This window comes from Metabacillus rhizolycopersici (assembly GCF_020075705.1).
Window position 1 is genome coordinate 1 of sequence record NZ_JAIQUM010000006.1, and the last position, 57,671, is coordinate 57,671.

Annotated in this window: 46 protein-coding genes, 1 pseudogene and 5 riboswitches (1 of these 52 running past the window's edge); of the genes and pseudogenes, 33 read left to right on the forward strand and 14 right to left on the reverse strand. The window is 36.9% G+C overall.

Annotated elements, in window-relative coordinates; genetic code table 11:
- Window positions 1–191: 191 nt before the first annotated feature.
- Together K9V48_RS04100 and K9V48_RS04105 are read right to left on the reverse strand one after the other, a co-directional pair.
- Window positions 192–635, reverse strand: a complete 444-nt coding sequence (locus tag K9V48_RS04100; protein ID WP_224137176.1) for a DUF2269 family protein — start codon at window positions 633–635, stop codon at window positions 192–194.
- 12 nt (window positions 636–647) lie between these two features.
- Window positions 648–986, reverse strand: a complete 339-nt coding sequence (locus tag K9V48_RS04105) for an ASCH domain-containing protein (protein ID WP_224137184.1) — start codon at window positions 984–986, stop codon at window positions 648–650.
- A gap of 152 nt (window positions 987–1,138) precedes the next feature.
- On the opposite strand from K9V48_RS04105, the gene K9V48_RS04110 reads away from it, so the two are divergent.
- Together K9V48_RS04110 and K9V48_RS04115 are read left to right on the forward strand one after the other, a co-directional pair.
- On the forward strand, window positions 1,139–1,543 hold the full coding sequence (locus tag K9V48_RS04110) for a YbaN family protein (protein ID WP_224137185.1): 405 nt from the start codon (window positions 1,139–1,141) through the stop codon (window positions 1,541–1,543).
- Between the two features lie 109 nt (window positions 1,544–1,652).
- Window positions 1,653–1,829: a hypothetical protein gene (locus K9V48_RS04115; protein WP_224137187.1), complete on the forward strand. Its 177-nt coding sequence runs from the start codon at window positions 1,653–1,655 to the stop codon at window positions 1,827–1,829.
- A 288-nt stretch (window positions 1,830–2,117) separates the two neighbouring features.
- Here the strand turns inward: K9V48_RS04115 and K9V48_RS29380 are convergent, their stop codons facing one another.
- Genes K9V48_RS29380 through K9V48_RS04130 form a run of 3 tightly spaced genes read right to left on the reverse strand, consistent with a single transcriptional unit; the run spans window position 2,118 to window position 5,452 of the window.
- The gene (locus K9V48_RS29380; RefSeq protein WP_224137189.1) at window positions 2,118–2,996 is read right to left on the reverse strand and encodes a transglutaminase family protein; all 879 of its coding nucleotides are present in this window, start codon (window positions 2,994–2,996) and stop codon (window positions 2,118–2,120) included.
- Entirely contained in the window at window positions 2,993–3,955 is a 963-nt protein-coding gene (locus K9V48_RS04125) for an alpha-E domain-containing protein (RefSeq protein WP_224137191.1), read from the reverse strand. The genes K9V48_RS29380 and K9V48_RS04125 overlap by 4 nt, the downstream gene beginning before the upstream one ends.
- A 30-nt stretch (window positions 3,956–3,985) precedes the next feature.
- Window positions 3,986–5,452, reverse strand: coding sequence for a circularly permuted type 2 ATP-grasp protein (locus tag K9V48_RS04130; RefSeq protein ID WP_438803864.1), 1,467 nt, complete (start codon window positions 5,450–5,452; stop codon window positions 3,986–3,988).
- Window positions 5,453–5,807: 355 nt separating this feature from the next.
- Between K9V48_RS04130 and K9V48_RS04135 the strand changes: the two genes are divergently transcribed.
- From K9V48_RS04135 to K9V48_RS04145, 3 genes are read left to right on the forward strand one after another with little or no spacing between them, the layout of a single operon-like run.
- Window positions 5,808–8,480, forward strand: coding sequence for an ATP-binding protein (locus K9V48_RS04135; protein ID WP_224137200.1), 2,673 nt, complete (start codon window positions 5,808–5,810; stop codon window positions 8,478–8,480).
- A gap of 22 nt (window positions 8,481–8,502) precedes the next feature.
- The gene (locus K9V48_RS04140) at window positions 8,503–10,311 is read left to right on the forward strand and encodes a response regulator (RefSeq protein ID WP_224137202.1); all 1,809 of its coding nucleotides are present in this window, start codon (window positions 8,503–8,505) and stop codon (window positions 10,309–10,311) included.
- Window positions 10,312–10,329: 18 nt separating this feature from the next.
- Window positions 10,330–10,509, forward strand: coding sequence for a GNAT family N-acetyltransferase (locus K9V48_RS04145; RefSeq protein ID WP_224137204.1), 180 nt, complete (start codon window positions 10,330–10,332; stop codon window positions 10,507–10,509).
- A 152-nt stretch (window positions 10,510–10,661) separates the two neighbouring features.
- Here K9V48_RS04145 and K9V48_RS04150 read toward each other — a convergent pair whose 3' ends face one another.
- Genes K9V48_RS04150 through K9V48_RS04160 form a run of 3 tightly spaced genes read right to left on the reverse strand, consistent with a single transcriptional unit; the run spans window position 10,662 to window position 14,415 of the window.
- Window positions 10,662–11,906 carry an MFS transporter gene (locus K9V48_RS04150; RefSeq protein ID WP_224137206.1) on the reverse strand — a complete coding sequence of 415 codons (1,245 nt, stop codon included), beginning with the start codon at window positions 11,904–11,906 and terminating at the stop codon, window positions 10,662–10,664.
- Between the two features lie 33 nt (window positions 11,907–11,939).
- On the reverse strand, window positions 11,940–13,397 hold the full coding sequence (locus K9V48_RS04155) for an FGGY-family carbohydrate kinase (RefSeq protein WP_224137208.1): 1,458 nt from the start codon (window positions 13,395–13,397) through the stop codon (window positions 11,940–11,942).
- A 16-nt stretch (window positions 13,398–13,413) separates the two neighbouring features.
- Complete coding sequence (locus K9V48_RS04160) at window positions 13,414–14,415, reverse strand: 2-hydroxyacid dehydrogenase (RefSeq protein WP_224137210.1); 1,002 nt, start codon at window positions 14,413–14,415, stop codon at window positions 13,414–13,416.
- 140 nt (window positions 14,416–14,555) lie between these two features.
- Window positions 14,556–14,646, reverse strand: a riboswitch (SAM riboswitch).
- A gap of 339 nt (window positions 14,647–14,985) precedes the next feature.
- Between K9V48_RS04160 and K9V48_RS04165 the strand changes: the two genes are divergently transcribed.
- The 4 genes from K9V48_RS04165 to K9V48_RS04180 all read left to right on the forward strand — a co-directional run bounded on the left by K9V48_RS04165 (window position 14,986) and on the right by K9V48_RS04180 (window position 22,188).
- On the forward strand, window positions 14,986–17,040 hold the full coding sequence (locus K9V48_RS04165; RefSeq protein WP_224137212.1) for a molybdopterin-containing oxidoreductase family protein: 2,055 nt from the start codon (window positions 14,986–14,988) through the stop codon (window positions 17,038–17,040).
- Window positions 17,041–17,742: 702 nt separating this feature from the next.
- The gene (locus tag K9V48_RS04170) at window positions 17,743–19,068 is read left to right on the forward strand and encodes a short-chain fatty acid transporter (RefSeq protein WP_224137216.1); all 1,326 of its coding nucleotides are present in this window, start codon (window positions 17,743–17,745) and stop codon (window positions 19,066–19,068) included.
- Between the two features lie 761 nt (window positions 19,069–19,829).
- Window positions 19,830–21,050: an ATP-grasp domain-containing protein gene (locus K9V48_RS04175; RefSeq protein WP_224137218.1), complete on the forward strand. Its 1,221-nt coding sequence runs from the start codon at window positions 19,830–19,832 to the stop codon at window positions 21,048–21,050.
- A 79-nt stretch (window positions 21,051–21,129) separates the two neighbouring features.
- On the forward strand, window positions 21,130–22,188 hold the full coding sequence (locus tag K9V48_RS04180; protein ID WP_224137220.1) for a YheC/YheD family endospore coat-associated protein: 1,059 nt from the start codon (window positions 21,130–21,132) through the stop codon (window positions 22,186–22,188).
- A gap of 127 nt (window positions 22,189–22,315) precedes the next feature.
- Here K9V48_RS04180 and K9V48_RS04185 read toward each other — a convergent pair whose 3' ends face one another.
- A complete protein-coding gene (locus K9V48_RS04185; protein WP_308012496.1) occupies window positions 22,316–22,843 on the reverse strand; it encodes a hypothetical protein in 528 nt (175 codons plus the stop codon).
- 488 nt (window positions 22,844–23,331) lie between these two features.
- Here K9V48_RS04185 and K9V48_RS04190 point away from each other — a divergent pair, with 488 nt between their 5' ends.
- From K9V48_RS04190 to K9V48_RS04240, 11 genes are all read left to right on the forward strand, one after another.
- Window positions 23,332–23,481 carry a hypothetical protein gene (locus K9V48_RS04190; protein WP_224137222.1) on the forward strand — a complete coding sequence of 50 codons (150 nt, stop codon included), beginning with the start codon at window positions 23,332–23,334 and terminating at the stop codon, window positions 23,479–23,481.
- 89 nt (window positions 23,482–23,570) lie between these two features.
- Window positions 23,571–24,104 (forward strand): nitroreductase family protein, encoded by a 534-nt coding sequence (locus tag K9V48_RS04195; protein WP_224137224.1) that lies wholly within the window; start codon window positions 23,571–23,573, stop codon window positions 24,102–24,104.
- A 142-nt stretch (window positions 24,105–24,246) separates the two neighbouring features.
- Window positions 24,247–24,459, forward strand: a complete 213-nt coding sequence (locus K9V48_RS04200) for a hypothetical protein (RefSeq protein ID WP_224137226.1) — start codon at window positions 24,247–24,249, stop codon at window positions 24,457–24,459.
- Between the two features lie 212 nt (window positions 24,460–24,671).
- Entirely contained in the window at window positions 24,672–25,472 is an 801-nt protein-coding gene (locus K9V48_RS04205) for a peptidoglycan-binding protein (protein WP_224137228.1), read from the forward strand.
- Window positions 25,473–25,888: 416 nt separating this feature from the next.
- Window positions 25,889–26,779 carry a sulfite exporter TauE/SafE family protein gene (locus tag K9V48_RS04210; RefSeq protein ID WP_224137230.1) on the forward strand — a complete coding sequence of 297 codons (891 nt, stop codon included), beginning with the start codon at window positions 25,889–25,891 and terminating at the stop codon, window positions 26,777–26,779.
- Between the two features lie 224 nt (window positions 26,780–27,003).
- Window positions 27,004–27,159, forward strand: a complete 156-nt coding sequence (locus K9V48_RS04215; protein ID WP_224137232.1) for a Fur-regulated basic protein FbpA — start codon at window positions 27,004–27,006, stop codon at window positions 27,157–27,159.
- 266 nt (window positions 27,160–27,425) lie between these two features.
- Window positions 27,426–27,875 carry an RrF2 family transcriptional regulator gene (locus tag K9V48_RS04220; protein WP_224137233.1) on the forward strand — a complete coding sequence of 150 codons (450 nt, stop codon included), beginning with the start codon at window positions 27,426–27,428 and terminating at the stop codon, window positions 27,873–27,875.
- Complete coding sequence (locus K9V48_RS04225) at window positions 27,859–28,047, forward strand: YezD family protein (protein ID WP_224137235.1); 189 nt, start codon at window positions 27,859–27,861, stop codon at window positions 28,045–28,047. Before K9V48_RS04220 ends, K9V48_RS04225 begins: the two co-directional genes overlap by 17 nt.
- Window positions 28,048–28,754: 707 nt before the next feature.
- Window positions 28,755–29,393 (forward strand): class I SAM-dependent methyltransferase, encoded by a 639-nt coding sequence (locus K9V48_RS04230; protein WP_224137237.1) that lies wholly within the window; start codon window positions 28,755–28,757, stop codon window positions 29,391–29,393.
- A 201-nt stretch (window positions 29,394–29,594) separates the two neighbouring features.
- Window positions 29,595–30,518 (forward strand): PLP-dependent cysteine synthase family protein, encoded by a 924-nt coding sequence (locus K9V48_RS04235; RefSeq protein WP_224137238.1) that lies wholly within the window; start codon window positions 29,595–29,597, stop codon window positions 30,516–30,518.
- A gap of 1 nt (window position 30,519) precedes the next feature.
- Window positions 30,520–31,656, forward strand: a complete 1,137-nt coding sequence (locus K9V48_RS04240) for a bifunctional cystathionine gamma-lyase/homocysteine desulfhydrase (RefSeq protein ID WP_224137240.1) — start codon at window positions 30,520–30,522, stop codon at window positions 31,654–31,656.
- Window positions 31,657–31,745: 89 nt separating this feature from the next.
- Here the strand turns inward: K9V48_RS04240 and hxlB are convergent, their stop codons facing one another.
- Window positions 31,746–32,303 carry a 6-phospho-3-hexuloisomerase gene (gene hxlB, locus K9V48_RS04245; RefSeq protein ID WP_224137242.1) on the reverse strand — a complete coding sequence of 186 codons (558 nt, stop codon included), beginning with the start codon at window positions 32,301–32,303 and terminating at the stop codon, window positions 31,746–31,748.
- 2 nt (window positions 32,304–32,305) lie between these two features.
- Window positions 32,306–32,947, reverse strand: a complete 642-nt coding sequence (gene hxlA, locus K9V48_RS04250) for a 3-hexulose-6-phosphate synthase (protein ID WP_224137243.1) — start codon at window positions 32,945–32,947, stop codon at window positions 32,306–32,308.
- Window positions 32,948–33,213: 266 nt separating this feature from the next.
- On the opposite strand from hxlA, the gene K9V48_RS04255 reads away from it, so the two are divergent.
- On the forward strand, window positions 33,214–36,252 hold the full coding sequence (locus K9V48_RS04255; protein WP_224137246.1) for a cell wall-binding repeat-containing protein: 3,039 nt from the start codon (window positions 33,214–33,216) through the stop codon (window positions 36,250–36,252).
- Window positions 36,253–36,895: 643 nt separating this feature from the next.
- Window positions 36,896–38,179: a SpoIID/LytB domain-containing protein gene (locus K9V48_RS04260; protein ID WP_224137248.1), complete on the forward strand. Its 1,284-nt coding sequence runs from the start codon at window positions 36,896–36,898 to the stop codon at window positions 38,177–38,179.
- A 76-nt stretch (window positions 38,180–38,255) separates the two neighbouring features.
- On the opposite strand, the gene K9V48_RS04265 is transcribed toward K9V48_RS04260, so the two are convergent.
- Entirely contained in the window at window positions 38,256–39,182 is a 927-nt protein-coding gene (locus tag K9V48_RS04265) for a 1,4-dihydroxy-2-naphthoate polyprenyltransferase (RefSeq protein ID WP_438803866.1), read from the reverse strand.
- A 507-nt stretch (window positions 39,183–39,689) separates the two neighbouring features.
- Here K9V48_RS04265 and K9V48_RS04270 point away from each other — a divergent pair.
- The 9 genes from K9V48_RS04270 (at window position 39,690) to gcvT (ending at window position 53,424) form a co-directional block, all read left to right on the forward strand.
- Window positions 39,690–41,762, forward strand: coding sequence for a transporter substrate-binding domain-containing protein (locus tag K9V48_RS04270; RefSeq protein WP_224137251.1), 2,073 nt, complete (start codon window positions 39,690–39,692; stop codon window positions 41,760–41,762).
- On the forward strand, window positions 41,737–43,116 hold the full coding sequence (locus tag K9V48_RS04275) for a sigma-54-dependent transcriptional regulator (protein ID WP_224137253.1): 1,380 nt from the start codon (window positions 41,737–41,739) through the stop codon (window positions 43,114–43,116). Before K9V48_RS04270 ends, K9V48_RS04275 begins: the two co-directional genes overlap by 26 nt.
- Before the next feature lie 23 nt (window positions 43,117–43,139).
- Window positions 43,140–44,324, forward strand: a complete 1,185-nt coding sequence (locus tag K9V48_RS04280; protein WP_224137255.1) for a TAXI family TRAP transporter solute-binding subunit — start codon at window positions 43,140–43,142, stop codon at window positions 44,322–44,324.
- Window positions 44,325–44,568: 244 nt separating this feature from the next.
- Window positions 44,569–45,909 (forward strand): MFS transporter, encoded by a 1,341-nt coding sequence (locus K9V48_RS04285; protein ID WP_224137257.1) that lies wholly within the window; start codon window positions 44,569–44,571, stop codon window positions 45,907–45,909.
- Between the two features lie 251 nt (window positions 45,910–46,160).
- Window positions 46,161–47,948: an oligoendopeptidase F gene (gene pepF / locus K9V48_RS04290; RefSeq protein WP_224137258.1), complete on the forward strand. Its 1,788-nt coding sequence runs from the start codon at window positions 46,161–46,163 to the stop codon at window positions 47,946–47,948.
- A gap of 598 nt (window positions 47,949–48,546) precedes the next feature.
- A riboswitch (glycine riboswitch) is annotated at window positions 48,547–48,648 on the forward strand.
- A 3-nt stretch (window positions 48,649–48,651) separates the two neighbouring features.
- Window positions 48,652–48,738: riboswitch (glycine riboswitch) on the forward strand.
- Between the two features lie 110 nt (window positions 48,739–48,848).
- On the forward strand, window positions 48,849–49,565 hold the full coding sequence (locus tag K9V48_RS04295; protein ID WP_224137260.1) for a DUF5058 family protein: 717 nt from the start codon (window positions 48,849–48,851) through the stop codon (window positions 49,563–49,565).
- 25 nt (window positions 49,566–49,590) lie between these two features.
- A complete protein-coding gene (locus K9V48_RS04300) occupies window positions 49,591–50,319 on the forward strand; it encodes a small-conductance mechanosensitive channel (RefSeq protein WP_224137261.1) in 729 nt (242 codons plus the stop codon).
- A 70-nt stretch (window positions 50,320–50,389) separates the two neighbouring features.
- On the forward strand, window positions 50,390–51,796 hold the full coding sequence (locus K9V48_RS04305; RefSeq protein ID WP_224137262.1) for an amidohydrolase: 1,407 nt from the start codon (window positions 50,390–50,392) through the stop codon (window positions 51,794–51,796).
- A gap of 67 nt (window positions 51,797–51,863) precedes the next feature.
- Window positions 51,864–51,970: riboswitch (glycine riboswitch) on the forward strand.
- A gap of 2 nt (window positions 51,971–51,972) precedes the next feature.
- Window positions 51,973–52,077, forward strand: a riboswitch (glycine riboswitch).
- Window positions 52,078–52,311: 234 nt separating this feature from the next.
- Window positions 52,312–53,424, forward strand: coding sequence for a glycine cleavage system aminomethyltransferase GcvT (gene gcvT, locus K9V48_RS04310; protein ID WP_224137263.1), 1,113 nt, complete (start codon window positions 52,312–52,314; stop codon window positions 53,422–53,424).
- Between the two features lie 275 nt (window positions 53,425–53,699).
- Here the strand turns inward: gcvT and K9V48_RS04315 are convergent.
- A pseudogene (locus K9V48_RS04315) lies at window positions 53,700–54,159 on the reverse strand (DoxX family membrane protein).
- A gap of 365 nt (window positions 54,160–54,524) precedes the next feature.
- Between K9V48_RS04315 and K9V48_RS04320 the strand changes: the two are divergent.
- Window positions 54,525–54,752: a hypothetical protein gene (locus K9V48_RS04320; RefSeq protein ID WP_224137265.1), complete on the forward strand. Its 228-nt coding sequence runs from the start codon at window positions 54,525–54,527 to the stop codon at window positions 54,750–54,752.
- Between the two features lie 119 nt (window positions 54,753–54,871).
- Entirely contained in the window at window positions 54,872–55,387 is a 516-nt protein-coding gene (locus K9V48_RS04325; protein ID WP_224137267.1) for a DUF3189 family protein, read from the forward strand.
- A 188-nt stretch (window positions 55,388–55,575) separates the two neighbouring features.
- On the opposite strand, the gene K9V48_RS04330 is transcribed toward K9V48_RS04325, so the two are convergent.
- Window positions 55,576–57,671, reverse strand: the 3' portion of a protein-coding gene (locus tag K9V48_RS04330; protein ID WP_224137269.1) for a helix-turn-helix domain-containing protein. Its footprint extends 31 nt past the window's final position; the window shows 2,096 of its 2,127 coding nt (coding positions 32–2,127); its start codon lies beyond the right edge, outside the window; its stop codon occupies window positions 55,576–55,578.

A 57,671-nucleotide genomic window follows, 5' to 3' on the forward strand; every position in this document is an offset into this window, starting at 1 on the left:
AATTGGTCTACACCTAACATATGAAATTATAGAAGAATCTGTTTGATAAAACAAATGATAATCATGAAAATGCCACAAAAAATTTGTGGCATTTTCATTGACATAATCTTTTTTCAACAAAGTGTAACCTTGTCATTCAACGAATGACAAGGTTTTTAAAAGATAGCATAGTCTATTTAAAATAATAAGTATTACCATAAAACAGGCTTACCAACCATAAACCAAAGCATCGCCAATAATAGGATAATATAAATCCAAATCGAACGGTTAAGCTTTGCGGCAAGTTCTTCTCTATTTTGGTTTTCTTCATGAAACTTACGAAGAGTCGGCGAAAACGCACGGGCAAGAAAGAGCAATGAACAAAACAGGATAATAAGGGTCATAATAATCCATGGTGTTCCCCAAGTCCAGGGGCCAGAAACAACAAGCAAGATTCCTGATACAACCAGTACATGACCTGAATGCTTCGCGAGTCTGACAACAAATCTGAATGTATGTAAATAGGCATCTAATTCTGTATCGTTTGACACTTGCAGTTTTTTAACAAGCGGGAAAAGAATAAAGAACGGACCGATTGAAACAATTGCACTCAGAACATGAATATAAATTAGAATTCGGTAAAATAAATATTCCATTTCTTTCGGCTGTTACTCATGAACTAGGCTAAACTCATGCACCCACACTCGCATTTGAGGAAGCCATGGCATTCCCGGGTGATAGGACAAAATAGATTGCTTATATGCTTCAACCGTCTCATACCCTTCTTGTTTTGCATGTTCATCAGTTAATTCGCCTAAAGACTGAGAATAAACCTGTTCTACTCTGAATTTTTTATCCTTTAATACCATGATTTCTCCAACATCAGCATACCTTCCATTCCGGCGTGTTGCAGTTTTTTTACCCTCAAGTACTTTCATTACATCTTCTTCCTTCGTTACAAGTCGATCAACAGAGCATGTTTTTGGTGGTAAATTATGATTAGTCAATAAAAAAACCTCCTTCATTAATTGTTTACATTTTACTATATCACATATCGAATATGACTAGAAATACCGATCGGTCAGAATATGATTTACTGCACAAGAAACCACCTATGAAACATGATATGATTGAAAATAATCATAGATTTACATGAATAATGTTAAGAAAGAATGTGAACATAATAAAAAGTATAAAAAAATATCTCTATTTATTTTCTGGTTTTATATTTATGGCTCTAGGCATTATTGGAATTATTTTGCCGTTGCTGCCGACAACTCCATTATTGCTTTTAGCTTCTTTCTGTTTTGTCAGAGGTTCCAAGAAGTTTGAAGTCTGGTTTAAAGGTACGAATGTCTATAAGAGGCACTTAGAAGGATTTATCAAAAACAAAGTGATGACATTACGGCAGAAAGTTACGTTAAATTTATTTGCAGATTGTATGATTGCAATTCCATTTATCTTGTCGGATAATGTGTTTATTAGAATCGTACTGATCTTTATTGTTGGATATAAATATTATTATTTTATTTTTAAAATTAAAACGGTAACTGAGGGCAAATAAGAATCTTCTTTCGCTTGGTACGTAATTTTATTCGGAAACAATCGAAATTCCATAAATAATTAACGTAAATTAGAGGGATAGTAGTAAAAAACAAGTGAGGTTATTATTGATGGAAAAAGATCAATTTGAAGATTCCCAAGTACATTTAACAAATCATGAAGAAGTTCTTGAAATCAGTTCAACTGGTTATGGATTAGAATCAGTTTCAAAAGAGGCAGTAGAAAAACAGAAATTTCAGATGAAGAAAAATACCAACAATTCAGATGTGGGGGACTATAATATTTAGTGTCAGGAGTTATAAAAGAGTAAGCCTCAATGCTTTTCCATAAATATTACTGAAAAGAAGGAATTCAAATACTCAGGTTGAAAAGTAGTCTAAGACTACTTTTCACTCATTAATTGTTCAAAAGCTGAAGTCAGTAAGGGGCTATATCCATGAGTATAAATTTTCTCTTTTCAGCAAAATCAAAATTGACTGTTCTCTAGCACTGGGATGTCCTTCTAGGATATTACAGCGAATACCTAGCAAGGTATAATGAGATTCAAATATTTTGTTGGTTTTTTAAATAATTTATTATATTGCATTATTTAAGATTTTCACATCAACCGCCACGTTCAACCGCTGTTCACCTAAACCTTGATAAACACCTTTAACGGGAACAATATCCCTGTAATTTCGACCATGACCGATTTTGACATAGCGCCAATCGATTTTACCATTATTTGTCGGGTCGAAACCAATCCAACCTAAAATAGGAATATAGGCTTCGATCCATGCGTGGGAGGCGTGTTGAATATTTGTCTGATTGTCATGAATATCTCCAATAAATTGATATCCGCTAACATACCTTGAAGGTATGTTAAACATGCGGCAAATGGCAATCATTAAATGGGCATAATCTTGACAAACACCTCTTTTCAAACGTAATGTTTCTTCAACTGTTGTATGAACATGGGTAGCTTCTGTATCATAGGTAAGACTTAAGTAAAGTAAAGTTGAAACATGTTCAAGCAGTTGGTATATACTTTCCACCTTATATGTATGGACAGTTCCATTACAAAACGTTTGTAATTCTGGAGTCATCCTAGTATATTCTGTTTCCATTAGATATTCTGCAAACTCGTTTTGAAATGATTCGCTAGCTAATATTTCGCATTCTGTCACGTAAGGCAAATGGTGTGTATTCTTATTTCCATCATTCTCATCTGTTTCAACAATGGAACGTGATTCGATTAAAAGCTCCTGATGGGGGGACGGAATTGTAAAATGATGTACAGTATTTCCGAAATAGTCCTTATATGAAAATATTGCTACTTTTGGTTCAATTAATATGGAATGTTCACAGCAAGACTGACGTTCATCAGTTCTTGGTGTGAGACGAAGCTCATTAATACTGTCAACTACTGGTTCCTGATAAGTGTATTTTGTGAGATGGGTAATTTGAAATTTCACGCTTCAACAAACTCCTCCTGAAAAAAAGTTTTCGAAATTGAACCACCAAGCTGATGACAAGATTCCAACATTTTATATAGCAAATCTAATCCATGAAGTTCTCCGTGTAATCCAGCAAGAATTTCTTTTATTTTTACTGTCAGATCAAGCGCTTGGTCTGATAAAAGCGCAAAATTATAATCTTGTTGTTTAATACTTTGTAAACTTGTTTCTAATGATGTTAAAGCTGAATGAACAGAACGTGGAAAAGCAGGATGAAGCATCATAAACTCAAATACTTTTTCAAACGTCACATTATTTGCATGAAATTTACGGAAGCCCTCATAACCACCGACAGACTTTAATAGGACGATCATTCGATTATAATTGTTCTTATCTTGTGATAGGGTACCATCCTCCAAAAAATTAAGATAAATCGATGAGAGTATTCTGAGAATATTTTCCGTCCGTTCCAAATACTTCCCTGCTTGAAGGAAGTTCCATTCTTGATCACGGACCATGATCGAATCTGCTGTGCCGTTAAAAGTTGCCAACCACTCTCTAATCCGTTGATAGAAAAGATATGGGGATTGTTTCATAACAGATTGTAAATCCTGCTCCTTAATCCACAGGTAAAAAGAATTCGTAATATCCCACAAATCATCAGGGAGCAATTGTCGCAAAGCACGCATATTTGTTCTCGTTTGATATACACAAGAACAAATAGAATTAGCGTTTGTTTTATCGAATGTTAAAAATTGGATAATCGTTCTTTCGTTGGTAGTTTCATACTTTTTATTAAATGTTTGCACATGTCCAATTGCACTAACGAGCCGTTCCCACATACAGTCTGTTTCAGTTTCATTTCTTTTTAATTCATGTCGAAGATGATAGTTTACATCGATTAATCTTGTATGATTTTCGATTCTTTCAATATAGCGTCCTACCCAAAATAGTAATTCAGCACTACGATTCATCATTTTCAATATCACCTCATTATTAGTATTCTTTTAAAGAACCCAAGTATCTTTTGTACCGCCGCCCTGAGATGAGTTGACCACAAGTGACCCTTCTTTCAATGCAACTCTTGTGAGACCTCCAGGAGCAAGTTGAACTTCCTCACCCATGAATACAAATGCACGTAAGTCAATGTGACGTGGTGCTACCTTTCCGTGATTCGTTATTGATGGTGAGCAGGAAAGCTTAATCGTCGGTTGTGCGATATAACGATCTGGATGTTGTTTGATTTTTTTTGCAAACTCCTTAATCTCTGCTTCAGAAGCGGTTGGTCCTATTAACATGCCATATCCACCGGAAAGTGTCCGCTCTTTTACAACCATTTCTGGAAGATTTGCGAGCACGAATTTTTTTTCTTCCTGTTTTGAAAGGATATAAGTAGGAACATTTTTTAAAATTGGTTCTTCTTTCAAATAATAACGAATCATATTAGGTACGTAAGCATAGACTGCTTTATCATCAGCTATACCAGTACCAGGTGCATTTGCCAAGGCGACATTTCCAGCACGATAAGCATTCATTAAACCTGGCACACCTAACAAGGTATTAGGATTAAAAGCTAGTGGGTCTAGGAAATCATCATCGATTCGTCGATAAATGACATCAACTTGGCTAAGGCCTTGAATGCCTTTTAGATAAACTTTTTGATCAATGACTGTTAAGTCTCTTCCTTCTACAAGCTCAATTCCCATTTCTTGGGCAAGAAAGGTATGGTCATAGTAGGCGGAGTTATGTACGCCAGGAGTCAACAAGACGACTAGAGGATCCTGTTTGTTATCTGGTGCTAAACTTCGTAAGCTACCAAGTAAATCATTTAAACCTTGATAAATATCGCGGACCTGGTATTCAAAAAATAATTCTGGAAAACGATACATCATCAAAGAACGGTTTTTATATACATAGGACAGCCCCGAAGGATTTCTTAAATTGTCTTCTAATACATAATACTCTCCAGTTTCACTCCGGATTAAATCAATTCCAGACAGAGGGATATAATTGTCGTTAGGGATATCCATACCGACCATCTCTGGAAGAAAGTACGGGTTTGTAATAATCATCTTTCTTGGAATAATATCTTCCTTAAGAATGTTTTGTTCGTGGTACACATCTTTAATGAACATATTTAGGGCACGAACTCTTTGTTTCAAACCTCGCTCTAGCAGTTCCCATTCATCAGAGGTAATAATTCTTGGGATCATGTCGAAAGGTATTGTCCGTTCAGTATAGGTATCATCATAATTTCCATCATATAGCGTAAATGTGATACCCTGTTTAATCATTTGCGACTGCATTGACAAGTTTCTGTCTGTTAACTCCTCTGTTCCCATTTTTGAAAACTGTTGGAAAAGTTTTTCGTACGATTCCCTGACTTTCCCATCTTGAGAAAACATCTCATCATAAAACGAATGTTTAGGATAATCAGAAAATAGTTGTTTTTTTTTCACTGTTAGCACCGTCACTTTTTTATTCCTCCAAATGGGTTTATTCCTTGAATTTTCATCTAATGTAACCTTGATAAATGTTATTTTTGGTTACATTAGAAACAATATGGTTAAGTATAAGGCAGTGAAACTGAATATGTATGTCGAAATAGGTTTGAAAAATGTGTCTAAAATGTGTTATTTTTACATGTTACATGTAAATTGAGGGATTTAAGCGTTGTATTTTTATGAAAAATTTACTTTTGTAGAAAACATAACAAATAATGTTATATTTTCTTACTTGTATAGTTTATAATTTAATTTATAGTTCAGAAAAAATTTTTTTCAATCAATTAGTAATTAAACGAGATTAATTATATGAGAGGAGGATTTTGTGAGGTTTACAATCAGTAAAAAAATGATCGTAGGATTTCTGTCAGTAGCCCTTTTCTTCGGAGGAACTAGTGGAGCATTTTTTTATTACTTAAGTAAGGTAAATGATTCCTACTCAGAAATAATGGATCGACGGGCCATTATTTTAAACAATGTGAAATATATACAAGTATTAGCTTACAAGCAAACGAGTAGTTTACGAGGGTATCTTTTAACGGAAAATCTTGAGTTTATGATCGATCTAAAGGCTGAAAATACTGATATGAATAAGTTAATTGATGAAACTAGTAAACTAGTCACCGAATCTGAACAGGAAGCGGTCGTTATCAAGTTAGGGGAACTTAATCGAGAATTTCATACGAATTATGAAGAACTACTAGAGAATTTCGAAGGGGATTTTGAGCAAGAAGCCGCAACTGATTATTTTATCAATGAACTGCTTCCAATTGGGACAGAGTTATCCTCACTAACAACGTCTCTTGCTGAACGACAGCAGATTTTGATGGATGCAGCAAGAGTGGAAAATACTAAACAAGTAAATCAAATGGAACGAATGTTAGTCTTATTCAGTGTACTAGCAATACTATTAAATATTATCATCGGACTTATCATCTCAAGGAATATAACAAATAATCTATCTAAATTGACAAAAGTAATAAATAAAATGACATCTGAGCCCAATAACATTATGGAAATACCTCAGATCGAGGTCAACACAAAAGATGAAATATATGATATTGCACAGGCATTTAATAATATGGCACATTCTATAAAGGAAAACAGCTGGCTGGAAACAAGCGTTGCCGAAATGGCCACCATGTATCAAGGAATTCATGACCTTCAAACACTGGGTCAACAATTTATTAATAAAGTCACACCGTTGGTCGGTGCGAATTACGGTGTTTTTTATGTTAAACATGGCACTTCTGAACAGAGATTTCATAGCATTGCTGCCTATGCATATAACGGACGCGAGATGGGTGAATGTGGATTTCGTTACGGGGAAGGAATTGTAGGACAAGCAGCACTTGAAAAGCGGACGATTCATCTAACGGATCTTCCTGAAAATTATATACAAATTACTTCTGGTGTTGGGGCAGCTTCACCAGTAAGCCTTATGGTCATACCGGTGGAATTTGAGGGAGAAGTTTCAGTTGTTATAGAACTAGCGTCGCTTAAAAAATTTAAACCAATCCAAGTAACATTAATGAAACAACTATCCAACCAAATTGGGATAACGGTAAAGAGTGTTAGCGGGCGCATGCAGATTGAAAATCTCCTAATAGAATCGAAAGCATTAACGGAAGAATTACAAAGTCAATCTGAAGAATTGCAGCTTCAGCATGAAGAACTAACAAAAATGAATGAAAAACTTGAAGAACAGTATAAAAGCTCTGAGCAAAAAACCATAGAGTTAAATGAGACAAAAATGGAACTCGAAGAAAATGCCAAACAATTGGAACTTAATTCGAAGTATAAGTCTGAATTCCTTGCCAACATGTCTCATGAGTTACGTTCACCATTGAACAGCTTACTTATTCTTGCCAACTTGCTCGCTGAAAATAAGGAAGGAAATCTTACAGAGCAACAAGTCATATTTGCTGACACGATTTTTAAATCTGGGAATGATTTGTTACAGCTTATTAATGAAGTGTTAGATTTATCGAAAATAGAATCAGGAAAGATTGACATCAATCTTGAGAAAGTCAACTTGAAGAATGTATGTCTGTTTGCCGAACGTCAATTTCGGCCACTTGCTAAGCAGAAAGAGCTAAAATTTTCAATTGAAATCGATGACAAACTTCCGGAATATTTATGGACAGATCAACTCCGTTTACAACAAGTAATAAGTAATTTACTATCAAACGCTATAAAATTTACTGAAAAAGGTGAAATCACGATGCATGTTCATCATGCAAAAATCGCAACTCATCCTTCTACTAAAAACATTAAAACAATAGTAGCCTTTTCAATAAAAGATACCGGAATTGGAATTTCGAAGGAAAAACAAACGTTAATTTTTCAAGCCTTCCAGCAAGGGGATGGAACTACAAGTCGTAAGTATGGAGGTACTGGTTTAGGTCTATCGATTAGTAGAGAAAATGCACAATTATTAGGTGGTGAGATAGAAGTCGAAAGTGTTCCAGGAAAAGGAAGTACTTTCACTTTATATTTGCCAATCTATGAAAAAAATAATTTGCAAGAAGCAGTTTCATTAAGAGAGGAAGCGGCAACTGGACTTGAGATGATAAATGAAAACGAGCAGGAGGTAATTTCATTACATAAAGTGGACTCTCTATTAAATGGAAAAAAAATCCTTATAGTGGATGATGATATGCGTAACATTTTTGCTATAACGACGATACTAGAAAGTAAGAATATGAAAATTGTATTTGCTGAGAATGGAAAGAATGGAATCAATGTTTTAATGAAGAACCCTGATGTTGATTTAATTCTAATGGATATTATGATGCCTGAAATGGATGGCTATGAAACAATAAGTGCAATTCGAAAAATGCCTGAATATGTAGATTTACCTATTATTGCATTGACGGCAAAAGCTATGAAAATGGATAAAAATAAGTGTATTGAAGCTGGTGCGTCTGATTACATAAGCAAACCTGTATTTATCGATCAGCTTATCTCATTAATTCAGGTGTGGTTGTACAGATAGATCATATGAGGAGATGGGTTCTATGATAATCGATATCGAAAAATGGGGTAATCCTGAAAAGAAGATAAAAATATTATTAGTAGATGATCGTCCTGAAAATTTACTTGCACTTGAAAGTATACTTTCCTCACCAGACTTTCATTTAATCAGTGTTAATTCAGGAGAAGAGGCATTAAAGCAAGTGCTATTGGATGAGATTGCTGTTATTTTACTTGATGTACAAATGCCAGGAATGGATGGCTTTGAAACAGCAAGATTGATAAAATCTCGTGAGAAATCAAAACAAATTCCTATTATTTTCTTAACAGCCATTAGTCAGGCTTTAGAACATGTTAAAGAAGGTTATCACGCAGGTGCTATCGATTATATATTTAAACCTTTTCACCCTGAAACATTGAAGATGAAAATCGAAGCTTTCATAAAAATCTATCAATATCAAGAACAAATTAAGTTGCAAAATGAAGTATTGAAAGTTACTGGTGAAACATTGGTTGATACACTAGTTACATTAGATGAAACAGGGAAGATGTTAACAATTAACCCAGCAATAATCAAAATGTTTGGCTATACAGTAGAGGAATTAATCGATCAGCCAATTGACCTTATTGTTCCTGATCTAACTGGTTATTTATCGGAACCTAAAAACATAGGAAAGATTATAGAAACCTTTGCTTTTCGAAAGAATATGAACAGCTTTCCTGCTGACATTCAAATAGGAGAAGCAAAAATTGAAGGAAAGCGTGTTTATATATGTTCAATCCGAGATGTCACTAAACGAAAGCTAATAGAGGAAGAACGTTTTCGTAAAATATTTGAAGCAACACCTTGTCTTGTGTCGTTGCAATCGGTAAAAGACTGGAGCTATATCAATGTAAATAAGAGTTGGTTGACTCACTCAGGGTATAATCACTATGATGAAGTCATTAATCATTCATCGGAATCTTTAAAATACATCTTTCATTCAGAAGATAGTAGCGAAACGATTGTCGAGACGAAAGATCTCCTCCATCCCGTTCAAAGCAGTAGAATTAAGTATTTAAACAAATCCGGAGAATTACGAGAAGGATTATTGTCGACTGAATTTATGGATATTCATGGGGAGGATTGCGTTTTATCTGTTATTACTGATATTACAGATAGGGTATTAGTCGAAAATGAAATGGCAAGGTTAGACCGCTTAAACCTGGTCGGTGAGATGGCGTCAGGAATTGTCCACGAAGTACGGAATCCGATGACAACGATACGTGGATTTTTACAAATGTCCAAGGATTTTCCTTCCGCTGAATTTATTGATATTATGATTGAAGAGTTAGATAGAGCTCATAGTATCATTACTGAATTTCTTTCTGTTTCAAAAATGGATAGCTCAGCTCGAATATGGAAGGATTTAAATGAGATTATCAATAACTTGTTTCCGCTTATCCAGGCAAAAGCGATGTACGCTGATCATTATGTACATCTTGATTTAGATAATTGTCCTGTTTTGGAAATAAATGAACGGGAAATCCGACAATTAATCTTAAACCTTACCATGAACGGTTTAGATGCAATGACTTCAGGAGGCAGACTGACGATCAAAACATATCAGCAAGATAATGAAGTCGTTTTAGCGATACAAGATGAAGGTAATGGAATAAAGCAAGAGATCATCGATAAAATTGGTACACCTTTTTTTAGTACAAAGAAAAATGGCACTGGTCTTGGTCTATCCATTTGTAAAAAAATAGTTTCCGAGCACAATGCAGCAATAAAGATAAAAACAAGTAACGAGGGTACAACATTTTTTGTTCATTTTACGATTCAGGAAAGTCGAGAAGATATGTTAATCTAGAATTTAAGATGTAAGGAATTGGCGTATAAATCGATTGTCGTTTTAGGACATAGTGAATATTATCCGAAATTCGGATTTATGACAGCCTATGAAAAGGGAATTATAGTTTCATTTGAAATGCCAAGTGAAGCATTTATGATCATTGAATTGATACCAAACTCTCCTGAGAAACGTTCATGGTATTGTGAAGTATTCTGAACCATTTTCAATCGTTTAATCAAAGAAAAAAGGTAAAAGACTAAATAGTAAACGCTTGGATTATTAGTTTATCCAAGCGTTTTTGTTTGGTATGAAAAAGGTGACCCAAATAATCACATTACGCGATCTTTTGGGTCACCCTTTACTATTTGTTATGAAACTAGTGAAGTTTTTTCTTTCCGCATTTCTTCTTCTTCTGGTACACGAATGAATTTTGTAATAATTGAACTAGCTAGATAGAGCACTGCAAAAATCCAAACAACGCCTTCAGCACCGACTGAACCAATAAAGATCATTGCGATTGCTGGTGCAACGAATGTAGATAAACCAGCAGCGAAATTTAAGATTGACATTGCAGCACCTTTATTCTCGCCAGCAACAGATGGAACTAGTGCACCGATTGGAACGTAAGCGGCTAACATCGCACCCCAAATAAAGCCAACGATGCTTGTTATAACAAGATTTCCGTTTGTAAGAACTGGAGTATAGTAGAGTAGAAGACTGAAAACAGCACATCCGACTCCACCGAACCAAATGATTGTGTTTTTCCAACCGAATTTATCGCCAACTACGCCAAACACTAAATTGAAAATAATATTTCCTATGAAGATCGTACCCCATAATTGCAACCAAACTGTTGTTTCAATCCCATGTTCAGCCATGTGCATTGGTAAGAATACCGGGAATCCGTATGATCCAAGACTATTGATAATTCTGACAACTCCACCGGCAGCTACACGTGGATTCGACTTCAAAATGGTGATTCCTTTTAATAATTCTTGAACTTTTTCTTTTGTGCTATTTATTTGTTTCTTTTCAAATTTATCTTTGTTTAAAACTAAAGCAAAAAACGTACCGATACATACCCAGAAAATAGAGGTCCATAATGTATTGACATAACCTAAATATTGAATCGCGTAGCTTGAATACCAAGCACCAAGTACCATCATACCTGCGCAATAAGCAAACCAGAACCAACCGACAGCAGAACTTAATTTCTTTTGAGGTGTTCGATAAATGACCCATGTTAAAAAAGAATAAACAAATAGAGGATAGCCAAACCCTTTAATAAAATATGTGAGTAGCATAACCGGGTAATTCATCGTTTCAAAACCAAAAGAGATAAACCCTGCAGTTCCAATGACATAAAATAATAGTCCCATTGACATCGTACGTTTTGGACCGAATACATCTAAACAAACGCCTGAAAACCATGACGAAAGTGCAATAGAAATTCCGTATACAGTAAAAATAGCCGCTGACTGCTGAACAGTCAATCCGCTTTCGATTAGGAATGGACTTAACCAGCCGGCTTCAAGCCCGTCTCCCATCATAAAAAGCATAACACCCAAAAAACCCCAACTTAAACTTTTTGGTATTCCGATTTTATCTAACATTGCATTCTCTCCATCCATCTCTATCATTAATTTTTAATTGCACGTATTTTCATTCATTTCTAAAAAGAAATGTTGTCCTCTTAACCATTCATCATACTTGACGTTATCTTTCCTATTATCAGGAGTAATCACTTTGATATCGCCTGATAAAGCATCAGTTAATCCTAATGACTGATTACATATTGCAGCAGCACCGACAACGGAGGCCTGATTGAATCCTTGACGAATGCGAACTTCCTTTTGCAAGAGGTTGGCGATAAATTTAGTTAAGGTTTTACTTTGAAAACCGCCGCCACATGCCCATACATATGGTAATTCAATAGAAGTTACTTCACATAATCTGTCAAAATTCCATTTAATAGAGCAAGCGATTTCCCAAAGTGCTGATGCAACAAAATGAGCACGACTTAAGTGTTGGTCTAATGGAACATTAAAAATGAATCCGCCCTTTTTAGTGGCATTTTTCTCATCACTAAGATACATACCTAATGCTGATACACAATCAAAGCCCTCAAGCTTACTCAATTCATCTTCCATTTGTTGATAGCTTTCATTTTTGTAGAAAATATTTTTTAATTTCTGATAATTAAGTCCAGTGATACCTGGATTTGTTTCTAGGAGCCAGCGGTTTTTATGCGTATGAGAATTTGTCCATGCGCGTTTTTCGTGATCTACTTGACAATGATCGATTATTTTACAAATCGGTGTGGTCGTACCAGACACAATGACGACATCGTTATTCTCGGCAAATGTACTTTCAATTGCTAACTGTGTATCACCGCCACCGACAATGATCAACACGTCATTGGTTAATCCTAGCTCCCTGGCCATTGCAGGTGTAATTTGTCCAAGGATTGTCCCAGACCATTTCAGTTCTGGTAATGAATCTAGAGCGAGTCCAAATTGCTCACACACCACTTCAGACCAATCATTTTTCTGCACATCATAGAGTAACGTTTCAGTTGCTTGTGATGGCTCATAAACGAGAACATCACTTAATTTATATGTAACCCAATCACTAAGACTAGTAAACGTTGCTAGCTTGTCCCAGAGGTGGGGTTGCTTCTTTTTTAAGGCAACTAGCTTTAATGCTGAAAACAAAGTAGAAGGTGAGCGACCAGTAGTTTGAAAAATCAATTCTGAATCTGGCAACATACGCTCCCATTCCCGGCCTCTATTATCAATATTTGGTAAGCCTAAAAATGAGTGATTTTCTACATCTAATAGAACAATACCTTGTCGTTGACTTGTCGATGTGATTGCCTTGATTGCAACATGAGGTACACTTGCTAGCGCTTTTTTTGCTAACTGAACAAGCTGTTCCCAAAGCAAATCAGGTGAAAAGTAACGACTGTCAGGATAAAGTGGTTCTATTTCATAATGAATATCTTCTCGTTCCAAAGCTAAGATCTCACCTGACGTCGTAATGATTGCCACTCTTGCATTACCAGTACCAATATCAAATACTAAATAACCATCTTTTATCGCCACATCTAGCACCTCCTTCTTATGACTTTTCTTCTAGGTTTTTACGATTAAAAAGGGTAGGGATATCAAGTGTATGTTGTGTAAACCACTTCGTTAATGCTTGATTCATAATTGATACGTGATGGTCTTCAACCTCAAAACTTGCGCCGGCAAGGTGAGGTGTAGCTAACACATTTGGTAGTTTGATTATTTCATAGTCACTATGGTCAGGTGGCTCATTGTAAAATACATCTAAAATGGCTCCACGAATTTTTTGTTCTTTTAAAACGTGAACAAGAGCATTTCTTTCTACGACTACAGCTCTTGACGTATTGACTAAGATTGCATCTTTTTTCATGAGTCCTAAATAATGTTCATCAATCATCCCGATTGTTTCTTCAGTTCGAGGGAGATGAATAGAGACAACATCACTAGTTGAAAAAACCTCTTCCAAAGAAGCTTGAATATGGTTAGGATTTTGACTTTCTACATAAGGATCATAATATTGAATGGTGCATTGGAACCCTTCAAGAACAGTTGCGATTCGTCTGCCAACAGCTCCAAAACCAACCATGCCAATAGTTTTTCCGCTAATCTCATTTCCTTTAAACTTTAAATAGGCTTGCAAGTAGTCGCCATCCCATTTTTCTTGCATCAACCATTCGGAAGAAGGAATGGTATGTCTTAGAAATGTAATGAGGTTTCCGACGAACAGTTCAGCAACCGCTTGAGCATTTCGTGCTGGCGTAAAAAAGACAGGAATTCCTCTTTTGCTAGCTGCTTCAACCTCAACATTTGAAGGCATGCCACGACATACACCTACAAATTTCAATTCTGGTACTTCAGCAAATACGTTTTCCGTTACTTTATCTAACTCAGCAATTAATCCTTCAGCATTTTCTTCTTTTAATAGAGAGATTAACTCTAATTCGTTAAATGCCTGACCATGTTCTTTCCAAGGGCGATAGGTTACATCGCCAAATAATTCTTTTAATTCTGAAAGACCCGTATCGTTATAGGGTGCTGTAACAAGAATGTTCATTTTCTTTCTCTCCCTGTTGTGTTATACACTTTACAATCCATTTTTGAGCTAATAAAACAAAAAATCTCTTCCCGAAAAAACGGAAAGAGATAATGACTTCATAATATCGTCCTAAAAACAATAAAATAAAAGGTCAACTCTTTCTATCTTTCAAGCTCTGCTTGCTGGAATTGGCACAATAATGTTGCCGAGGTTTCGTAGGGCCAGTCCCTCCACCTCTCTTGATAGAAAAAATTACAAGATTTATTTTAATTAAATTGTCTAAGTGTTAAAGAATAAATTAAATATTATATAAATTTAGAAAAAATGTCAATCTATTTTCTAAACTTTTAGAAAGATTGATTTAATATGGTATAATCAGAATGGATTTTTGATCACTGATTAACTGATAGTAAGTTTCTATCGTCAAAGATTTAGCGGATACAATGGGGTCTAAGCAAGTGATAAACTAGCTATAATGGTTAGAAAATCGTAGACTAACGAAAAGCTCCATAATACACTCTATTCAGTAGAGTAAATAGAAAACTACAATTGTTGAAATCTACAATTTATTACGAAAGGATATTAAGCATGAAATCATATATTGATATAGAGAATGGTGTTGTTCCGTCCGTTTGTTCTCTTGATTGTCCAGATCAATGTGGATTACTCATTCACAAAGAAGAAGGGAAAATCGTGAAAGTTACTGGTGATCCAGATCATCCAATAACGAAAGGGAATATCTGTAATAAGGTTCGGAATATGGGAGAACGAATTTATGATCAAAAGCGTGTGAAAACGCCTTTGAAGCGCGTTGGTGAAAAAGGTGAAGGAAAGTTTGTACCAATTAGCTGGGATGAAGCGATTGATACAATCACCACAAAATGGAATAATTTAATTGAAGAGGAAGGACCTGAATCGATTCTTCCTTATAGCTTCTATGGAAATATGGGGAATCTTAGTGCAGAAGGAATGGATCGTCGGTTCTTTAGCCGTCTTGGATCAAGTCAACTTGACCGTACCATCTGTTCAGCCGCTGGTTCAGTAGGCTATAGCTATACAATGGGTGGAAGCTTTGGTACAGATCCAGAAGACACAACTGAAACTAAGTTGTTTATTCTGTGGGGAATTAACGCCGTGAGTACGAATATGCACCAAATAACGATCGCACAAAAGGCAAGAAAAAACGGGGCGAAAATGGTCGTCATAGACGTTCATAAAAATCAAACTGGACGGATGGCAGATTGGTTTATTCCGATTTTTCCTGGTACCGATGGTGCGCTCGCATTAGGACTCATGCATATTCTTTACAAAGAAAACTTAGTTGATCGTAAGTTTTTAGCAGAATATACAGTTGGTTCTGATGAGCTAGAAAAACATATCGAGCAATATCATCCACAAATGGTTTCGGAGATCACAGGAGTTCCTGTAGATGACATTTATAAATTAGCTCGGATGTATGGGACGACTTCTCCTTCATTAATCCGAATTGGAAATGGTCTCCAACATCATGACAATGGCGGGATGATCACAAGGACGATCGTCTGTTTACCTGCTTTAGTAGGACAGTGGTTAGTGAAGGGGGGAGGTGCTGTTAAATCGAATTCTGGTTTCTTAGAATTTAATAAACAAGCACTGCAACGCCCAGACCTTCAAAAAACGAAGACGAGAACAATCAATATGAATCAAATCGGCAAAGCGTTACTTGAAACGAAGGATCCAATTCGCTCTTTGTTTATTTACAGTAGTAACCCAGCTGTTGTTGCTCCCGAGGCTAATAAAGTAAGAGAGGGATTAGCTCGACAAGATTTATTTACCGTTGTTCATGATTTATTTTTGACGGAAACAGCTATGTATGCAGATATTGTCTTGCCTGCTACATCAGCCTTTGAAAATACGGATTTTTATACGTGTTACTGGCATAATCATATTCATTTACATGAACCTGTCATTGGGCCATATGGAGAAAGTAAATCGAACACAGAGGTATTCCGATTACTTGCGAAAGCATTAGGATTTGAAGAGCAAGCACTGAAAGATAACGACGAAGAATTAATTAAACAAGCGCTAAGTGATTTATCGAATCCGTTTTTGCCTGATTTAACATATGAAAAATTAAAAGAGCAACGCTATATTAAAGCAAGTAATACAAATAACTTTTTGAACTATCTTAATACACCTAGTGGAAAGATTGAATTATATTCGAAAAAGATGGAACAAGACGGCTATTCGCCACTTCCTACGTATACACCACTAGTGGAAGAAGAAGATTATCCATTTTTATTTGTACCTGGACCGAATCATAACTTCTTAAACTCTACGTTCTCTAATAATGAGAAGCACATAAAGCTTGAAAAAGAACCTAAATTATTTATGAATCAACAGGACGCAGATCTTCGAGGAATTGAAAATGGTACAACTGTCCGTATCTGGAATGATCGTGGGGAATGTGAGCTTACCGTTTCCGTTGGTGATCATGTCCTACCGGGTGTTGTCGTAAGTCAAGGGCTTTGGTCAGACATGCCAGGAAAAAAACAATTAGTGAATGCCTTAACACCAGATCGAGCTGCGGATATGGGTGGAGGCGCTGCGTTTTTCTCGGGACGTGTGGATGTAGAAGCAATAGGTAAAGACAGCACAGTATAAAATTGGTCTTTTCTTTTGTAGATACGACAAAGTACTTGCCTTTTCGGTGAAATCACATAAGGTGCTAAAATAAGTTTAATAGAGAGTAAAGAAACAGTCCAATTCATCCGCAGATGAATTGGACTGTTTCTTTTACAAATCTTTATGGGTGATGAAAAAAGGAATTTAATAGATGTATGATAGACTTTTCTATTTTAATCGGGAGAACCATGATAACTAAATCAAATTTTCTCCATCTACTAATATTGTTATACCTTTCCACTTAACTCAAATAATTTCAATTGAATTTTAGGGTGCAGTTTTCCAAATGAAATAGTTACTGCTATATAGCATTTTAAGTGTTGAAAATCCATTTAACAATCCTTTTTATTCGAATTTTTCATAGATATTATTCTTTTTATTTATTTCACTTATGGAATCTAAGACGGTATACTTTTAATTGATTTAAAATTCCAAAAATTAAGCATTCGCAATTAATTTAATATTTTTGTGTTTTAAGAACATGGTTCATATCTTTTCTTTTTGTAAGCGCTATCTTTTTGTTTGGTTAAAAAGGCTGTTTTCAAAATGATTGTTGTTTTTTGATGGGCTAGAAGCCCGAATCAAGGAAAAAGAGCCAAACCGGTCACTGTTGATGGCGTTCTATATGACAATAGTAACAAAGTTTGCGAAAACAGCCATTTGAAAAAGGAGGAGAATGTTTTGAAGGCAATGATTTCATTTTCAAACAGATTGATGCAAAGGTATATGCCTGATCCGTTTTTACTTGTAATTGTACTGACTTTTTTTGTGATTGGCCTTGCCGTTTTTTTGACAGATAGTACTCCAGTTCAAATCTTGGGTTTTTGGGGAGACGGTTTCTGGAACCTCTTAGAATTCTCTATGCAAATGGTCTTGATCGTTGTAACAGGACATGTTATGGCGAGTAGTCCATTTTTCAAAAAAATTTTAGGAAACTTAGCAAATATACCAAAGTCACCGGGTCAAGCGATTATCCTTGTAACTCTTGTAGCTCTAATTGCATGCTGGGTCAATTGGGGATTTGGTCTGATTATTGGAGCGTTGTTTGCAAAAGAGATTGCTAAGAAGGTAGAGGGTGTCGACTATCGATTGTTAATTGCGAGCGCTTATAGTGGATTTATTATATGGAGTGGAGGGCTTTCTTCCTCTGTCGCATTAACGATTGCCACTCCTGGTCACTTTACTGAAAAGCTCATAGGAGTTGTTCCAACAAGTGAAACTCTTTTTTCATCATTCAATCTAGTTATTGTAATCGGTTTAATCATTTTAGTGCCTATTATCAACCGATTTATGATTCCACCGAAAGAACAAGCTTTTTTAATCGATCGTAAACTATTGGAAGAATCAGATGATATGCTAGCGAGTACAGCTGAGCAGATTGAAATGACACCTGCCGATCGTTTGGAAAACAGTAAGCTTCTATCCTTACTTATTGGTTTATTGGGTCTTTCCTTTTTAGGATATTACATCGTTACGAACGGACTTGCTATTAATCTTAATATCATTAACTTTCTGTTTTTATTCATCGGAATTATCTTACATAAAACACCGAAGCTATTTTTAGAAGCAATTGCAGGCTCAGTCAAAAGTGCAAGCGGAATTATTATTCAGTTTCCATTTTACGCAGGGCTAATGGGAATTGTAACGGCTTCAGGGCTTGCAGGAATATTATCCAATGCGTTTATCGCGATTTCAAATGAGAATACATTCCACATGTTTACGTTATGGAGTGCGGGACTTGTAAACTTTTTCGTACCTTCGGGCGGAGGGCAATGGGCTGTTCAAGCTCCTGTTATGTTAGAGGCTGCTGAAGCACTGAACGTTTCCTTACCAAAAACAGCGATGGCTGTTGCATGGGGAGATGCTTGGACGAATATGATTCAACCGTTCTATGCATTGCCAGCATTAGCGATTGCTGGTTTAAAAGCAAAAGATATCATGGGGTATGGCTTGATTATTATGTTAATTACCGGGATCTTTATTTCTGCAGTCTTTTACTTTTTATAATCATTTTTTAACGAACGGGGTTGATTAAAAAATAGACCTTATAAAAATGCTCAGAGTTTTGTAAGACTCTGAGTATTTTTCAGCTTGTTGGGAACCCCCTTTCAGAAAAGTATAGTTGAGAAAAGGTTTTTTTAATATTTCAGGTACAATATATAGTATAAAGAATGAGTTTGACACCACGATATATAGTGCCAAAATGATTGTAAAAAAGATTCCGAGATTTTCTCGACAGCCTTTCTTTGAGTTTAGGTGAGTTCTTACCTGTCAAAATATGAAAAAATAGCCCTCCATCTCACCAAAAAGATGGGATGGAGGACTATTCCGGATCGTTTTTTCTTTTATTTCAACTATTTTTCACTAGTTTATATGAAAACCGTTCAAGTTGCCGAGAATTAAAAGGATTTCTCGACAATCTGTTTAAAACTCCTTGGTTGACAAGGAGTTTTATTTTGTTATAGGAAACTATAAAATTCTTGTACTGTGGATAAGCGCACGACAGCAAGCGTAAGCGCTTTTGTTCATGTCCAGAGTGCCCTTTTCTATTAAATGCTAAGCAAACCTTTTCTACACATGAATGTCATATTCGCCCTAGACTGACCAAGTCGCATGTGCTTTTCATACTTCAATCAAACATTTATATTAGATTTTAATTTTGTAAATTAGTTAAAGCATGTAGAACAACCTTTTTGGTGCTTTTATATTATACAAAGGAAGGAGCTAATTCTTTATGAAAATCATCAAAGATAGGATGTCATAAGCTAATGAGAACCATTGTTTTTATTGAAACGAATAAATCTGGATCGAGTAGAGAAGCAATCAAAGCGGCAGAACGACTTGGCTTTTTTACCGTGTTATTAACGACTAAACAAAACTTCATTTCTCAACGAACAGAATTTCCCGATGTACATCAAATGATTTTTATGCAAAGATTCGATGATGCTAAATTAAAAGAAACCATCATCAGGCTACAAAAACAAGGGAAACGAATAAAAGCGATTTTGAGTTTTATAGATCCTTTTGTTCATTTAGCAGCAGCCCTATCTGAAGCATTTTGTCCTAATGTTGTCTTCACTGATCCAATTCTAAAAATGGAAGATAAGGTTTTAACTCGTGAGCTACTAAAAGACCTCCCAATGTCACCTCATCATGTTATTTATTCACCAGATGATTCCTTAGAGGATTTTATCCAAAAACAAAAGGAATTTTTACCCCTTATTGTAAAATCCCCCTTATCTACCGGATCGAAAGATGTCCTTCTAGCAAATGATGAGAACGATTTAAGGCAATCAATGCAAGAATTACTAAAGAAAAAAGACAATGAAAAGATTTTACTTGAGGAGTATTTATCAGGGCCTCAATATTTGATCGAAGCTTTCGTATACAATGGAAAAGTTCATATTATTGCAATCATCGAACAAGAGATTACGTTTGTAAAACGCTTTATCGTAACTGGATATTGTCTTTTAACAGAAATCAATCATGCCTTATACGATAAAATCTATGAGACAGTAAGTTCTATCTTACAAGCTTTTCAAATGAAAAATGGTACATGTCACCTAGAAATGCGCTTAGTACAAGGAACATTGAAATTAATTGAAATCAACCCGAGAATTTCAGGTGGTGCGATGAATCGAATCATTGAAGTTGGATATGGAATTAATTTGGTAGAAGAAACCATTCAATTACATTTAGGAAATGAACCTTGCCTCACTAAAAAACAAAGTAAATACGTATATGTACATTATTTAACTGTTGACAAGAGAGGAAAGCTAATGAAGGTGACAGGGAAAAATCACAGCTCTCAATATCCTGGTGTAGAAGAGGTATTTATTAGACCCCGTAAAGGACAGATATTACGTCCCCCTTTATCAATGGGAGACCGTTGCGGATACATCTTGGCAACATCAGATGATAAAGAGGAAGCGAAAAGAATCGCCAGAGAAACAGCCAGTAAAGTACGTTTTCATCTTGATCCATTCTGAAAATTTTGAATGATATTCATTAATAGAGAGTGATTTTAATTTCGTAGTGGATTATAGAGAGAGGTGGAATAAAAATATCATGACCCTAATTGGAATGCTTCATCATCGTGAAGACCCCAAAAATGTAAAAAAATCATATGCATATGCTGCTGTAGCAAAAGCAGAAGGTATAGATTTTTTTTACTTTACTCCAAGGAAAGTAAATATTAAAGAGCAAAAAATTTTAGGGAAAGCCTATGAAAACGGTGAGTGGATCGAAAAGGAATTTCCCTTTCCTGACGCCATATATAATGCAAGTTATCCTGTAGGTGATAAAGCTGAGCAAATCTTTGATTATTTGTCTGATATGATCCCGTTTACAAGTCATTCAATTGGAGATAAATTATCTGTTTATAATAGAATTAATCAAGCGAAAGAATTTGAACAATACCTTATTCCTTTTTATAAAATAACTGACGTTCAGATTGTATTTCACATGATAAAACTGTATGGCAAAGTGATTATTAAACCGTTGTCTGGACATCAAGGCGGGGGCATCGTTTTCATTGAAGAATATGGAGAAAATCATTACAAAATTAATGAGACAGGGGTAAGATCAATAATTAATAAAAAACAATTGGTCGACTTTATATCTCTTAAAATAAAAGAAAAAGGTTACTTAGTTCAACAGTTTATTTCATGTCAAATAAAATCTGGTCATGTTTTTGATTTCAGATTGCACCTACAAAAAAATGGGGAAGGAAAATGGGTTATTACTTCTATCTTTCCAAGGATAGGGCGTTTTGGGAGTATTACAGCAAATATGGGTAGTGGTGGTTATAGCACTTATTTAGATTCATTTTTAAAAATAGAGTTTGATGATTCCTGGTATGATATGAAGAGGTATCTTGAACAGTTTGCGTTAAGCTTTTCAAACCATTTTGATTCTTTATATGACAGTGTTTCATTGGATGAATTAGGAATTGATGTCGGAATCGATGAGAACCAAAAACTATGGTTGTTTGAAGTAAATTGGAGACCAGGTCCGCCTGTTATATATAAACTTGAATTAGATGTAGCTAGAAATACGATACTATATGCTAAATATTTATCTGATACAAGAAAGCACAAACTAGACAATACTACCGATAAATTTTGATTATTGTAAAATTCACACGAAAGAGAGGCTGTCTCAAAAGTACGACAGCCTCTTTATAATCTTTAAAAATCTATGCTACATTCTACTGCAATAAAACTAAACAGAAATTTCCTTTTGTTGGAGCGAATTAAACTTCTTCTTGGTTGCCGCTCTCACCATCATTTACTGCAACACCGTCTCCGCCAACAGCATGTTGCTGTTTAGTATTTGAACTTGCAATGGCAGCATTAGTTCCACCAGCACTGTCGGTTCCGCCACCACTTGCTACTTGTGTAGCAGACGAGACTTCTCCAGCTTGATTAATCTGATTATTGATGACAATAACAATTTCATCGTCATCGTCACAATTTCCATGCTTTTCGTGCGGCTCATATTGATTACCATTCATACCAAAGTTTTTGGCTTCCCCCTCAGCTCCCACACTCTGTTGCTGTTCTGTATTAGACGAATCGATGGCAGCGTTATTCCCTGCTGCACTATTTCGCCCAGCCCCACTTGCAATTTGCGTGGTATTTGGTGCACTGGTGAACTGGTTGTTAATAATAAGTACTATTTTAGTTTTATCAGATATCGGAAATCTAGCAACGATTCGTTCCCCGTCATTTTCGACAAAGACATTTTCTGTTTCAGCATCATGATTTTTATCTAAACTCATTTTGAAACCCCCTTTCTTAAATAAATCTAGCAAAGGTATCACACATATTTTTACGTTTGTATGTGGTGAAATTTTCTCAAAGTGTATTTTGGATAAAATGTGGCTCGAGACCCCTAGTACTATAAAATGCTGAATGAAAAAAATTGCTTGTAGAGGTGTACAATATTTATCATTTGATTGAAAAAGGGCTGAAATTTTCAACCATCGAATAAACGAGAGTATTTTCTAAAAAATTTAGAAAAACAAAGTTTTAGAGTGAAATAAGTCCTTAGGGAGGAATCAATCGTGAAAAAGAAAGTTGGAACTTGTGCAAATTGCAAAAAAAACAATTTATTGTTTGCCCTGTTTTTCGTATGTCTAATTGCCTCGTTAAGCTAATGGGTACTCGTTATCATGTACGAGGAGTGAATAAATAGTAGTGATTGACGATATATTCTAGGGAATCAGATTGAGAGAAAAGAATTAAATCCACAGGGAGGGTGCAAGTAATGGAAGAAAAAGTAGGAACGTGCGTTTGTTGTAAGAAAACAATCTATTGTTTGGACGGCTTTTTAGATGGAGTGATAACAGAAGAAAAAATCCTATTTTGCCATTCATGTCTGAAAGAAAAAACTCAGTTTGAGAAAGAAATGCTCTGACCTAAAAAGTAAAAGTGTTGGATTTGTCATTATTTGTTAAAGTGAGAGAAGATCTCTAACTATTTATTTGAAAGATTGGGGGAAATAGAATGGAGTTTAACGATGTGGTAAGAAGTAGACGTGAGACGACAAGTTTTCTAAACCAACGAATTTCCGATGAAATAATCGAAGAGATCTTAGAAACGGCATGGTTAGCACCTACTGGTAATAATTTACCTTCGAGAGAGTTTATCGTTGTAAATGAAAGAATGATGTTAGATCATCTTGCAAGCACAACCCCATATGTCCAGTGGTTAAAACAAGCAAACTACGCAATTGTAATCACAGCACGACCTACTATAAGTAAGTATTGGTTGCAGGATTCATCCATTGCAAGTGGATATATCTGGTTAGCAGCTGTCAACGCAGGATTAGGTTGTGCTTATGGTGCAGTATTTAATGCTGTAGATGAAATAGAATCTAAGCAGAGAGAAACGTATGTAAAAGAAGCTTTGAACATTCCAGATGACAGAAGAGTTTTAACAATTTTAGGTTTGGGCTATGCTAAGGAAAAACCGAATAAAAAGGATTTGTCTAATAAAAATGAGATCATCTACTATCATTCATTTCGGAGCGGAGTTTAAAACGTAATCTGACCATTAATATTGTCTCAAGAATAACGTATAACTTTCGTTCGCAAGATGTTTTATTTTAGCCGATGTATTATAATGGCTTAGCATGCTTAAAAAAATAAATTATGATTCAATCATTGAAGGAGATAAACGAATGTCTAATACAGAAAATAATAATGAACAAAATACGCAATCAAATGAAAAAAAGAAGGTTAGCTTACAGGAGCTAATGAAACAGCAACTTGCAAATAAAAAACAAGCGCAACAAAATGGTCAACAGTCAAATAAGGGATTGGCACCTAATCAAAAGATGAAAAGCCAGCAATCGAAAAAGACGAGTAATACACGTAGAAAAATGGGAAGTTAATAGAATAGATTAGTTTGTTAAACACCGTGAAGATTAGTAAATCCGACACGGTGTTTTTTTGTAATCTAAAAAAAAGGACATTTTAGCATACCTATTAGTTGGCAATTTTTTCATATAATTAGGTCTAAACACGTAAAAATCGGTCTCTACCTTAGAATTTTAACTAAACCTCCGTATTGTTTGATGGATATAAATAAGGAGGTAAGAGTTTGATGAAAAAGAAATGGGGCTTAGTACTAGTTGTATTAACGATAACTGGTATCGGGTTGTTCTTTCCCTCAATCGGTGAGGCAACACTTGGGGATCGAACATTAAAAAAAGGAATGGTACATAACGATGTAAAGGAATTACAAGAGTATTTACTAGCAAAAGGGGAGTTTCCATATCATACAGCAACAGGTTACTTCGGAGATATAACCGTGGAGGCAGTAAAAGAATTTCAGAAAAAGAAAAGATTAAAAGTTGATGGAATTGCTGGGCCACAAACGAATAACAAATTAAAAGTACTTCGTTCCGGAGATATGGGAATGCCCATTATCAAGCTGCAACGATTATTAAAATCATGGGGTCATTATAATGGAACGATTGATGGTATTTATGGAAGTGGAACAAAAAATGCTGTGATTCAATTTCAAAAGAAAATGAGTCTAACTGCTGATGGCATCGCAGGTCCACAAACATTCAACAAGCTAAACGATAAAGCAACCGAAGTAGCTAATTCAACGAAGGAATTAACGGTTGAAAGTACAGCATATACAGCATATTGCGACGGTTGTTCAGGGATAACGAAATTAGGTATTGATTTAAGAAAATATCCAGATGGTAAAGTAGTAGCTGTAGATCCAAACGTCATTCCATTAGGATCAACAGTCGAAGTAGAAGGATATGGTACGGCAGTAGCGGCAGATGTAGGTGGAGGCATTAACGGAAATGAACTTGATCTATTTTTCGCGAATGAAACGTCAGCATTAAATTGGGGAAGAAAAAGTGTTAAAGTGAGAGTAAGAAATTAAGAGATTCGTTTGAAAATTAGATCTTGTAAGAGTAAAAAGGCGATTCTTTATTTGATATGAATCGCCTTTTTTGTGGAAAATAATGGGCTGATTTCGTTTTTTGGAATGATTAAGGGGGAACAGTCATTTTATGTTTGAAAAACAAGAATAAAACCATTTTTTTCTACAAATTATAGTTGACAGGTCGGAATAATGGGATATATAATTTGATTAATTAGTAATAAATTCGCCGATCGGAAAACCGAAGGCCTAACCTTATATCTTCTGTAGGGTTAGGTCTCTTTTTGTCTAATTCTTAATTGCCACCAAAACCGTTGCTTAAAGACTAAAGAGGGGTAGGGATCCGTGGCTGAAAAGATTAAGGTAAGTCTCGCTTTTACATTTTTATAAAATAAAGTGATTTTGGGGTGGATTGTATGAAAAAATTAATCATTTTTGCTCTAATTGGTTTGTTAGCACAGTTAATTGATGGTTCTTTAGGAATGGCTTATGGGGTAACCTCTACCTCGCTCTTGTTAGCTTTTGGAATTGCTCCAGCTGTTGCATCAGCATCGGTACATTTGGCTGAGGTTGTGACGACTGCGGCATCCGGAGTCTCACATATTAAGTTTGGAAATGTCGATAAGCAAACAGTATATCGCCTTATTATTCCAGGATCAATTGGTGCTTTTTTAGGTGCAACATTTCTTAGTAATATACCTGGAGATTTAGCAAAACCATATATATCTATTTTTTTACTTCTGTTAGGTGTATACGTACTCATTCGATTTCTGTTCCAATTTAAGCCACAAGAAGAAGGCAAAGGACTTAATTTAACTAGGAAACAATCGATTCCGTTAGGGTTAATCGCAGGTTTTGCTGATGCAACAGGAGGAGGAGGATGGGGACCAATCGCCACGCCTGTTTTGTTATCGAGAAAAGGAATGAGCGCACGTAAAGTGGTTGGTACAGTGGATACAAGTGAATTTGCAATTGCAGTTTCTGCTACGCTCGGATTTTTTATCTCTTTAGGATGGGAAGAAGTGAACTGGTTATGGGTTGGTGCATTAATGATCGGCGGCATTATTGCAGCACCGATTGCTGCATGGTTAGTTCGTAAAATACATCCACAATTAATGGGAGTTCTTGTAGGAGGATTTATTATTTTAGTTAATGCTAGAACATTACTTACAACTTGGATAGATGACTCATCGACTTATCCATTTATTTATATCGGCATTGCCCTGCTATGGATTGGAGCAATTATCTTTTCAATAACGAAAATAGTAAACAATAAAAATTCAAAACCAATTGATTTTAATTCATAAGATCAAAATCAAGGAAACGGAAATGATCTCTCCAAAGTATTTTCATTTAGATGTTTTATTTGATCATCAGTTTGGAGACCAAAAAATACAAATGTCAAATAGCAAATAGCAACATCAAAACAGTTCTATATCATATTTCCATATTGGAATAAGCCTTTGTTTGTGTGAAGTGATAGTCGACAAGTTCTAATGAAATAGTAACAATAAAAAGGGAGTAATAGTAAATGAACCAGTTACGTGAAGCGATATTTCGAAGAAAGGAAAAATTAATAAAAAAGTTAATTACACGAGGAGTTTATAAAAAGGATAATAAACATTTGTATGAATTAACATTATCAGAGATTGAATCGGAATATGAAAATGAAATGAGGATGAAATAGCCAATCGAAAACGTAAAAGCTAAGGAGTTTTTCAATATTCCCATTTGATTTGTGACCTTCTCTATGAACAATTTCCTATTTTAAAAATAATTTGTTTTTTTTTCATTTTAATGATTGATTTACCAATAATTCCGTACTATGATAAACAAAAAACCAATATAACCTATCTAATTTGTCGGTATTTAAAGTAGAACGATCATATAATCAAACGTTGAAATGATGTAATAAAGTCGACTGAAATACTCGACTTTAACTAGGAGGAAAAGATGAAGGTCTCAAGTAAAGGAGAATACGCATTACGGGCATTATTAGCGTTAGGGAAAAATCAAGGGAAGGTCATGACCATTCAAGAAATATCAGAAAAAACTCTTGTAACAAATAGCTACCTTGAACAATTGTTACTTCAGTTAAAAAAATTTGACTATGTACAAAGTAAACGGGGAGCAAAAGGTGGGTATTTGCTTCACAAAGACACAAATGAAATAAATATTGGGGAAGTCATCCGAAACTTAGAGGGGCCATTATCACCTATGGGCTGTGCATCAATCACCAAATATGAACCTTGTCCTTTAGAAGCAGGATGTCAATTGAAACCACTATGGTCATTAGTTCGAGATACAATTGCTGCTGTTCTCGAACGAACGACACTTGAAGATTTACTATTAAACCGAATCAACTTATTGGAAGGGGAGAAGCTAGATGTCTTCAAAGCATAAAATTGATCAAGATGTAATCGATAAAATTATTAGCCTTTTGGAAAATATCGAATTTGGTACTGTTCAAATAACTGTCCATGATTCCCAAGTAACACAAATAGAGAAAGGTGAAAAATATCGTTTTGCCTTGAAAAAAAGCAATGAGAAGCTTAGAAGTGTAAATGGTAACTAACATGTGAAAATGAACTTGCCTTTATGATAAGTGCCAATACACTCGCTTTAACCAAATAAATATCAGAATCAATTCTATTCAATTCGCCAGAAATATACGTAAGGAAAAACGAAATTAATACCCTCATTTGTTGTTATACAAAAATAGCATGCTTAAACCCTCCTTAAAATACACTAAATGGATCAAAATAATCAGATGGACTTTGAATGTACGTTCAACTTGTTAACGGTTTACGATAAGGTTCAGTCCAGTGTGCATCCGAGGACTTTACGAGCAATTTCTCTCTTGTTCGTGAAGTCTTTTTTATCGTTTTACCAGGAACCTATAAAATTCTTATACTGTAGATAAGCGCAAGACATCCAGCGTAAGCGTCCGGCCCCGAAGCACAGGACGTCGCGTTCTTGACTGCCTCTTGGGTCTACAGCCAATCAGGAATTGAAGGTAAAAAACACCTTCTATTCCTGATCGTCTTATTTGCCCGAGGCTGATCAAGGCGCTTGCGCTTTTGTTCTCGAGAGTAAAAATATTCCAAAAAGATTAAGGTAAGCCCTACAAGCCGTCCATTGCGATAAAGAAAACCCTTAATGTCGGAAATCTCGCTTTTTTGATGGAGTTAGCCATACATGTTATAAAACATGAACAGTTCGCTAATATAATCCATACTATATCTATATGAATTGTAAACTTTAAACAAAAAGGTGAAGCGAATGGGAAGAGAATTTATAGATTTGTTTGAAAGCTGGTCAGCAACCTATGATGAAACTGTGCTAGGAAATGACCTTGAATATCGTGAAGTATTTAAGGACTATCAACAGATTCTTGAACAAGTTGCGGTCTTGGCGAATGGCCATGTTGTGGAATTTGGGGCGGGCACAGGAAATTTGACGGAAAAACTACTGGCCCTAGGATATACAGTTACTGCAATTGAACCGTCTTCTGAAATGAGAAAGATAGCAAATGAAAAATTAACTGGTGACGTGGAAATTATTGATGGAGATTTTCTAGACTTTCCTATAACTGAATCAGTTGATTCAATTGTTAGTACGTACGCATTTCATCATTTGACAGATGTAGAAAAGGCAAAAGCAATTGCAATTTACCGAGATCTGTTAAATAGTGGTGGGAAAATTGTATTTGCAGACACGATGTATCCATCGAAAGAAGCGTATTTACAAGCAATAGACGATGCAAAAAAGGAAAACTTCCTTTCGCTAGCAAATGATTTAGAAACAGAATATTACACGACCATGCCTTACTTACAAAGCATGCTTGAAGCGAATGACTTTAAAGTTACCTTTTTCCGTTGCAATCGTTTTGTCTGGATTATGGAGGCTGTGAAAAATTAGGGAGATATTCGTTAATGAATTGGTTCTAGTATATCCCACTCTTTATATGCAATATGCAGTAAAGCTCCTAGTTTTAGATTCAAGACAAAAGAGCGGATAACTGCCAGTAGAGATTAAAGTTAGTCTCTTTTTATCTCAGATGAACGGACAGTAACCTCTGCTACAAAACATTGAAAAATTTTAAAAAGAGGGGTGAATCTATTGAAAGTAGTCCAGAGCATTCATGAATTAATCGGTGATACCCCTATGCTAGAAATCACACAGTTCCCTCTTCCAAAAGGTGTCCGTATTTTTGCAAAACTAGAATTTTATAATCCTGGAGGAAGTGTGAAGGACCGCCTTGGCCGGGAGCTGTTGCAGGTAGCTTTCCGCAATGGAGATTTGATGACGGGCGGGACATTAATCGAACCCACCGCTGGCAATACAGGGATCGGTTTAGCACTTGCTGCAATAAATAGTGGGATAAAAGTGATCTTTTGTGTTCCGCAAAAATTTAGTATAGAAAAACAGGAGATAATGAAAGCCCTCGGTGCTGAAGTGGTCAATACACCGACAAATCTAGGAATGGCAGGAGCAATCAAGAAGGCGAAAGAATTGCTGAATGAAATTCCTGGGTCATTTAGCCCGCAGCAATTTTCCAATCAATCGAATCCTGACACATATTATAAAACGCTTGCTCCTGAAATCTGGAATCAGCTTGACGGAAAAGTGAATATATTTGTTGCAGGGGCGGGTACTGGTGGTACGTTTATGGGAACAGCAAAATATTTAAAAGAAAAAAACCAAAGCATTAAAACAGTTATTGTTGAACCGAATGGGTCGATCTTAAACGGCGGGAAATCGAGACCACACAAAACGGAAGGCATTGGCATGGAGTTTTTGCCATCTTACATGGATAAGAGCTACTTTGATGCTATTCATACAATTAGTGATAGTGAAGCATTTTCAAGCGTAAAAGAACTTGCCGTGAAGGAAGGTTTGCTTGTTGGAAGCTCCTCTGGCTCTGCATTTTGCGCCTCGCTAAAAGAAGCAGAACATGCACAACCTGGTACAAATATTGTCGTCATTTTTCCGGATTCAAGTGAAAGATATTTAAGTCAAAATATATACAGTGGAGGTAGCTGATGTGAAAAAGAAAACTCAACTTATTCATGGGGGAATTATGGGAGATGAACATACAGGAGCAGTTTCCGTACCTATCTACCAGGTAAGTACTTACAAGCAAGAAGGACCTGGGAAACATAAAGGATATGAATATTCTAGGACTGGAAATCCTACCAGGCATGCTTTAGAAGAGCTAATCAAGGTTATTGAGGAAGGAAAACGTGGATTTGCTTTCGGATCAGGTATGGCGGCAATGACTGCTATCATGATGCTATTTAGTGCAGGAGACCATATTTTACTTACTGATGATGTATACGGGGGATCTTTTCGAGTTATGACAAAGGTACTAAATCGTTTTGGTCTTGAGGCAACCTTCATTGATACAAGTGATGTAAGCAATATTGAAAAGGAAATCAAAGAAAACACTAAGGCTCTTTTCATTGAGTCTCCAACGAATCCATTATTAAAAATTACCGACATTGAAGGTGCTGTAAAAATTGCCAAAGCGAATGGAATGTTAACGATTGTTGATAATACGTTTAGCACACCATACTGGCAGAATCCATTGAATCTTGGTGCTGATATCGTGCTACACAGTGCAACAAAATACATTGGTGGTCATAGTGATGTTGTGGCAGGGCTTGCAGTTGTTAATGATGAAAAGTTAGGTAACGATCTCCACTTTATCCAAAATTCCACAGGCGGGGTTCTTGGTCCTCAGGATGCATGGTTATTAATAAGAGGGATTAAAACACTTGGAATTCGAATGGAGGAACACGAGCAAAATACCAAGCAAATCGTGGATTTTTTATTACAGCATGACGGGATTACGAACGTATATTATCCTGGAATAGAAACACATCCAAATCACGAAATCGCGAAAAGGCAAGCGCGTGGATTTGGGGGAATGGTTTCATTTGATGTCGGAAGTACTGAGAAAGCAGAGAAGGTACTTACTAGTGTAAACTATTTTACATTGGCAGAGAGTCTAGGGGCAGTTGAAAGTTTAATTTCGATTCCTGCGTTGATGACCCACGCTTCAATCCCAGTAGAAAGACGTAACGAATTGGGGATTACAGACGGCTTGATTAGAATTTCAGTTGGTCTTGAAGATGCTGAAGATTTAATTGATGATTTAAAACAAGCGTTGGAAGATTAATAGACTTTAACTAATTTCCGAAATGCAAAAAGTCCTGAGTTTACTAATAGTAGACTCAGGACTTTTTGCATTTCGGAAAGGATGTAGAACTATTCTAAATTAGCATGTCTACCATACATTGTTTCAGAATTCATTCCTTTTCTTTCCATGAACCGTAATATGACAGAATCATAAATCAATAGGAGACTTTGTTCAAATAGGGAACCCATCGGTTGGATGGATTTATTTCCTACGTCTTCTCCTGATTTTGCTTGAGCGGGCACTTGAATTGTGATATCTGCAAGTTTCCCGATCGTGGATTCTGGGAAAATCGTTATCGCTGCAAGCGTTGCACCAATGTTTTTTGCTTTTTCAGCCATAGCAACTAGGCTTTGTGTCTCACCAGAGCCGGAGCCGATGATAAAAATATCACCTTGCTCCAAATTTGGTGTTACCGTTTCACCAACAACATACGGGTCAAGTCCCATATGCATCATTCGCATGGCAAACGATTTGCCCATGAAACCAGATCGTCCGGCACCTGCAACAAATACCTTTTTCGCTTCTAATATGCCATTGACAAGTTCTTCAGTTTCATTATCAGAAATCAACTCTGCAGTACGCTGCAGTTCTTTCAAGATTTCTGTAGTATATTGAGTAGTCAGCATGATTACGCAGTAACCGCTTCTTTAATAAGTTTTTGCATTTCAGCTGCAGTAGCTTTTTTGTCTTCTTTGCTCGTAATACCACCGCCAACAATGACAAGGTCAGGATTTGCTTGAATAACTTCAGGAAGTGTTTCAAGTTTGATTCCACCAGCAACTGCTGTTTTTGCATTTTTTACAACACTTTTAATGATACGTAGAGCTTCAAATGGGTTTTGACCTTCTGCTTGTAAGTCATATCCAGTATGAACACAAATATAATCTACGCCAAGTGCGTCTAATTCTTGAGCACGGCCTTTAAGATCCTTTACAGCGATCATATCCACTAAAATTTGTTTACCTAGTTTTTTAGCTTCTTCAACTGCACCTTTAATTGAAGCATCTTCTGCAGCGCCAAGAATTGTAATGATATCTGCACCAGCTTCAGTTGCTTTCATAACCTCATAACCTGCGGCGTCCATAATTTTTAAGTCAGCAAGAACTGTTAAATTTGGGAAAGCTTTTTTTACTTCGTTAACTGCGCGAAGTCCTTCGTTAATCACAACAGGTGTTCCGATTTCGACAACATCAATATGGTCTTGTACTTCTTTCACAACTTCGATTGCTTCTGGTATATTTACAAGATCTAGTGCTAACTGTAATTTCATAAATTTATTCGCTCCCTTTGTAAATGATAAATTTTATTCTTTTCACCATTATTATACATTTTCAGGTTATATAACAGAAGTAGGCACTTTAAAATCATATAGTAACAAAAAGTATACTATCACCTGAATTATTCATTAGGAGATATTTGCCTATTTCAGAAAATCTGTGAATAATTCAGGTGATAGAAACAATTTCCAGTTTCGTAGATTTATGGTTTAATAGAAAGTGTTAGAAGGTTTGCTAATTTACATATTGGAGGTTCTACATGAGAAAATGTTCGATTCGCTTTACGTTTATTTTAGTAGTTTTGTTTACATTTTTGGTCGGGCTGCTTACGCCTTATCAGACAGAAGCTCAAACTGCGAATATACCAGAAGTAGAAAAAATACTTACAATTTCCAAACCAGTCCAAGGTCAGTTTGAAAGCAATGAACAGGTACACTGGTACACAATTGAGTTGAAAGAAAAAGAAATGGAAGATTTCACGCACTACCGTATAAAGTTTCAATCTGAACAGGAAATGAATGTGACAGTGTACTCAAGTCTGGAAAATGCAGTGGATAATATTGCATTCGAGCGTTACATGGGATATTCATTCCAGAATGAAGAAGCTATGATCGATTTTCCAATTGGCTGGGAAGGCCCTTATTATATAAAGGTTGAGCATTTTGCTGGAGAAGAACCACCTGTTCTGGAAGAAGAGGGCGAAATACCGGCACCTGTTTATACAATTGGCTATGACGGAGTAACGCTGCCGCCTTCTGATGGAGTAATTGGAGAGGAATGCCCAGCTGAGCTGAGTACGAAGGAAAGAAAAAATGGTAAAAACATTTTAATAGATTTAAGAACGATTCGCGAGGATGTACTTGCAAAAACAGATAAAGGGAAAGAAATAACTGCTATGTACTACAAAATGGCTCCTTTCCTGAGTGCAAAAATGGTCTTAAGTAAATCCCTTAAAGATCAGGTTTACCAAGATCTCGTTCAACTGAAGCCGCTATTTGCAGATGTAGCTAAAAATGGAAGCGTCAGTACCTACAAAATTACTTCTAAAGATCAGGAAGCGATTAATCGTTTATACGCATCTGCACTTGATTCCGTTCCTGCCTATTTAAAAAAGGAAATGGAGAAGACAGGAAAGCAGACTGGCATTTCGAATTTAACCAATTCCACTGTCGAAGCAATTTTGAAAAAAGCAGGACTTGCCCTGCCAAAAGCAAGTGATAGCAGCCGACTGATTGTAAAACTTAAGGAAGGCAAAAAATTGAGTGCCATTCAATCCAAAATAAAATCATACGGCATCCAGTCGGTAGACAAGCTTGATGTGAAGCCAACCGCGCTGCCGAACACGTATGTTGTTGAAACGAACAGCAATACTTCTGCTTCTAAAATGGTAAAGGGTCAGATCTCAAAACTACCAGAGGTTGAGTTCGTAGAGCCTGTTCAGGAATACAAATCTCTGACAGTAGATTCTCAATTTTCTTACCAGTGGTCCCTAGAAAATGAAGGTAGAGATGGCGGTAAAGAAGGAGCCGATATTCAATATGAAGAACTTCAGGAGTTGCTGAAAGATAAAAAGCTTAATGATACGGTCATCGCAGTTGTGGATACTGGGGTAGACCATACACTTGCTGATTTAAATGGAAAAGTACTAGCAGATAAGGGCTACAACTATATAGCTAATAACAATGACACCATGGATGACAATGGCCATGGGACACATGTGTCAGGAATTATCGCAGCTAAAGCTGACAATCATTACTCGATGGCAGGAATCAATAGCCATTCGAAAATCCTGCCGGTCAAGGTACTGGATGCAAACGGAAGCGGTGATACTGAATCGATTGCCTTTGGTATTATTTACGCAGTTGATCATGGAGCAAAAGTCATTAATCTCAGCCTTGGAGGTCCTTATAGCCGTACGATTGAATATTCATTGAAATATGCAAATGAACACGGGGTAACTGTAGTTGCAGCTTCGGGGAACGATGGCTTTGAGGAAGTTTCCTATCCTGCTTCATCTAAATATGCGACTGCTGTAGGTGCTACTAACCGTTTGGATATCGTATCCGATTTTTCAAACTATGGAAGAGGAATTGACCTTGTAGCTCCTGGTACAGATATTCCAAGCTTATTGCCGGACGGTAATGTCACATATATGACGGGAACATCGATGGCAGCACCGCACGTTGCTGCAGTTGCAGGATTGATTCTTTCCCATAATCCTGATTTAACACCGAAGGAAGTTGAAAAGATCCTGACGAAATCTGCACAGGATGTTAAGCTCGAGGAAGAGGACAACTCAATGAATGGGGCCTCTTACGATGAAGAGCCGGCTTCAGACTACGACAACGTATCTGGCTGGGGAAGATTAAATGCTCCTCAAGCCATTTTGGCAATTAATAAGGCAAATGAAATCACAATGGAACGAATTGCAGGCTCAGACCGTTTTGAAACAGCTGTCAGCTTGTCTAAAAATGGCTGGGAAGAATCAGAAGTGGCAGTTCTTGCAACCGGACATAATTATCCGGATGCATTAAGCGCAACACCGCTTGCATACCGTTACAATGCACCATTATTGCTGACAGATACAAATAAAGTCCCTGCAACTGTGAAAGAAGAGCTTGAGCGCTTAAACGTGTCTAAGGTTGTTGTCATTGGCGGTACATCAGTTATTACACCTAACGTAGAAAAAGAGCTTAAGAGTCTTGGAATTAAAACGATCACACGCATTAGCGGGAAAGACCGCTTTGAAACAAGTGTGAAAATTGCGGAAGAATTAGGTGAAGTGTTTGGAGCAGTGGTTGCAAACGGCAATGGGTATGCAGATGCCCTTTCGATCGCACCGATTGCTTCTACTCTGGAGATGCCGATACTATTAACGAATAAAGATAAGGTTCCTGATTCTATCCGTGATTATGTCAAATCAAGTGCAATTGAGGTTTCGTATGTCATTGGAGGAGAGCAAGCCGTGTCGAATAAAGCAGCTGAACTCTTCCCTAATTATGAGCGTCTAAGCGGAAAGACTCGCTATGAGACAAACAGCATGGTCATTGATTATTTCTCAGACATTCTGGACATGTCGACTCCATTCATTGCTACCGGTGAAAATTATCCGGATGCCCTTTCAGGATCTGCATTGGCAGCGGTGTATGGAAGCCCATTGATCCTAACAAATCCGTCTGAAGCAAAGCAAACGACGAAAGATACGGTAGCTGCATACGCAGATTACGTTTCTATGTATTATATTATTGGAGGAGAAATCGCCCTTCCAAACAAAGCAGTAGAAGCTTTATTTCAATAAAAACAGCTGGAAGAAGACAAAATGGTAGTGGACTAACCTAAAATAGTGACACAATATAAAACACCTTCGGAAATGGTACACTTAATAGTGTGACCCTGTAAATTGAGTCAAAGAAAAAACACCCCTGTATCGTATTAGTTATCTAAACGTTATGGAGGTGTTTCTCTTTATGTTGACAAGAGTTTACTAACCAGAAGGATTGATAGGGAAACCGTTGAAATGAAGTTATTGAAAAAATCAATTCATTTACAGTAATAGGTGGGACTATTGCTGTAAGTGAGTAGGGGAAGCCACGACAAATTAACAAAAGTATACGTGAATTATTCATACCTTCTCTAAGGTCATGCATTTAGTCAAAAAACAAATCCATTTGTAATCTTTTTAAAGAACTTTGTTCATGTTACTATCAAAAAAATCCCAAAATAAGGAACTTGAAATCCCCATTTTTAGACAGACTACTCCCTTGGTATTAAAACTGATTTTAAAAAAACGGCAAATGAAGGGGTTATTCTATCTGTAGGTTCTGAATTCGATATTGTAATTTTACATAATAACCAAAATGGTAAAGAGAATAAAAATAGTTCTTTAAAGTTATTCCAATCGCAAATGAATAAATGCCTAAGCTACACGGAACGATAGGTATATGAGATACCTTTATCTAAGTTGTTTTTTGTTCATCATTTTATCCATTTTTCCAGAAAAATCGAATGCTGAAGAAATGGTCAAAATAAGACTCGTTAATTACATCGGCGAAACGGACCACATTGATCTTCAATTAGAAGGAGCTTATTCCACCCTTGATCCAACTCTACTATTAAAAGAAGGAGTGAATTATACTTTATCAGTTAAAAAAGGAACGATGTATTTGAGTGGAGAAGGAATGAAGCAGAGGATTGATGGATCGCTTGTTCTCATCCCTGAAACCTATGATATTGATCATAGTGTTACAATGAATAAGAGATCTTATTTAGGTGCTATGGAAATTGAATTGGAAGAAAATAAGTACATCCGTCCGATCAATCAGCTACCATTAGAAGATTATTTAAAGGGGGTAGTCCCTTTTGAGGTTTATCCTACTTGGGGGCTTGAAACACTGAAAGCACAGGCATTGGCAGCACGCACTTATGCCTTTTCTCATTTAAACGAGGAAATGGACGATACAATAAAATATCAAGTATATGGCGGATTTACTTGGAATGAAAATACGACGAAAGCGGTTGAACAAACAACGAACGAGGTGATTACCTTTCAACATCAACTCATTGATGCGTTATACTCAGCAAGTAATGGTGGCATCACAGAGAATAACGCTCATGTATGGGGGGGGGAAGCAATGTCGTATTTTCCAGTGAAAAGGGATCCATATGACCCGACTGAGCCATGGCAGTATACGATACATAAAACGCAAATAGATCTAGATGAGATCGATTGGAATAATCCGAATTGGTGGGAGGAATCTAAGGAAAAGGACGAAAAAATCATTCATGCTATGAAAAATTGGATGCAAGAAAATGGTTACCCTGGTGATGTTAAAATAATTGCCATTCCTCGATTTGAGCTTTCAAAGCAACAACTTGATTCAAAACGTACGGAGAAGGGATCCATTACGGTTGAGTTTTTGCATCGTTTAATTGATGGTACGATTTTATTTGAGCAACTAGATCTTAACGATGTCAAGTTAAATAAGATACGGCCAATGATTGGTGGAAATCTGTTCAAAAGTTATCTTATTGATTCCCTCGAATATGATAGAGATATGTACACGATGAAAGGAAAAGGGTTCGGTCATGGGGTAGGAATGAGTCAATGGGGAGCTAGTATTATGGGAGATTCGGGTAAGACATATGAGGAAATTCTGCAATTTTATTACCCGGGGACAGCAATTACTCATTTTTCAAAAAGAATAATCGATAAAACCTTGGACTAAAAAGGGGATAGTCCAAGGTTTTTAGCTAATAAGGAACGATCACACAATCTATAATACTACTGACAGATGTCTCGCTTTATCTTAAGCCGTAGCTAATAAGTAAACCGAGTGATAATAATAAGCCAAACACGGTGTTTGTTTGAGCAGTGGCTTTCATTGCCATGATTGTCTTTACAGGTATTTTTTGCCCTAAAAACCCATTCATGGCTTGGATTGGTTTAGGAATGCTTAAAAATACAAGGAGTATCCAAGGATTTATTGTTCCGAAAATCACTAAACCAAGCACCCATATATAAGCGATGATAAACATTGCTCCTAAAATGTAAACAGCACGTTCTGAACCAACTAATATAGCTAATGTCTTACGACCACCTTTAATATCCTCTTCAATATCGCGAATATTATTAGATAAATTTATCGCACCAACAAGAATCGCAATCGGAATCGATAAAAGTATGCTTTGAACATTTAATGTACCCGTTTGGATAAAAAATGAAATTAAAATAAAGAAGGATCCCATACATAATCCAGAAAACAGTTCACCAAATGGAGTATAAGCAATAGGGAAAGGTCCGCCTGTATATAAGTACCCAATCGCCATTCCGATCACACCAACCAAAGCCAACCACCAACTACTATTCATGCATATATAAAGTCCTAGTACCAGAGCAATCCCATAGGAGCTTAATGCCATCATTAAAACAGTTTTCGGTTTCATCCCGTGACGTACGATTGCTCCGCCAATCCCAACAGAATCTTCCGTATCCAATCCACGTTTAAAATCATAGTATTCATTAAATAGATTCGTTGCAATTTGAATCCAAAGGCATGAAAATAGCATAGCTATAAACAGCCAGAAATGAAGATCTACATAAAACATCGATAAAATCGTACCAATTAAAACAGGTACAAATGATGCTGTTAACGTATGAGGGCGGGTTAACTTCCATAATATTTTTATTCTACTTGAATCATTATTACTTTTTGTCACAATAACTCTTATCCTCCCGTTAAATGAAATAAGATTAGATTTAGTACTAACGATACTATACCATATTGTTTAGAGATTCGTACCGATAAAACGATCATCTCGCATGCTTTTGTCATTTTTGTTGTTCATGACCAATATTTTCTACACTATCAATTAATAAATTTTTCTAAAATAGATGTCTGCCATCTTTAATTCTGATACACGCAAAGAGAATCCTCTCGTGGTAATCTCTTTGTGTGCTAAATTGTTGTTTGTTTGAAAAGGCTAGACTAGGTTGGATAAGTTCTTTTTTTCTATACTAAAATCGAGATTTAAGAAAGAATATGAAGAAGAAAACAGGTAAAATAAAATGAATAAGGTGTTTTTTTGTCTCAGACAATGTACCTTAAAACGAGTTACGAGTTTTTCAAGCTATTCCTAAACAAATTTTTAAAACTACGGAATCGTAAGTGATGTCAAATACAAATCGACTAACTTTGCAATATTGGTAACATTTTAAAGAGGGGATCGGTTCACTCTATGTATGTACAATTACGTATCTTCTATTTTTTCCTATGTATCCTTTTGCTTATTCCTTATCATCCTGTCGTTGCTTTTGCAGAGGGAGAGAAGCAGGCAGTAGGGAAGTCGGATTCTATAGGAGAGAAAAAGGTGTATCGCATCGCTGGTGAAAAGCATCTTGCGCCTTTTTCTTATATCAATAAAAACGGAGAGTTCACAGGCTTTAGCATCGATATTTTTGATGCTATTGCCGAAAAAGAAAATGTAGAATTTGAATATATTCCGATGGAGCTTTACCAAGCGACACGTGCACTCCAAGAGGGAGAAATCAACGCCATTATGGGATTGAAATATTCTGCGGAGCAAAATCGAATTTTTCAGTTTTCTGAGCCGTATTTTACAATGACAGACGTTGTTATTATTCCAAATCACTTGAAATCTTCCGTTACATCTTTAACTGACTTACGAGGCAAAACAGTAGCACTGCGAGAGGATCCTGCTTCCTTTGAGTTGCTAATGAATGTAAGACGCATTGAATTTCAAGTGGCGCTGAACCCTGAGGATGCGCTTCATCTTTTGTTTTTAGGACGGGCTGATGCTTATCTTTCTAATAAGTGGACAGCTGAGTTCTATCTTGAGCAATCACAGAACAAAGGTCAATATACTGTGCTTGATGAATTAGGAGTACCTTCGGAGTTCGTGGTGGCAACTCAACCAGAGGATACAGAGCTCCTCGCAATGATCAATGATTCGTTTGCTAGTATGCAGGCAAGCGGTGAATATCAAAGCTTATACACGAAGTGGTTTGCTCCTTCTTCTGAAGAGAGGTTGAGGGAAATGCGCAATTGGATTATCGTGCTTCTTGTTGCGGTTGGATTGACGTTTGCTAGCTTAGTAGTCATTTATAGTTGGAATAAGCGATTGAAGAAGGAAGTAGAAAAGCGGACATTTGCTCTTGCTGATGCAAACAGGGAGCTCGCGGCTCAGCAACGGGAGACTTCGCGGGTTCATGCTTTTAAGACGCAAATTATTAACCATATGTACTACGGGATTCTTACCTTTGATGATCACCTTCATCTGACAAGCCTGAACGAGCGGGCGAAGGAAATGCTTTGTCTTACAGAGGTACAGTCTATTCAAACAGCAGACATTCAGCATCACCCGCTTATGCGTCAAATTTTTCAAACGTATGAAACAGCAAAGAAGAAAAAAAGTGGGCCGTTTCGATTTATGGAAGAGATTGAATATAAACAAGATGGCGAATCTCGCTTTGTCATCTCTCGAGTGATTCCACTTCATGAGGATCAGGATCAAACGAACGGATATTTAATGACGCTTGCGGATCGTTCTGAAGAGCGTATGCTTGAGAAAAAGCTGGCAACTCAGGAAAAGATGCGGGCTCTTGGGCAGCTTGTTGCGGGGGTAGCACATGAGGTTCGTAACCCACTTACATCAGTAAAAGCTTTTATTGATTTGCTGCCGAGGAAATATGAGGATCCAGCTTTTCGGAAAGAAATGCTTAAGCATGTACCGGAAGAGCTCAAAAGAATGAATCGTATTGTGGAGAGTTTACTTGATTATGCACGTCCTAAATATCCGCAAAAAGCATCTTTTGATGTAGAGTCGTTTATCCACTCCCTCGTGACTATCATCGAGCCTACATTGAAAAAACAGGGAGTTAGCCTATGCTTGGAAATCGAGCCTAGTATGCAGTTGTATAGTGATCCTAATCAGATAAAGCAAGTCATGCTGAATTTGATTTTAAATGCGCTTGATGCAATGGAAGTCAGTGCTCAAAAAAAGCTGCTCATTCAGGCTGAAACAGAAAATGGAACGGGCTTTATCCGTGTCACTGATACAGGTAGTGGTATCGAGGAGGAGGAGCTTCCGCATATTTTAGAACCGTTTTATACAACGAAAAAACAAGGCGTGGGTCTTGGTCTAGCGTTATGCTACCAATGGATTCAGGAGAATAACGGGGAAATTAATATCGAAACGAAAATAGGGGATGGGACAACTTTCATTCTCACTTTACCTATCACGAAAGAAAAGGAGGGTCATGAACATGAATCCAGCTGTACTAATTGTTGATGATGAACCCGCTATCGGTTCATCTCTTCGTTTTGCCTTAGAAACCGACTATGACGTGACCGCCACCACACATATACCAGAAGCCTATGAGCTTCTTAGTAAACAGCGAATAGATGTTATTTTGCTGGACTGGAGACTCGGTGAATATAACGGGCTGGAAGTATTGACTAAAATGAAAGAAATCCAGCCGCAAACATCCATTATTATGATGACTGCCTATGGCACAATTGAGTCTTCGGTTGAAGCGATGAAGCGGGGCGCCTATCATTACATCACAAAACCACTTGATATCGATGAGTTACATATTTTAATCCAAAAAACATTGGAGCATCAGGAGCTTCATAACAAAATTCGTCAATTAAACGAAACGATTGAGAAAATAAAAGGATATGATCAAATGATCGGCAAAAGCCAAGTTATGAGGCAAGTTTTTTCGATCATTGATAAAGTGAAAGATATTGATTCAAGTGTGCTCGTGTTCGGTGAAAGTGGAACAGGGAAAGAGCTTGTAGCACGAGGAATCCATAGGCAGGGAAAGAGAGCAAACGGACCGTTTATCTCTGTTAATTGCGCCGCCATTCCAGAGGCCCTTTTGGAAAGTGAGCTGTTTGGTTTTGCAAAAGGCGCTTTTACAGGGGCAGTGCGTAACCAAATTGGCAAAATTGCTGCCGCTGACGGAGGAACGCTCTTTCTAGATGAGATTGGAGAGATGCCTCCTTCCTTGCAGGCGAAAATGCTTCGTATTTTGCAGGAAAAAGAAATAACACCACTTGGTTCAACGGAAGAGAAAAAGGTTGATGTTCGTATTATTAGCGCGACAAATAAAGAGCTACTGCGCATGGTAGAAGAGGGCTCTTTCCGTGAAGACTTATATTTTCGCTTGAATGTCATTCCGATTGAATTACCGTCGCTCCGTGAACGGAAAGAAGATTTAGCACTGCTCATTCCGTATTTCCTAAATAAATATGCGGAAGAAATGCAAAAACCACTTCCTTCCCTTTCGCAAGAAGCATATAAAAAGTTGCAGACCTATGACTATCCGGGGAATATTAGGCAGCTAGGCAATATTCTTGAATATGCTGTTGCGATGGCTAAAGGCAGCATTATCTTGGAGCAGGACTTGCCAATTGCCATACAAAATGAGCAGGAAGATTCCTCGTTAATACCTGCTGAGTTCGTTTGTGAGAAGAAGGTCATTGAAATTCCGATCAACTCTACTATGAAGGAAGCAGAGCGGTTGATTATCGAGTCTGTGCTTTTACAATGTGAGGGAAATAGGAGGAAAACCGCCAATATGCTTGGGATTAGCGAACGAAATCTCCGTAATAAACTGAATCTATACCGTCAAGATTAATAATAGAGGGAAATAAATGCCGGGTGGGGAAAAATTTGCCGTTACTACCCGGCATTTTTTGCCGCTTGTCCAGCGATTTCTTTCGTTATTATGATGATTTTTTAATGGCACGAAATTTGCATATTAATAGTGTAAGCTCTTATGAAAGTGAAAATAGGGGTGAGGATATGAAAAAATATACAAGCTTGGCATTTGTATTATGTTTATTGCTTATTATGAACGTGGCATGTAGAAATCAAGCCTCTTCTGATGAAGAGAGTGCAAAAGATTCCAAGTCTGAAGCGCAGACCCATGGAGAACTTGCTGGAAAACCAGTCACGATTTTGACAGGAGGAACATCTGGCGTTTACTTCCAACTTGGTCAGGCTCTGGCCCAAATTTATGGAGAGAAGCTAGATGCCAAGGCAAGCGTGCAAACAACTGGGGCTTCTGAAGAAAATATCAACAAAATTTCACAGAATCAAGCGGAGCTGGGATTTGCGGTTGTTGTCGCTGTTGCAGACGCTTACAACGGAGAAGGAAACTTCGCTAAAGATGGAGCGCTATCGAATGTAAGAGCGGTTGCTTCGCTATATCCAAACTATATGCAGATTGTAGCACTTAAGTCGGCAAAAATTCAGACACTACAGGACTTGAAGGGGAAAAGCATTGCAATCGGAGAGATGGCTAGCGGCACAGAAATGATGGCCAAGCATATTTTGAATGCGGCCGGTATTACATATGCCGATCTGAACGTGAACTATCTATCTTTTGCAGAAGGAATCGAAGGGATTAAAAACGGTACAATAGACGTAGCCTTTCTTTCCTCAGGTTATCCCAATTTGGGAATTATGGAATTAGCAGCAACCAACGAAGTTGAAATGATTCAGGTACCGAAAGAACTGACAGAGAAATTAAAGAAAAATGATTCCGCTTTTGATAGTGGAATCATTCCAGCTAACACGTATAAAGGTGTAAAAGAGAATCGGGAAACGGTTATGGTGAATAATCTTCTGATTACAAATGAAGAGATGCTGGAAGAAGAAGTATATGAACTGACAAAAACATTATTTAATCATCTGGAAAATCTTCGCAATGCACATAGCTCAGCTAAGAACATCCAACTAGAAAAAGCCATACAAAACCTACCAGTGCCACTACACCCTGGGGCAGAAAAATATTATAAAGAAAAAGGCGTTCTAAACGAAAAGGAAGAGACGCATAAATAGCGGTCATTGCTGTGCTTGATTTCATAGCCTGCCTTTCATAAAAAGAAAACAACGATTAATATGCCTAAACTTGATTATTTTTTTATACCGCAATCAACAAATGACGAAACCTTCTAAACGGTCTTAAGAAAGGATAAACGATATCATTTGAAAAAGAACGTTCGGTAGTTATTGAATTATCGAGTAATGACAAGAGCAAAATAAAGGTACTTTTAACATCAGTATTTTAAAAGGGGGATTTACTATGGCTCAATCTATAGATCGCGCAAAGACGCGACGTATTACAGGAAACATTTTTAAAGGTTCGGTCGGAAATTTAATCGAATATTACGACTGGTATGTATATGCTGCTTTTGCAGTGTATTTCTCGTCTCAGTTTTTTCCTCAGGGAGATTCAACTAGCCAACTGCTTAACACGGCGGCAATCTTCGCTGCAGGATTCCTCATGCGCCCATTAGGGAGTCTGTTGATGGGACGCTATGCTGATCGTCATGGTCGCCGTGCTGCACTTACACTTTCCATTACGATTATGGCCAGTGGCTCTCTCATCATAGCTTGTATCCCAGGTTATGATCAAATTGGCATTCTGGCGCCTATTCTTCTCGTTCTGGCACGCTTACTTCAAGGGTTGTCATTAGGTGGCGAGTATGGAACCTCGGCAACGTACTTGTCTGAGATGGCCAGCAGCGGTCGCCGCGGATTTTATTCAAGCTTTCAGTATGTTACACTAATTGGCGGACAGCTGATTGCATTGGCTGTTCAGATTATTCTTCAACAAATACTCAGTGAAGCTGCTATGATGTCCTGGGGCTGGCGCATTCCTTTTGTCATCGGAGCGCTAGGAGCATTAGCTGTGCTGTGGCTGCGCCGCACAATGGACGAATCCGAACAGTTCTCAAAAATGGATTCTGAAAGCCGTGAGAGTGCTGGAACCCTTCGAGCTTTGATGCAGCATCCTAAAGCGGTGCTAACAGTGGTCGGTCTAACACTCGGTGGTACTGTTGCTTTTTATACATACACAACCTATTTACAGAAGTTCATGGTGAATACTGTAGGTCTTCCTAAGGAAATCGTCAGCTGGATCAATTTCAGTGCCCTGCTCGTATTCATTGTTCTTCAGCCTCTCGCTGGTATGCTGTCTGACAAAATCGGACGACGTCCTTTATTAATGAGTTTCGGTATTTTGGGAATGGTGCTGACGGTACCACTATTTTTGATTATGGAGCAGACGAAGAGTCCTATCGCTGCTTTCCTGCTCATGCTGGCAGGTCTGATCATTGTTACTGGTTATACGTCTATTAATGCGATCGTGAAGGCTGAGCTTTTCCCGACAGCAATCCGTGCCCTTGGCGTAGGATTCCCCTATGCTCTTACTGTGGCCGTGTTTGGTGGTACGGCGGAGTTCGTCGCGTTATGGCTCAAGAATATTGGCGCTGAGTCGCTCTTTTATTTCTATGTAGCTGCTTGTATTGCAGTTAGTTTCCTTGTTTACTGGCGCATGAGTGAGTCCTCAGCTACCTCTCACATTGAAGCGGAGCTTGAGAATGAAGAAGCTAGTGACGATGACCGACATAAGGTATTATAAAAGGATGTAACAACATAAATATAAGGTAAAGAATAGAGTAGGGTGCACCTTTTTCAAGGCTTCCCTGCTCTATTTTCTTTTTAGCAAAGGTGTTAAAAAATAGGTAACGATAGAAAGTTTCGAGATCAATTAGTATAATTCATATAGAACGTATGTTTTAAAAGGGGATGTGATAAGTGAGCTAGAATAAATAGTTAATGCTAGTTGAGAGAGAATCATGAAAATCAATCGATTGGAAAAGGAGTTTTGAGATGACAACATACAAGACGAGAGCCGAAGTACCATTACACGAAAAATGGGATTTGACTGATTTATATTCTGAACAAAGCAAATGGGATGAGGACTATCTGGAAATTGAAAAAATAGCGAATGACCTAAAGGGATTTGATGGGGAAATTCATGATGGCCAATCCTTGTATCACTATTTGAAACAAAGAGAAGAGTTATCCTTTTTATTCAACAAATTGTATGCCTATGCGATGTTATATGTTGATGAGGATACACGAGAAACGACCGCGCAGTCATTATTAGATCGTGCAAAACAGCTTAGTGTAAAGGTTAGTTCTGCTACCTCCTTCTTCATGCCATATTTACTGAGCTTGGATGAGGATACGTTAAAAGGGTACATATCAACAGAAGAACGATTAGCTTATTTTGAGGAGGATTTATTCGACTCTTTTCGATACAAGCAACATGTGTTAAGTAAGGAGCAAGAGGGGGTTCTCTCTCAATTAGGTGAGGCGCTCTCGGTACCAAGTCAAACTTTCGGTATGTTGAATAATGCTGATATTAAGTTTGGGGAAGTTACTGGTAAAAATGGTGAAGCTGTTGAGCTTACAAGAGGAATGTATGCAAAATTGATTGAGGACGAGGATCGTGAAAAGCGAAAGGAAGCGTATAAAGCCTATTATCAGCCATACGTCCAATTAAAAAATTCGATTGCTTCGACACTTTCAGCAGCCATTAAAAATAATGTGACACTAGCTAGAATTCGTCAATATCCCTCAAGCCTAGAAAAAGCGTTATTTGGTGATCAGGTTCCAAAAGAGGTTTATGAAAATCTGATCCTCACAACGAAAAAAAATATTGCTCCACTCCATCTATACACTCAGATTCGTAAGGAAAAGCTGAAGCTGGATGAACTTCATCAATATGACTTGAGTGTTCCGCTCGTAGGTGGTGTAAAACAAGTCATTTCTTATGATGAGGCTTTTGATATTATGTGTAAGGCTCTTGCACCACTTGGGAAAGAGTATATTGAGATTTTACATGAATTTAAAAATGGTCGTTACATTGATGTGAGAGAAACACCTGGTAAACGATCAGGCGCATACAATCTCGGAGTGTACGGCGTTCATCCATTTATCCTCTTAAACCATCAGGATGATTTGGATAGCTTATTCACACTTGTTCATGAATGTGGCCATGGAGTTCACAGTAAGCTAAGCTCGCAGCATCAACCACAAATTACAGCGCGATATAGTATTTTTGTTGCAGAAGTCGCTTCGACAGTCAATGAGGTCCTATTAATTAATTATTTATTAAACAATGAGCAAGACTCACAAGTCCGGAAGCATCTTCTTAACCATTTCATCGATCAATTTAAGGGGACATTTTTTACACAGGTGATGTTTGCTGAATTTGAACAGAAAATCCATGAAATGGCTGAAAATGGCCAGCCTTTAAATGTTGATGTGTTTAATCAAACATATGAGACGCTCTTTAGAGAGTATAATGGGGATGAAATTGTCTTCGATGACGAGGTGAAATATGGATGGTCAAGAATTCCTCATTTTTATCGACCATTTTATGTTTACAAATATGCAACTGGCTTTGCCTCAGCAATCCATCTAGCAACTAAGATTTTGGAAGGCGACCAAAAGACATTAGATGCATATCTAAAATTTTTAAAGAGTGGTAGTTCGGATTATCCACTAGAATTGTTAAAAAAGACAGGAGTAAATTTGACAACACCAACTCCAATTGAAAATGCTCTAAGCCGGTTTAGCGAGCTTGTTGAAGAGTTTTCTAAGCTTTAAAGGAAAAACAGAAGTTGATGACAGCTTATCAACTTCTGTTTTTTTTTTTTTTTTGTTAAGTGATAAAAAACTTGTTATTTTTCTTTGATTTCATCTTTGTAAATGGCTTTTAACTGTTTGAATATTTAAAATATTTTGTTTTATTCCCCAAAATCGCATTGACACGTTTTTTTTACGGTGGTAATATATGTGAAAGATAAGGAGGTGATGTCGTTATTCTAGAATAGTGAATATAAGTTATTTTTTATGAACAAATATGAAATCGCTTACAATTATGCGTTTTACCTCAGTGGATTGACAACGAATTTTGGATGAAATTAGAAGATTTTGTGTGCATGGTTCAAAAAAATTTTCATCTATGACTAACTGAAGCTCGTCATTCGTTAAATAAGTGGAGGTAGAAGGCAAATGGTAACTAGTACATAGATTAAGAAGGTAGTGCAGCTACATAAGATGTTGTCTCTTCTTCTAAGTGAAGCAGAGATCGCATACATGTTGAATTTTAAAAAATATGTAAGAGAATCTAACAAGTAAATTGAACAACCGAAATTATCGGGTTAATATTCAGAATATACTTACAATTCTATATAGTTAACGGTTGATTGTTATGGGAGAGAGCGGTAAATCCGTCACCGAAGGAGAAAGTTTATAAAAATACCTTATAAACAAAACTCTCAGGTAAAAGGACTATAACAGGACGTAGCTCTGGAGAGTGCATGTTGTTATATATGCCACCAAAGGGGACACGCTGTTTTAAAGCGTGACAAACTCTCAGGTAAAAAGGACAGGGAAGGTAGAAAGCTCTACCTTACTCTGTCCTTTTTTGTCTTTATCAAATTGAATGATGTGGTGAAAATTTCAACCGTTCAACAATATTGAAGAGAAAAGAGGAGGAAGTGTATGGAGAGTGCAATGAGGTTAGCGACGAGTTTTCCTATGTGGATTATAGCCCTGATTATTTTAGGTGTTGTTATTTTTCAAGCGATTGTCTTTATGAGACTTGCAACGAAAACAAGTCAGAGTGTAGGGCTGACGAATAGCGAAGTGAAAAGTGCGATCAAAGTTGGAGGGATTTCGGCCATTGGTCCTGCGATGGGCAGTATGATTATCGCGGTATCATTAATTACATTCCTCGGAGAGCCGCTCACATTAATGCGGTCTGCAGTTATTGGTTCCTCTGCGATCGAGTCTGTCGGTGCAAGTCTTGCAGCACAGGCTTATGGGACGGAATTAGGCTCTGTAGGCTTTAATGAACAAGCATTTACAACAGTCGTTTGGACCTTATGCTTAGGAGGATTAGGTTGGTTATTCTTTGTTGTCTTATTTATTAAATCACTAAGTAAAGTGGAACAAAAAGTAGTAAATAACAACAATGCTAAAAAGGGAAATCTTATGGCGATCATCTCAAGTGCAGCAATGTTGGGGGTATTTGGGAACTTCACAACTGGTGAGGTGTTAAAGGGGATTACGCATACAGGAGTTATTTTAACCGCTGCAATCACAATGTTTGTTTTGTTTTCTCTCTCAAATAAGTTAAAAATGAATTGGATTAAGGAATGGTCACTAGGACTATCGATTTTAGTATCGTTAACAGTCAGTTACTTTATCACTCTTTAAACAATCATAATCGGGAGGTTTTAAAATGAATGTGAATAAAAATACGGCGGTTGCTCCGTTAGAAGTGACAGAAGTTCTAGTTGAAAATTCTAGTCTAGGAATGGAAGAATTTCATCGGAAATCTCACTTTTGGGGCCGTTTGACGATGTGGATGGTCATCATTTTAACCTTAGCATTGCCTTTGTATCTTTCATTTGTGCTTGGCTACCATCCAGGCTGGACACCAATAATCGCGGGGTTCTTAGCATTTGCCACTCTAGTAGGATATGCATGGGTAATTGAGCCAATTTCATATTATCCAACTCTTGGAGTTTCCGGAACATATCTTGCATTTTTAACAGGGAATATATCTAGTATGTGTCTTCCATCTGCTGCCTCTGCACAAAATGCATTAGGGGTGGAACCAGGAACAAAAAAAGGAGAAATTGTTGCTGCTTTAGCCATTTCAGCCGCCTCTTTAGTCAATATTGCAATACTTGCTGTCATTATTGCAGGAGGATCATATATTATTTCGATCATACCTCCGCAGATTCAAAATACATTTCAATATATCATTCCAGCTATTTTTGGCGGAATAATGGCGCAATTTGCAATGAAGAAACCGTTATATGGCATCATTGCGATGATAATTGGACTAGCTGTCAACCTGTTACCAATCATGATGTTTTTTAAAGGTGTTATTTGTATCACCCTGACAATCGTAATTTGTATCTATTTGGAAAAAGTGAAAACGAAAAAAGTACACGCTGAATAAACAAGTGAAAAAGGGCGGAATCACTGTAATCTTTCCCTCGAACAAAAAATCATAGAGGAGTTGTTTTGAATTGAGTAAAGAAACGATTTTAGATTGGGTGAACGGTAATCAAGATTTATTTACAGAAATGGCTCGAAAAATTTGGGAAAACCCTCAGGTAGCTTATGAGGAGACGTATGCATCCAATTTACAGATTAAGATGTTAGAAGAAGCTGGCTTTACGATTCAAACAAATATCGGCGGAGTACAGACAGCCTTTATCGCTGAATATGGTTCTGGTCATCCAACCATTGGAATTTTAGGAGAATATGATGCCTTACCAGGATTGTCACAAACTGTGAGCTCTATTCAAAATGAAGTGGTTCCAAACGGACCAGGACACGGCTGTGGGCATAATTTGCTAGGGACTGCGGGAGTGGAGGCGGTCATTGCAGTTAAAGAGGCGATGGATACTCATGGATTAGGTGGTACGATTCGTTATTATGGTTGTCCTGCAGAGGAAGTTCTCTCAGGCAAAACATTTATGGCTAGAGCTGGTGTATTTGATGATCTTGATAGTGCGTTAACATGGCATCCTTGGACAGCAAATTCGATCGCAACGACAAGTATGCAATCAATGGTTTCGATCAAGTTTCATTTTAAAGGGATTACAGCTCATGCAGCGGCGGCACCTCATGCAGGCAGAAGTGCACTTGATGCCGTTGAACTGATGAATACTGGGGCAAATTATTTGCGAGAGCACGTACTAGATGGCTCGCGAATCCATTATGTGATTACAAATGGTGGAATGGCTCCGAATATAGTCCCAGAACACGCATCAGTCTGGTATTACTTAAGAGCTGCAACAAAAGAGCAAGTTGAAGATATACTAACGAGAGTACAGAAAATTGCAAAAGGGGCGGCGATGATGACTGAGACTGAAGTAGACTCTGAAATATTAGCATATCCCTTTGAAACACTGACAAATGATGTTTTAAATGAAATCTTATATGAAAATATGAAACTTACAGATTCGCAGATCTTTACAGAAGAAGAAGTTACTTTTGCAAAAGGGTTAATAGAATCAATTAATCCAGCAATCGCAAAGAATAATAGTGAAGACATCCTACCTACAAATATACAGTTTCATCGGCACTTAAAGGGGACAACTATGGGAGGCTCTACTGATGTAGGTGACGTAAGCTGGATTACATCAGTGGGGCAAGTCATGACAACGTGCGCACCAATAGGTGTACAATTACACTCTTGGCAAGCGACTGCTTCATTCGGTTCGACGATTGGTTTTAAAGGCATGCATTTAGCAGCTAAAACAATGGCACTATCTGTTTATGATCTGTTGACTACTCCTAATCTTATTGAAAAAGCACAGGCAGAATTTAAGCAAAGCACACTAACAAAACAATATAAGCCTGGAATTCCAGAAGATGTTATGCCTCCTAGAGGGAAAGATAGCGAGCGATTAGAAACCGTCAAATGAAGATGACATAGGTGAAGAGCTTTTTAAATTGTTACGATAAATTGGTTGCAAAATTGGATAGAAGCGGATGAAGATTGTAGGAGAGATCGATAAAATCAGATCGACACCGAAGGAGCAAGACCCCAAAAAAGCCTTGGGATTAAAACTCTCAGGTAAAAGGACTTCAATCGGACGCACCTCTGGAGAGAGCTAATAAGCCACCAAAGGGGAACACTTCTGTCTGAGCGGTGATTCTTACTCGTTCAGACAGAAGGTAATCTCTCAGGTAAAAAGGACAGAGGAAAGGTAGAATAGCCAATTTGCCTTTCTTCTGTCCTTTTTTGCGGGTGAAAATTAAAGGAGGAAATGTCTATAAAAATATAGTTCAGAGCTTTTTAATTGTGATGCAATGACTTATTCGCTAGCAGGAATGCACAAATGGGAGACCCCAATTGCTTGGGTAGCAGTGACGAATACAGGCATAAAGGTGAAGGAACGCTTATTTTGTAAAAAATCTTAGGGCTGAGGTGGAGAAAATGAGTAAAACAATCGACTTAAAACGAACACCACTTTTTGAAATCTATGAAAAATACGGGGCAAAAGTCATTGATTTTGGTGGCTGGGAAATGGCAGTGCAATTTTCTAGTATTTTAGAAGAGCATGAGGCTGTTAGAAAAGAAGCAGGACTTTTTGATGTTTCACATATGGGAGAAGTGCTTATTGAAGGGGAAGATGCAGAAAGCTATCTTAATTATCTTTTAACAAACGATGTGACGAAATTGAAAATCAATCAAGCGCAATATACGGCGATGTGTTATCCAAATGGAGGCATAGTGGATGACTTATTAGTTTACAAGTTGGAAAATGAAAAATACTTACTCGTCATTAACGCATCTAACATCGACAAAGATTACGAGTGGATGATGCAGAATGAAAGAGGTAGTGTCTCAATTAAAAATATTTCAAGTAACGTTGCTCAGCTTGCCATTCAAGGTCTAAAAGCAGAAGCAATTTTACAAAAGTTAACCGAAACACCATTGTCAGAAATAAAATCTTTCAACTTTGCTCCAAATGTTAACCTCGCTGGCATCAATAATGTCCTCGTATCTCGAACAGGTTATACAGGGGAAGACGGATTCGAACTCTATTTAGAAGCAGAACAAGTCGTCTTGTTATGTGAGAAGCTTCTAGAAGCAGGTAAGGATGATGGCTTAAAGCTATGTGGACTTGGTGCCCGTGATACCCTACGTTTTGAAGCACGTCTAGTGCTCTATGGACAAGAACTTACTAGAGAAATCAGTCCGCTCGAAGCAGGAATAGGTTTTGCTGTCAAAACAAACAAAGAAAATGAGTTTATCGGTAAATCAGTATTGAAAAAACAAAAGGAAAATGGAATCCAGCGAAAAATAGTTGGAATCGAAGTAACTGGGAGAGGCATTCCACGTCATGGGTATAACGTGTTTTCAGAAGATGGCAAGGAGATTGGATATATTACATCAGGAACACATTCACCAACGTTAAAGAAAAGTTTAGGTCTTGCATTGCTGTCAGCACAGCATTCTGAAGTTGGAACGAAGCTTAAAGTAGAAATCCGTAATAAAAAAGTCGATGCAGTTGTTGTCAAAACACCGTTCTATAAAAAGGGCTAAGAAAATGAAATGCTCAAAGTGAAAATTCCCGTTTGTTCACGATTAATCAATTGTCATCACCAATACTAGTCAATACCTTACTATTGAGTTAACAAATAAAACGAATGTAATAGCAAAAGATAGATTACTAACTGTCGTTGTATGAAAAAAGAAACTCGTCGAGAGAACTGGTTCAGTTTAGCTACTAGATAGAAATATTTTTTATTTGTCTAAAAAATAAACCCCTTCAGAATTCTGAAGGGGATAACGGCCGTAAAAGTCCGATAAGTCTTGCCTTAACGCTCAGCTAATTTCTTTTTATCGAAAGCAGCCTTTTGAATAAATGGGATAACCCATCTGTCTAAACCGTATTTACCTGCATTAAAGCCTGCGAACAAACCGATTGCTCCAAAAAAAGATCTGTTGGGATATGAGAAACAGTTCCAGCCATAAAGAATGAGAAGTTCATGACAAGACCAAAGAAAATAGCAGCTGCTGTAAAGCATCCTAAAATAAGTCCTAAACCTACTAAAAATTCACCAAGAGGTACGAGTGTATTGAATAGAGTAACGTTTGGTAGGGCAAAGCCTTCTAAAAATGACACATACCAGCTATAAACAGCGTTGCCATAGGGCCCATAACCGGGTTATCGATCGCATTTTGTAAATAACCAGAAGCATCAAATTCACCAGTTAATTTTCCCCAGCCTGCTGTAAGCCAAGAATATCCCATAAATAAGCGAATAGCAGTTAAAATCCCCGCAGCAACTGAACTTTCTCTTAACTATTTTACGACCATTTGAAACACTCCTTAATGATTTACATTTATTTTTATTAGTACAACGAAAATATACCAAATTCCATCACTTAAAATGAAAGTTTGCTCACAATTTAACAAATATACAATAAAAAATTGAACATATCATTTCATTCTTGAATTTTTATCCTTTTTTTTGCATTTATGTAAAATAAGTTAACATCGAATGCTTTTATTTTTGTCTATTTTCAAATATAATAAGATTAATAGAGGAGTTCACAAAATTGTCAAAATTAAAGTGTGAAACTGCTAGAGATTGGTGTGGGCTTTTGATCAAGAGAGACTACTTATGGAGGGTGAGGAATATGATTAGAACCGTTTCGGCAGGTCTACTTGGTTTGCTTCTTCTTATTATTGAATCAATGATTGTTATGAAGATAAAAGGATATCATACGATTGAATATAGTGGAATAGCAGACTTTATTGCGATTTGGGCAATGAATTTCTTTCTAGTCTTTTCTATAATGACACAGCTATTAAAGTGGTATGAAACGAAGCTCGATTATAAAAAGAGGAGAGAAGGCAATATTTAAAACATTAGTCAAGATAGCCCTTAATGTAACCATCCTCTTTAAATTCCATCTGTCTATACATAATATCTTGCTGGATAGGGAAATGTTAACACTAACATGTCATGCAGATGGAGGTACCGATGATTTATATTTACAATGATTTTGGTGGTACACATACTACTTCACTGGCAGCTGCCTACCATTTAAAACTCCTAACACCATCTTCAAGAATACTAACAAAAGAAGAAATTTTAGCTGTTCCCTACTTTAATAAATTAAAAAAAGAGGATGCAGGAAGAATCATCTTTCATGGAATAGATGAAGAAGGTCATCCTGTCTATACAATTGGAAGGAGATCTTCTAAGCTTGTCGTCCCTGCTTTATCAGACCTGATCTTACTATTGGAAAATCGCTATCAATTTAATGAAAAAATTGTTTTTTCAAATACTTCACCAACGGTACCTTTTGCGATGACGATGGGTGGGTTTTTCTCCAGAGGGTTAGGGATTGATATGATCGGAGTGCCTTTACTTGTCAAGGGTGCCCAGCAATGTTGTCACCATATCGCTGAATTAGTTGAAAAGACAAAACAAATTGCAAACGAAGCAAAGGATCAAAAAATCATAAAGATTGAGAATAAGGAATTTCAAGCTTGAAACTTTTTGAAATAAGGGTGTCCCAAAGGTGATTATTTACTTTTGGGACACCCTTATTTCATTGTAATATCAGAATTTATAAGTTTAGACTTCGAGAATTTTCCAGCGCAAGCGTCCTAGTCCCTCGAGGTCATACTATGCCTGAGGCTGATCAAGGCGCTTGCGCTTTTGTTCTGCGATTGTGTTATTCATTGCGTATTTTCTTGTTGCGGAAAGCTTTCATACAAATGACAAGCAAGTTGAATTTGTAAAAAATCATCCGGATTTTCGAGGTCAAGCTGAAGCAGGTCCTCAATCTTTTTCAAGCGTTGGTAGAGTGTATTTTTATGAATATGAAGCTTCTCAGCTGAATCAATGGTGGATTTGTTCGATTTTATATACGCAAAAAGTGTTTTTTCTAATTCATTTTTTCGCGATTTTACTGTACGCAGTGGCGACAAAATTTCATTTGTATAGTTTTCTATTTCAGATGAAGACTGAGTGATAAATAAACGATTAATGCCCATTTTTTGATAATGCATGATATCCGTTTTTCGGCGGCTAATTGCATAAGAAAGCGATTTTTTAGCCTCATCATAGGATTTAGAAATCGAATCGATTCCGTGATGAGAAGTGCTTAGGCCGGCATAGATTAAAGTTTCTGCTTGTTCTCCCCATTTGAACAATTGTGCTTGGAGTTTGACAATCAAATCATCAATCGCATCGTAAGTATTTGTAGGGAGCAGAATTGTTATCTTATTGTGAAAACCAAAAATGATTTTCCTTTTTTCTGGAATGTGTCGTTTGATTTTAATAATTAATCGATGAATTTCATTCTCCAATGTGAATAAATCACGATAAGAATCAACTTTTAGTAATAAAACTGTGTAAATTGAGTTTTTATTTATGCCTAGTGATTCTCCAATTTCCTCTAGTTTTGCTGGATTTTTCGTATGAAGTAAGTCATGAAATAATTCTTGAGTCTTCTTATAATATACTTCTGCCTGGGTTTTACGTTTTGTCATCTCCAACGCTAGCACGGAGCTTGCTTGTTCAATTGTCACGATATCTAATGCCGATAGGGGTGTGTAAAGTGGAATTGCAAAACAACCAAGTGAGACACGATCTGATAAAATAGGGTAAATATAGGTTTTCGTTTCATTTTGATAAAAGGAATCTATATAAATGGGTGTTTTCTTATTAGAAAAATTCTGTGAAAATGCATCTATCATTGCCTGTTGATTGGCGACGTTCATTTTCTGATAAAGTTCTGTCTCAAGGTAATCAAAAAAGAAAACATCTCTGTTCATGATTCTGTTTATTTCAAAAATAATAAACTCTACACTCTTATTTTGCAGAGAAAGCTGTGTTAGTGTCTCGTGTATTTCTGCTCTTTTCAACAGAAGTTCATTTTTTTCTGTTAGCTGCTTTGTTAAAATCGTTATTTCATCTAGCCGATCTTGGGCATTTTTATAGAGATTTGCATTTTTGATAGCGATCGCTGCTTGAGCGGTGAAAATTTGTAATAAGTTTAAATCATTATTGTTTAATTGGCCTTGTGACTCTAATTGTTGAACCGTCATTACGCCAAACGCTTTGTTTTCCAAGATGAGAGGAACCGAAATAAGCGCCTTTATTTTTGCATTATCAAAAGACTCCTGAATATAATGGAAATTATCCTCCGATAAAGTTGCCATTCCTTGATAAATTTCAGATCGAGAATAGTAAATGACTGGTAGGCCATCCTTAAAAACCTTTCCGGTAATGGATTCGCCGCTTTTTAATTTTGTAGCACGAAGTTGGTCATTAAAGCCTACCGATGCCCTTGGGATTAAACGCTCTGTTTTTTCATCATACAATTGTAGGTATCCGACATCTGCAGCAGGAATAACACTAAGAGCATGGGTAATAATAGAATTCAATACTTCTTGTAGCTCTAAAGATGATGTGATTGAGCGCGTACTTTCTAACATACTGGCAAGTTCAGCATCTTTCGCCTTCATTTTGTTTTTGATGTTTAGATAAGAAAAAATCAAATAAAAAGAATCAAGCTCATCCTTAAATTGATCAATAGTTGGACATGCTAGATAGAAAAGGACTTTTTCGTTTTCTGGATAAAAAAATGAAATTCGCGTTGACTCACCATCTGTTTGGATAATCATTTTTTCATCTTTAGAGGAAGTAGGAATTACGAATTTAGATTTATTTATTTCGATATCACCATGTGCATAAACGAATTGAGCAGGTTGATCGATCTGTTGAAAATAATAAAGTTCAAATGAGATTTTGTCGAATTTATTGTGTA

Bases quoted from the DNA above. Each gene is read 5' to 3' on its own strand.
- K9V48_RS04295 (WP_224137260.1), top strand. From the start codon at position 48,849: ATGGAGAGTGCAATGAGGTTAGCGACGAGTTTTCCTATGTGGATTATA.
- K9V48_RS04100 (WP_224137176.1), bottom strand. From the start codon at position 635: ATGGAATATTTATTTTACCGAATTCTAATTTATATTCATGTTCTGAGT.
- K9V48_RS04300 (WP_224137261.1), top strand. From the start codon at position 49,591: ATGAATGTGAATAAAAATACGGCGGTTGCTCCGTTAGAAGTGACAGAA.
- hxlA (WP_224137243.1), bottom strand. From the start codon at position 32,947: ATGAAATTACAGTTAGCACTAGATCTTGTAAATATACCAGAAGCAATC.
- K9V48_RS04185 (WP_308012496.1), bottom strand. From the start codon at position 22,843: ATGAGTTTAGATAAAAATCATGATGCTGAAACAGAAAATGTCTTTGTC.
- K9V48_RS04215 (WP_224137232.1), top strand. From the start codon at position 27,004: ATGAACCAGTTACGTGAAGCGATATTTCGAAGAAAGGAAAAATTAATA.
- K9V48_RS04165 (WP_224137212.1), top strand. From the start codon at position 14,986: ATGAAATCATATATTGATATAGAGAATGGTGTTGTTCCGTCCGTTTGT.
- K9V48_RS04260 (WP_224137248.1), top strand. From the start codon at position 36,896: ATGAGATACCTTTATCTAAGTTGTTTTTTGTTCATCATTTTATCCATT.
- K9V48_RS04205 (WP_224137228.1), top strand. From the start codon at position 24,672: ATGAAAAAGAAATGGGGCTTAGTACTAGTTGTATTAACGATAACTGGT.
- K9V48_RS04275 (WP_224137253.1), top strand. From the start codon at position 41,737: ATGAATCCAGCTGTACTAATTGTTGATGATGAACCCGCTATCGGTTCA.
- K9V48_RS04320 (WP_224137265.1), top strand. From the start codon at position 54,525: ATGATTAGAACCGTTTCGGCAGGTCTACTTGGTTTGCTTCTTCTTATT.
- K9V48_RS04180 (WP_224137220.1), top strand. From the start codon at position 21,130: ATGACCCTAATTGGAATGCTTCATCATCGTGAAGACCCCAAAAATGTA.
- K9V48_RS04190 (WP_224137222.1), top strand. From the start codon at position 23,332: ATGGAAGAAAAAGTAGGAACGTGCGTTTGTTGTAAGAAAACAATCTAT.
- K9V48_RS04200 (WP_224137226.1), top strand. From the start codon at position 24,247: ATGTCTAATACAGAAAATAATAATGAACAAAATACGCAATCAAATGAA.
- K9V48_RS04225 (WP_224137235.1), top strand. From the start codon at position 27,859: ATGTCTTCAAAGCATAAAATTGATCAAGATGTAATCGATAAAATTATT.
- K9V48_RS04255 (WP_224137246.1), top strand. From the start codon at position 33,214: ATGAGAAAATGTTCGATTCGCTTTACGTTTATTTTAGTAGTTTTGTTT.
- K9V48_RS04325 (WP_224137267.1), top strand. From the start codon at position 54,872: ATGATTTATATTTACAATGATTTTGGTGGTACACATACTACTTCACTG.
- K9V48_RS04230 (WP_224137237.1), top strand. From the start codon at position 28,755: ATGGGAAGAGAATTTATAGATTTGTTTGAAAGCTGGTCAGCAACCTAT.
- K9V48_RS04220 (WP_224137233.1), top strand. From the start codon at position 27,426: ATGAAGGTCTCAAGTAAAGGAGAATACGCATTACGGGCATTATTAGCG.
- K9V48_RS04160 (WP_224137210.1), bottom strand. From the start codon at position 14,415: ATGAACATTCTTGTTACAGCACCCTATAACGATACGGGTCTTTCAGAA.
- K9V48_RS04210 (WP_224137230.1), top strand. From the start codon at position 25,889: ATGAAAAAATTAATCATTTTTGCTCTAATTGGTTTGTTAGCACAGTTA.
- K9V48_RS04140 (WP_224137202.1), top strand. From the start codon at position 8,503: ATGATAATCGATATCGAAAAATGGGGTAATCCTGAAAAGAAGATAAAA.
- K9V48_RS04125 (WP_224137191.1), bottom strand. From the start codon at position 3,955: ATGATGAATCGTAGTGCTGAATTACTATTTTGGGTAGGACGCTATATT.
- pepF (WP_224137258.1), top strand. From the start codon at position 46,161: ATGACAACATACAAGACGAGAGCCGAAGTACCATTACACGAAAAATGG.
- hxlB (WP_224137242.1), bottom strand. From the start codon at position 32,303: ATGCTGACTACTCAATATACTACAGAAATCTTGAAAGAACTGCAGCGT.
- K9V48_RS04195 (WP_224137224.1), top strand. From the start codon at position 23,571: ATGGAGTTTAACGATGTGGTAAGAAGTAGACGTGAGACGACAAGTTTT.
- K9V48_RS04115 (WP_224137187.1), top strand. From the start codon at position 1,653: ATGGAAAAAGATCAATTTGAAGATTCCCAAGTACATTTAACAAATCAT.
- K9V48_RS04270 (WP_224137251.1), top strand. From the start codon at position 39,690: ATGTATGTACAATTACGTATCTTCTATTTTTTCCTATGTATCCTTTTG.
- K9V48_RS04175 (WP_224137218.1), top strand. From the start codon at position 19,830: ATGAGAACCATTGTTTTTATTGAAACGAATAAATCTGGATCGAGTAGA.
- gcvT (WP_224137263.1), top strand. From the start codon at position 52,312: ATGAGTAAAACAATCGACTTAAAACGAACACCACTTTTTGAAATCTAT.
- K9V48_RS04285 (WP_224137257.1), top strand. From the start codon at position 44,569: ATGGCTCAATCTATAGATCGCGCAAAGACGCGACGTATTACAGGAAAC.
- K9V48_RS04150 (WP_224137206.1), bottom strand. From the start codon at position 11,906: ATGTTAGATAAAATCGGAATACCAAAAAGTTTAAGTTGGGGTTTTTTG.
- K9V48_RS04110 (WP_224137185.1), top strand. From the start codon at position 1,139: ATGTTAAGAAAGAATGTGAACATAATAAAAAGTATAAAAAAATATCTC.